This is a genomic window from Antarctobacter heliothermus (assembly GCF_900188425.1).
GTDB lineage: Bacteria > Pseudomonadota > Alphaproteobacteria > Rhodobacterales > Rhodobacteraceae > Antarctobacter > Antarctobacter heliothermus.
In genome coordinates, this window is sequence record NZ_FZON01000015.1 from 1 (window position 1) to 56,604 (window position 56,604).

The following is a 56,604-nucleotide window of genomic DNA, read 5'->3' on the forward strand; positions in this document are numbered from 1 at the left end:
AGCGACCGATGGGATGCCTTCACCGCTTTCCTGGAGGATGGGCGCATCTGCCTGACCAACAATGCCGCCGAACGCGCCCTCAGAGGGATCGCATTGGGAAGAAAGTCGTGGCTTTTTGCCGGATCAGAGCGCGGCGGCGAAAGGGCGGCCTTCATGTATACCCTGATTGTCAGCTGCAAGACGAACGACATCGACCCGCAAGCCTGGATGGCAGATGTCCTGGCGCGCTTGCCAGACATCACCGTGTCACGCTTGCCTGAATTGCTCCCATGGAACTGGAAGGCCGAGCAGAAAGCTGTCAAGGCCGCGTGACCGCGTCCCTCGCCGGATGCTTACGCTTGATTGTGGACGACGTTGAATTTGACAGGCGCATGATGCGCCGGGTGATGGCAAAACATTGCCCTGAGATGCCGCTGATTGTTGCCCGCAACCTGGGTGAGGCGCGGGCGCGTCTTCGGTCGGAAAATGTATCGATCCTGTTCCTCGACAACGCCTTGCCGGACGGGATGGGCGTGGACTTTCTGACGGAAATGAAGGCGGACAAGGCCCTCAGCCAAGTGCCGGTGATCATCGTCAGCGATTTTCCTTCACCGTTCATGTACGCCAAGGCACAGGCCGCAAAGGTCTGTGAGGTCTGGTCAAAACGTGAATTTGTCGGCGCCGCTGTACGGCGCGTCATGCAGAAACATGTGCAGATCCACTGATCGCACAAGCTTCGCCTTGCAACCGGCTGTATCTGCGACATTTATCCGGTCAAGCAGTGATCTTCGTTGGCCAGACGCCATGCGTTCCACGCCTCTGGCGTGTCCAGATCGGTCAAGGCGCGTCGACCGGACAAGGTAACCTGACGCACGCGATGCGCATTCATCCTTAGAATTTCCCGCGCGCCTTGGTCTCCGGTCAGGGTTTGCAAAGCCATGAAACAATCCTCGGGGAAAAGTACCGGGTGGCCCGGTGTGCCATCCTCGGACGTCGCCTGGTGCAACATCGGGAAGGGGCTGGATTGAAAGCTCTGGATAAGTTTCTGAATATCCTCGGTTTCTATCTCCGGCATGTCCGCAGGAAGGATGACAACCGCTTTGATGTTCCGCGGGAGGAAACCCACGCCGCGGCGAATGGATGCGGACATGCCCAGATCTGAATCCGGCACCTCGATTACCTGCACCGGCAGCCCTTGCAGGGTCTTGGCGCGCGGGTGATCCCAGCCAGGCAGGGTGACAGCCACATGGGCGCCCGTGGCCTGCGCGCGCAAAGCCTGCCGCCGCAAGAGCGGCAGGCCGTCGATGTTTTCGGTCAATTTGTCCAGACCGCGCATTCGTGACGACGCGCCTGCGGCGGGGATGAGAATCGCAATATTCAGCATGAACCAGACACTACCACAGGTAGCGCAAGATTGTGGCGCATGTTGTGTCACATCCGCAACTTTTTGTGTCGCGGGCCTTCGGGATCGCTATATGCTGCGGTGCCGCACTGCGCACGCGGCATTCACCCACGCATCCGCGCGCCATCCTTGTCAAACAGCGGTTCGGCGATCAGTCGGGCGGGCCGCATCTGACCGAGGATCTCAATCTCGACGTGCAGTCCTTGGGCGGCTTTTTCCCGTGGTATCAGTGCGATAGCTATCGATTTTTGCGCAAAGTGGGAAAACCCGCCTGAGGTGCAGAACCCCTGAACCTCGCCGTCGATCCAGACCGGTTCAAAGGCGTTGACGTCCGCGTCCAACGCATCCACCTCAAAGGCCACAGACATCCGTTGCGGCGGTGCAGCGCGCTCTGCCTCGGCTGCGGCACGCCCGATGAAATCGCCTTTTGTCCACATGATGAAGCGGTCCAGCCCGGTCTCTGCGCATGTGTAGTCCGGTGAGTACTCACGGCCCCAGGACCCAAAGACCTTGTCCAGTCGCAACGACATCATCGCCCGCATCCCGAAAGGTTGCATGCCAAACGGTACCCCCGCCGCCCAAAGTGTTGACCACAGTTGTCGTTGGGCCATCGGATCGCAGTAGATCTCAAACCCAAGGTCGCCGGTGTAAGAGACGCGCTGCACCAGGCAATCGGTCATGCCAACCACCATGCGCCGCGCATCCATGAACCGCATGTCGGACAGGTCAGAACGCGTGCAGGCCTGCAGGATGTCGCGTGCACGCGGGCCGGCGATCTGGAAGCCGTTCAGTTTATCACTGATATTTTCGATGCTTACGCCATCTTCTTGATGTTGCAGGAACCAGCGCAAGTGATAGGCCTGTGCGCCGTAAGAGGCGGTCAGCTGGAACTCGGTGTCTGCCAGACAACTGACAGTGAAATCCCCGATGATACGTCCTGCGGGCGACAGCATCGGCGTCAGGGCAAGGCGACCAACCTTGGGGATTCGCCCGGCCATGATCCGATCCAGCCAGGCGCGGGCATTCGGGCCGGTCACCCGGTACTTGCCAAAATTGTGAACCTCGTTGATGCCCGCCGCCTCACGCACCGCGCGGACCTCACGCGCCGTGGCCTCCCAGGCATTGGAGCGGCGGAAAGAGGGCGTTTCGTAGCGCGGCTCATCGCTGGTCGCAAAGTAGTTCACCACCTCAAGCCCGTATTGCGCGCCCCAGACCGCACCCATGCTGTCAAAGATGTCGTACATCGGCGTGGTGCGATTGGGCCGGGCCGCGGGCAGTTCCTCGTTCGGATATGAGACAGAAAAACGTTTCTGATAGTTTTCAATGACTTTCGGCAGGGTGTAGCCGGACGATATCCAGTCGCCAAAGCGCGCCACGTCCATCGCGCCGGTGTCGCGTTCACACTCGCCCTCAACCATCCATTGCGCCAGCATCAGACCGACGCCGCCGCCTTGGCTGAACCCGGCCATGACACCGCAGGCGGACCAATAGCCACGCAAGCCGGGGATCGGGCCGACCAGCGGGTTGCCATCGGGCGCAAAGGTAAACGGCCCGTGGATTACCGATTTTACCCCGGCACGTTCCAGAACGGGGAATCTTTTATATGCGAATTCAATGCTTTGCTCGATCTTGTCAAAGTCATTCGGCAAGAGTTCATGGCCAAACTCCCAAGGCGTGCCATCGACCGCCCAGGGGCGGCAAGGTTGTTCGTAGAAACCAATGCACAGCCCGCGCCCCTCTTGCCGCAGATAGCTTTCGCCGGCCGGATCCATGACATGCGGGTGTTCGCTGTCGCGCTCAAAGATCTCGGGGGTTTCCTCGGTCACCAGATACTGGTGTTCCATCGGGTGCAACGGCAGGTAGACACCCGCCAGCGCGCCGACCTCACGCGCCCAAAGACCGGCGGCATTGACCACATGTTCGGTGTGGATCGTGCCCTTGTCTGTCACCACATCCCAGGTGCCATCTGGCCGAAGAGTGGTTTCCAACACTTTGGTATGCAGACAAATTTTCGCACCGCCCATGCGCGCGGCCTTGGCATAGGCATGGGTCGTGCCCGAGGGATCAAGGTGCCCGTCGAGAGGGTCATACAGCCCGCCAAGAATGCCTTGGGTGTTCACGATCGGTGCAATCTGGGCGATTTCCTCTGGGGTGACGATCGCCGTTTCCAGCCCCATGTAGCGATGCTTGGCGCGTTCCGCCAACAGCATGTCAAAACGGTCCTTGTTGTCAGCCAATGTCACGCCGCCGACGTGGTGCAACCCGCAGGACATGCCGGTCAATTCTTCCAGTTCGCGGTACAGCCGGATGGTATAGCCTTGCAGCGCGGCCATGTTGGTGTCGCCGTTCAGGGTGTGAAACCCTCCCGCTGCGTGCCAGGTCGATCCAGAGGTCAGTTCGGACCGTTCCAGCAGCATGACATCGGACCACCCCAGTTTGGTCAGATGATACAGTACAGAGCAGCCGACAACGCCGCCCCCGATGACAACAACGCGCGTGGTGGTTTTCATGACCGTCTCCCGGAGTCTGCTTGCCCTAGCGGTGGCAGGGCGTGCCGCCGCGCGCAAGACCGTCCGCGACGGGTGATGTCGAAAACGGACGCTGGAGGGGTCAGCCCTGCGCCCAGCCCGCCAATTCTGCGGCGCGCGCCCGAATCCACAACAGATCGAACCCGGCGAGGATCCGGTAGCCCTGTGCAAAGGCGGCGTCGGCCTGCGCCTTGGTCATTGCAATGGTCCCCAGCGGCACACTTGCCGCTGCGGCAGCCGTTTCTATGCGTGTGACGGCTGCCTTGTAGTCGGGATGGTTGAATTGGCCCGATATTCCCAGTGCCGTCGACAGGTCGAACCCGGCGACAATCAGAACGTCCAGCCCGTCCACAGCGCAGATGGTCTCGATATTGTCGACCGCTTCGACGGTTTCGATCAGCGGCATGCAAACCATTTGGGGGGCCACGTCGCGCGCATAGCCGGGTATGTCCGTCGCCCAACGCGACTGCGCGATAAAGGGGCCGAACCCACGGGTGCCATCGGGGGGATAACGCAGCGATCTGACCGCCCATTCGGCGTCCTGCACGTCGCGGATCAGCGGAAAGCAGATGCCCTCTGCGCCCAGATCCAGCGCCCGTTTCACATGGGCATCGGTGTTTTCGGGGATGCGGACGATGGGCGCGCAGTCGGTTCCGGCAGTGGCCGCGATCATCGCGTGGGCCGATCCATAATCGACCGCCCCGTGTTCCAGATCGATCAGCACGCAATCCACGCCGGACGCCGCGATGGCTTGTGGCACCGTGGCCGAGGGGATCGTGCAGACGACCGAGGTCAACCGGCGCGCGGGGTCTTGCAGTTTGGCCTTGAGGCTGGGCATCGGGCGTGTCCTCTTGTTGCGTGGGTGCCGCAGGCTAAGGCAGTTCCGCCATTGAACCAATGCCTTTGGTGCCTTGTGCAGCCGCGACGCCGGATGTCGGATTCCGGCAACAAAGCCGCACGGCGGCGTCGCATCGTTCGGGCACAAGGCATCCAAGGGAGATTTGTCATGCGCAGCCATGCTCAGGCCGTCGTCATCGGGGGCGGCGTCATCGGGTGTTCGATCCTGTATCACCTGACCAAGCTGGGCTGGACAGACTGTGTCCTGCTGGAGCGGGATGAGCTGACATCAGGGTCCACCTGGCACGCGGCGGCGAACATTCACGGGCTGCACGACAGCACCAATATCTCGCGTCTTCAGCACTATACCATGACCCTGTACAAGGATCTGGAGGCCGAGACCGGGCAAAGCTGCGGGGTGTTCCAGGCTGGATCCTTGTATCTTGCGCAGACCGAGGCGCGCGAACACCAGCTGCGCCTTCAGGCGGCCAAGGCCAGGCTCTACGGGATGAATTTCCACGAGGTCAGCGTGGATGAGGCAGAGCGCCTGCATCCGCTGGTCGATTTCACCGGCATCCGCTGCATCATGTTCGAACCCGATGGCGGCAACGTCGATCCCTCTGGCGTGACGGCGGCCTATGCGGCGGGGGCGCGGCAGCGGGGGGCCGAGATCCACCGCTTTACCCCCGTGACGGCGACGGAACCGCAACCGGACAGCACATGGATCGTGCGCACGCCGAAGGGTGATATTCACACGCCTTGGGTGATCAACGCCGCCGGTCTCTGGGGGCGAGAGGTGGCGGCCTTGGCCGGGCTGAAGCTGCCGCTGCAACCGACCGAGCATCAGTATTTCGTGACCGAGACCATCGCGGAAATCGCCGCGATGGACCGGCGGTTGCCCTCGGTCGCGGACCGCGACGGCGAATACTACCTGCGGCAAGAGGGCAAGGGCCTGCTGATCGGCGCCTATGAGCGGGACGTGCGGCTGTGGGCCGAAGAGGGCACGCCACTGGACTTTGCGCATGAGTTGTTTGCAGACGATCTTGACCGGATCGAGGACAACATGATGCGCGCCATTGACCGGGTGCCGTTGGTCGGGTCGGCGGGGATCAAACGGGTGATTAACGGGCCGATGATCTGGTCGCCGGATGCCAATGTGTTGTTGGGGCCGGTGCCGGAACTGACGGGCTATTTCTGCTGCAACGGGATCATCCCGGGGTTCTCGCAATCCGGCGGCATGGGTCTGATGGCGGCGCAGTGGATCGTCGAGGGAGAGATGCAGTACGACATGTTCCCTTGGGACATGGCACGCTTTGGCGACTGGGCGGATGCGGCGTTCACCAAGGCGCGGGTCAAGAACCAGTACGCCCACCGCTTCGCGATCCATTTCCCCGGCGAGGAACGCGAGGCCGGGCGCCCCGTCCGGACGCGCCCGGTGTATGAGACACAACAGGAGATGGGCGCAAAGTTCGGCCTGAACTACGGCTGGGAACACCCAGCCTATTTCGACGCGGATCAGCCCGATACGCCAGGGTTTACTCGGCAGGGCTGGTGGGCAAGCGTGGGCCGTGAGGCGCGCGCCCTACGCGAGACCGGCGGCATCATCGATATATCGAACTTTGCCAAATACCGCGTGACCGGGGCGGGGGCCGAGGACTGGCTGAACGCTGTCTTCGCCAACCGCATGCCGCGCAAGGTGGGCCGGTCCTGCCTGACTCCGCTGATTGGCAAGCGCGGTGGCATCGCGGGCGATTTCACCGTCACGCGGCTGGGAGATCAGGAGTTCTGGGTGATCGGCTCTGGCATGGCCGAACGCTATCATCTGCGCTTTTTCCGCGAGGTTCCCTTGCCCGAGGGGACCGAGTTCACCTCGATGACAGAGGCGATGTGCGGCTTCAACGTGGCCGGACCGCGGGCGCGCGAGATGCTGGGGCGGCTGACCAACGCGTCGCTTGCGACCGTGGATTTCCCCTTTATGGCGTCGCGCTGGATTGACATGGCCGGTGTGCAGGTGCTGGCGTTGCGGGTGTCGTTCACCGGCGATCTGGGGTGGGAGTTGCACTGCGCGACAAAGGATCAGGCGCGGCTGTATCAGGCGTTATTGGAAGAAGGGCGGGGCATGGAGATCGGCCCGGTGGGCAGCCGCGCCCTGATGAGCCTGCGCATCGAAAAGGGCTATGGCTCGTGGAGCCGTGAATATTCACCGGAATACTGGCCGCAAGAGGTCGGGCTGGCGCGGTTGTGCAAGCTCGACAAGGATTTCCTGAACAAAGCGGCGCTGCAGGACGTGATCGACAAACCGGCACGCGAGACGCTGGTGATTCTGGCGCTGGACGAGGATGTGGTCAGCGCCTCCAACGCCGACGCCAGCGGCGGAGAGCCGATTTTCCGCGACGGGCAGGGCGTCGGGCGTGTCACCTCCGGCGGCTATGGGTATTCGGTGGGCCGCAGCCTTGCGCTTGGCTACGTCAAGGCGGGTTTGGCGGGGCCGGGAGACCGGGTCGAGGTCATGGTGCTGGGCAAACCCCACGGAGCGGTGATCCTCGCGGAGCCGCCGTTTGACCCCGAGGGCAAACGCCTGCGCGCCTGAGCCGTGCGCTACTGCATCCCCGGCCATCCGATTCTGTGGCGCAAGTCCGCGCATTTGTCGGTGCAGTCGGCGCTGCACCGGCGGGCACGCCCGTCGTGGGTGATGTAATCGCATTGCCCCACCGTGCCGTCGGGTTCGCAGAACACCACCATCTCTGTCCCGTCGTCGCCGAACAGCCGGTATTCGCGGATCGCGCTGGCCGAGTGATAGGTGCATTTCGAACCGCTCTGCCGCGCTGCATGGACGTTGTGGATGTGGTCCAGATGATGCCCGCCGTCGAGCGTGAAATAGGCCGAGACGCCGGTCTCCTTGCCGTCCTTAAACTGGATGCGGGATTTGATCGGCCCCGGGGCCGTGCCGCCCGCCGGATCGGCGAAATAGGCGCAGGCGACATATGTGGCGTCGTCCCCCGGCGGGATACGGAAACTCAGGGCCTGCCCGGTCGGGTCGGGGTTGCGGGCGGGGCATGAGCCCGCCGGACCGGGGGCGGTCGCGCCACCGTCCAACCGCTGATCCAGCGCAGCGATCTGGTCGTTCAGCAGCGTTATGTAGTCGCCGATCCGGTCGCGCATCTCTTGCGATTGCCGCAGGATGCCGCGCACGATGGTCGCGATCTGCACGCGGAATTCCGGGCTGTTGAAATCGCCCGCCGCGCCGGCCTCGAAGATGGCCAGAGTGACCTCAACATTCAGGTCCTTTCTGATCAGAACCCGGGGCGGTCCACCGTCCAGATTTGGCAACAGGTAGGTGTCCGCATCTTTCAGCATCGCCGCATAGCGGTCCCGCTCGGCCTGTATCTTGTCGCGTTGCAGACGCAACGCCACGTCCCGCGCCGCGCGGCTGGCCGCCTGATCCTTGCGCGCGGTTTCCAGTCCGCGATAAAGCCGGTCACGGGTCTGCCGCAGGTCCGTCAGATCCTTGACCAGACCCACCCGCCGCTGTTCGCGCGTGTCGTAATAGGCAAACAGCGTCTTGATCGTGGTGCAGGGCGGCGCGCAATCGTCGACCTGTCCGCCGTCCAGCCCCGACAGGCGGGCGCGTTCGGCCAAGAGCGCGCGCATGTCGTCGTTCAGCCTTTGCGAATTCTGGTTGAAAGCCCCCATGCGTTTCAGCGCCTCCACCTCGGCCCGCAAAGCGCCGATCTTGCGTTCATTCTCCTGCCAAGGCTGAATCCAGTCGGCCCAGATGCGAAGTTGAAAAGAGTGGATGTCCTTCTTCTCCACCTCCTTTTCAAAAATCTCCGACTCGGTCTGTTTGATGTCCTGACGCAGGCGCGCGATAGTTTGTTCGATCTCCTGCGCGGTATCGGCGCTACCCGGCGCCGCCAGCAGAAGACATGTCAGCAAGGACCAGAAAAATCGGTGCGTCATGTGATGCCCTCTCATCTCAGTTCACTGGATCGGCGGGGCGGGCAAACCGGCACTCTGTGACCGGCTCCACGATCCGCAGGGTCAGGGTATCGGTGTCCCGCGAAACCAGCAGCGTGACGGCGATGTCCTCAACCAGATCGACCACCGCGCCCGATCCATCGCGACGGGTCACCCGGGCCGGAAATTGGCGCGCGTAAGAGAAAAAACGGCTCGGGTCGTCTGGGTGGGCCGCGCCGGGCAGGGCCGGACCCGGTGTGGCATCGAAAAGGGTTGTGACTTGGTAGCCGTCCACCGGATCAACCCGGGTGCTTTCGGCGGTGTATCTGTCGCCGGATTGCTGAAATTCCAATTGCCGGTCATCGCAGGCCGATCCGACCCCGGTCCAGCGCCCGGCCAGCGCGGAGGGCGGAAAGGGTGCGACGGGGGGCAGCGCGTCGACTGTCGTCTCAACCGCCGCTTCGGGGGACGCGGTCAGGCCGCGCATCGGCAGGTCTGGCGCGGTCGCCTCGGGTGGCGCACCGCCCTTCAGCAATTCGTTGATGTCAAACCCCTGCGCCAGTCGAAGGGGCGGGGGATCGGTCTGTGTCCGGGCATGACCTGCCCCGCCAAGCGCGATACACGCCGCAAGACCCAAGGTGCACAATCCTCTCATGGCGGCTTTCACCCTCTCTTGGCCCGACGGTTGTCTGATGTCGGAATGGTCATCAGGCTAGCAGGGCACAGCGCGGCGGCATTGAGAGAGATCAACCGCACGCGAAGGAATACAGGCGCAGATCACGCTGTACCGTCTTGCGCCGGAGGCAAGTGCATTGATGGGTCTTTGATTTCTCCACGCGCCGCAGGCGGCCGCGTGCAGTTCCGGGGCGTCAGCCGACCTCGGGTGCCAGCGGGCGCACCTTGAGCCGGGTGATCCGGTTGTGTTCGCGCGCCATGACCTCGAACCGGAAGCCGTGAAAGCTGAACACTTGTCCCATGGTCGGGATCATTTGCGCCTCATGGATCACAAGGCCCGCAACGGTGTTGGCCTCATCGTCAGGCAAGTTCCAGTCCGTTGCCCGGTTGAAATCGCGGATCGTCATCTGGCCGTCGATCCAATAGTGGCCATCCTCGGCCTTGCTGATCGGGTGATCCGCGTCCGGGTCGAATTCATCGGTGATCTCTCCGACGATTTCCTCAAGGATGTCCTCCAGCGTGATCAGCCCCTGCAAGGCGCCGTATTCATCGACCACCAGCGCAAAATGCGTCCGCCTGCGCAGGAACTGGCGCATCTGTTCGTCCAGAGAGGTGGTGTCGGGCACGAAATAGGGTTTCATCGCCACATCCGTCACCTTGAAATCGGCAAGGGCGCCCGCCATCGTCTGATCCTCATCCACCAGCCGGTACATGGCGCGCAGCAAGTCTTTGGCGTGTATCACACCAAGGATGTTCTCGGGATCGTCGCGGAAGACGGGCAGGCGGGTGTGGCTGCTTTCAAGGCATTGTTGCAGGACCTCCTGCGGGCGTGCATTGGCGTCCAGCATCTCGATCTTGGAGCGGTGCAGCATGATCTCTTCGACCGTCCGGTCGCTAAGATCAAGCGCGCCAAGGATGCGGTCGCGGTCTTCCTTTTCGACGACACCTTCGGAATGGCCCAGATGCAAGGCCCCGGCGATTTCCTCCCGCACCGCGAGAATATGGTCGTCCGGGTCGGTCTTGACGCCGACAATGCGCAAAAGCGCACGCACCAGCACGCGCACCGCCGAGACCATCGGCGCAAACAGCCAGATCACCCCCGCAATTGGCGCGGACACGCGCGCGGCGGCGGTTTCGGGGTTGGTGATGGCGTAGGTTTTCGGCAGCACCTCGGCAAAGATCAGCACCACAAGGGTCATGACAGCGGTGGCATAGACCACGCCGCTTTCGCCCAGAGCCTGGGTAAAGATCATCGTGGCCAGTGCGGTGGCCAGGATATTCACCAGGTTGTTGCCCAGCAGGACAGAGCCGATCAGGCGTTCATTGTCCTCGGTGATGGTCAGCGCCCTTTCGGCGCCAGTCGATCCCTTGTCGGCGGCTGCGCGCAATTTGCCACGCGATGCGGCGGTGAGCGCGGTTTCAGAGCCCGAGAAAAAGGCCGAGAGCATGATCAGGCCGATGATCGAGGCGGCAGTGATCCAGAAGGCGGCGTCAAGGGTTTCTGGCGTGGCATCCATGGGGGCGGTCCTTTGGGTTTGCCTGGTTATGGGGGGGCTGGAGAGCGCATTCAAGGGGGGCGTTTCGAGGAGGGGCGGTGATCGGCGCGCGTCACGGCCTGCGGCCGCAACATTGCCCCGCACACCGTCCCCGGCCGCAAGGCTCAGGCATCTTTGGCAAGGGGATGGTGTTCGAGAACCAGATCGCGCAGCCGTTCTTCGAGCACATGGGTATAGATTTCCGTCGTGGCAACATCGGCGTGGCCAAGCAGGGTCTGGATCGCGCGCAGATCGGCCCCGTTTGCCAGCAGGTGTGTGGCAAAGGCGTGCCGCAGGGTGTGTGGCGTGACCTTGTCCGGTGAAACGCCGGCCTCAACCGCGAACTCCTTGATCAGCATGTAAAAGGCATGTCGGGTCAGATGCCCGGCCTTGCCGCGTGACGGAAAGAGGTGCGGTGAGTGTGGCTTGCCTTCGGCGTGCGCGGTGTCGTCCTGCGAGTTGCGGGTTTGCAACCAAAGCGCCAAAGCTTCGCGCGCGGGGGGCGATAGCGGCACCATGCGTTCCTTGCCGCCCTTGCCCCGGATCAGCAGCATACGCGGATCGCCACGCGCGGCGGCGACGGGCAAGGAGACCAGTTCCGTGACCCGCATCCCGGTGGCGTAGAGCAATTGCATCAGGCAGGCGTTGCGGGTGCGGTCGCTCTCGGTCCGGCCATGCGCCTCGGCAGCGGTCAGCAGGCGGTCGACCTCCTGTACTGACAGCGTCTTGGGCAGGCGTTTGTCGCGGCCCGGTCCGGCGATCTGCAAGGCGGGGTTGTCGGTGCGCAGACCCTCTTCAAAGGCAAATCGAAAGAGTTGTTTCAACGACGACAGCCGCCGCGCGCGGGTGGCCCGCGACAGGCCCTGTTTGTCACAATGGACAAGGTAGGCCTCTATTGTGTCTTCGGCGGCGTTGTCAAAATCCTTGCCATTGTCGTGCAACCAGTCCCGCGCGTGGGCCAGATCGCGGTCGTAGGCGGCCAGTGTGTTGGCCGCCGCCCCGCGTTCAGCCGCCAACGCCTCAAGGAAAAGCGGAACCCAGCGGGCCGGGGTCACCGCCGCGCCCTTTCGGCGTCAAGGATCATCAGTTCCAGCGCCGCGCGCCGGGCCAGATCCTCCAGCCCGAGGCTGCGAAAGCTGGCGATGGCGTCGGTCAGATCCTGCCCGTTGCCGGCGGACCCGGAAGCAAACAGAACCATCGACCGCAAGATCACTTCTCCCAGCCGTCCATCGGCCAGTTGATCCCGCAGGACCGGCGGCATCGGGGCACCGGAAAACCCGTCGGCAACCGCCTGGGCGTGGGGCAGATCGGCCAGGTTGGCGGGGGCCTGGCCCTGCGCGATGGCGGACAGGAACCGTGTTTCCGCGCTGTCGTCCGTCAGACCCAGTGCAAGGCTTTCATAGGACGGCGACAGAAAGCCGATGCGCCGGGCGATCCCGGCGGCGCGGCCTTCCAGCTTTAGCCGGGCCAGACGTTCACCGTACAGCTCGGCGAATGGCACCAGCAAACGGCCCGACGCCATCTGCGGCCAGACCTGTTGCAGCTCCTGCGCCACCGTGTCCGGGGCACCGCGCCCCAGCGCGCGCTCAAAGTTTTGTAGCGCGTCGACCCGGTCCCAGACACCGCCCGAGGCAGCGGGCTGGCGCAGTGTGTAGATGCCCAGCAGACGGTTGGCCGGAAGGCTGCCCGCGCGGGCCAGTCTTTCGGCGGCCTGGATCTGGGCCCGCCAGCCGTTGTCGCCGGACAGGTCCAGAACCGCGTAGTGCAGCGGCAAAGGTGCGGTGGGCAGCGGTTCGCCAAGCGCCTCGAAAAGTCGAAATTCCAGCGGTGTGGGGCGAACAGGCGGCAAAAGCGGGTCACCGCTGCCGGCCTCCGGGTCCAGAAACCGGGTCAGCAGTTCGGCGCGGCGGCCGGTTATGTCGCCCAATGTCTGGGCGCTGTGCAGGACCAGCGCGGCGCGGCGCCAATCGCCGTTGCGGGCGGCGCAAAAGATCCGCAGGCTGAGATCGTTGCTGAGCCGCGGTTGCGCGGCCAGTGCGCGGCAGACCGGCTGTGCCTGGCCCAGCAGCAATGCCAGGTCGGCCCAGATTGTGAACAGATGGGGGTCCTGAATCCCGGTGATGTCCAGCAAGGCCAGCGCCTCTTCCACCAGGCCCTGTTCTTCGAGCCAGGTCAGTCGCGCGGTCAGGTGGGCCAGATCCCGGTCACCAAGCGGCGGATCGGCCTCGGCCAGCATCATGACCCGCATCTGCGCGCGCAGGGCAGGGACCGGCAGATCCAGCGCGTGAATCAACCCCTCCAGCGTGGCCGGATCAGATCCTGACCACAGAGTTGACGGAAGGCCGGTGACGCGTGGGGCCAGCAGACCGGCGGCTCCGGGGTTGGGCGCGGACAGCGGCGCCGCCTCGACCCGGGGCGGGGTTGCGTCTTGTGCGACCGGGTTGTCCTGGGCACAAAGGCCCGTTGCCGCCGCCAAGGCAGCGCAGAGGGAAAACGCCCCGCCCGCCCGCGAAATCGCCCTTTTGAATGCCCTGCAAGGGTCAGCTGTCATTGAGTTGCACCGGCATGCGGCGTTCAAACTGTTCGGGTCCGAAATCAGCCCCCAGGATCGGGCCGATATAGGCATAGACGACCAGCGCCAGAAACCCGAGCACCAGCAGATAGAATAGCCATTTGATCAGTCGACCCATGTTGTCCTGTCCCCGCCTCGTCTTTTTTGAACTTATACCTAGCCTTTTTGTCGCGATCACGTCATTCACGCAACAGGTTAAGCGATGGGCGAAGGATGGCCGAAGGCACGGTTCACAAGGGTTTGATCCTGCACAAGACAATTGTCTTTGTGGGAATGATGGGCGCTGGAAAGACGGCAGTCGGACGGACGCTCGCGGCGCAACTGGGTGTTGTGTTTCGCGATTCGGATCATGAGATCGAAGAAGCCGCCAACATGACCATCGCCGAGATCTTTGCCCGCGATGGCGAGCCGTTTTTCAGACGCAAGGAAAGCCAGGTGATCGAACGCCTGCTGGAGGGCGAGCCCGGCGTGCTGTCGACCGGCGGCGGGGCCTTTTTGGCGGCGGGAAATCGCGAAATGATCTCTCGGATGGGGGTTTCGATCTGGTTGGATGCCAATCTGGACCTGTTGTGGGATCGCGTCCGGCACAAGGACACGCGGCCCTTGCTGCGGACACCTGATCCCAAGGGCACGCTGAGTCGTCTGTACGAGGCGCGTGTGCCGATCTACCGTCAAGCGGATGTGACCGTGCCCTCGACCCCGTCGACGACGCTGGACCAGATGGCGCGGCGGGTGTCCGCCGCGCTGCTGGAAAGCCGCCCGGATGTGTTGGAGAAACTGTGATGATCGAAACTGTGACTGTCCCGCTGCCGGGGCGCGAATATGACGTGCGCATCGGTGAGGGCTTGTTGGCGGGCGCGGGGGCAGAGATCGCGCCGCTGTTGCACCGCCCGCGTGTTGCCGTGGTCAGCGACGAAACCGTAGAGGCGGCGCATCTGGCGACACTGGAATCAGCCCTGGCGTCCGAAGGGATCGCGATGGTCGCGCTGACCCTGCCGCCGGGTGAATCCACCAAAAGCTGGCCGCAGTTCACGCGGACGGTTGAATGGCTGCTGGAGCAAAAAGTCGAGCGGCGCGATGTCGTTGTTGCCCTTGGTGGCGGCGTGATCGGCGATCTTGTGGGGTTTGCCGCCGCCGTGCTGCGGCGGGGCGTGCGTTTTGTGCAGATCCCGACCTCTCTATTGGCGCAGGTTGACAGTTCTGTGGGCGGCAAGACCGGAATCAACGCGCCGCAGGGCAAGAACCTGATCGGCGCTTTTCACCAACCCGCGTTGGTGCTCGCCGACATTGGTGTCCTGGATACGCTGACGCCGCGCGACTACCTGGCTGGCTACGGCGAGGTTGTGAAATACGGCATGCTGGGCGATGCGGCGTTTTTTGCCTGGCTGGAACAGAACGGCGCGCGTGCCGCAGGCGGCGACCGCGCCGCGCGGGCCTTTGCGGTGAAACGTTCCGTCCAGATGAAGGCCGAGATTGTGCTGCGGGATGAGACCGAACAGGGTGACCGTGCGCTTTTGAACCTTGGGCATACGTTTTGTCACGCGTTGGAGGCCGCCACCGGCTATTCCGACCGGCTTTTGCACGGTGAGGGTGTGGCAATCGGCTGTGCGCTGGCGTTTGAGCTGTCCGCCCGTCTGGGTCTGTGTGCGCAAGAAGACCCCAGCCGCGTGCGCGCCTTGTTGAAATCCAGCGGAATGCGCTGTGATCTCAAGGACATCCCCGGCGATCTTCCGGATGCCGGGACGCTGCTGGACCTGATGGGACAGGACAAGAAGGTGATCGACGGTCAGTTGCGGTTTATCCTTGCACGCGGCATCGGACAGGCTTTTGTCACCTCCGATGTCCCGTCGGATGCGGTCCTGACGCTGTTGCAAGACCAGCTCGCGGCGCGCTGATCGGGTTGGCCTGCGTCGGATACCGTCCTTATTTTCGTGACCGCAGAACCATCATCTCACCGATGTTCTCTGAAGTGACATAGCCGATCATATGACCGGTCTGATCCGTTGCCGCCACGGCGGGCGCCTGTTGCAGGGCGTCCAGTGCCTGTGCCAACGGCGCGGCAAGCGGCAGGCTCGGCACCTGGGTCATGACGTCTCCCACGGGTTGCGCGGTCTGTCCGTCGGCCATCGCATGAAACAGCGCCTGCCGGGTCAGGAAACCGGCCAGTCGCCTGTCTGCGTCGAGCACCGGAAATTCGTGCTGGGTGGTGCGGATCAGGGTCTGGGCGGCAACATGCATCGGGTCTGCGGGTGCAAGGCTCTCAAAACTGGTGATCATTGCGTCCCGCAGGTGCAATCCTTCTGCGAGATCACGGCTTTCCACATCGCGCGCCTCTGCCTGGGCGGCCATGAAGACGAAAAGCGCGATCAGCAGCAAGATCAGATTTCCCGAGGTCAAGCCAAGGAAACCAAAAAGAAACGCCACAATTTGGCCCGCCGTTGCCGCAATCCGTGTGGCGCGCACCCGGTCAGTGCGCAGCGACAACAGCGCACGCAGCACCCGTCCGCCATCCATCGGAAAGGCCGGAATCAGGTTGAACAGGGCAAGAAACAGGTTCACCGCCGCCAATCGGCCCATGAATTCCTGGGGATTTGAGGGGTCGGTCAGCGCCCCCATCTCTGTCGAGGCACCAAGCACGATCAGGACCGCCCAGATCACCACGTTGACGGCCGGACCTGCCAGCGCCACGGCGATCTCCTGTCCCGGTTTTTCAGGCATCCGCTCCAACCGGGCCATGCCGCCGATCGGCAACAAGGTGATGTCCGGCGTGCGGATGCCGTAGCGCCGCGCCATCAACGCGTGGCCGTATTCATGCGCGACCACGCAGCCAAAGAGGATCAAGACAAACAGCGTATTGTCCAGCGCCGCCGCAGGACCGCTTTCTGCCCATGCCGCTGCCGCCACCCAGGCCAGCAACAGGAAAAACGTGGCGTGCACGCGCAGTTCAGAGCCAAGGAGGTGGCCAAGGCGAAAAGTCCAAGTCATGTCGTCTCCTGTCGGGAAGCTGGGTCACCGTTGAGATAAGGTGCGTTCCCTCAGCGTGCCAGCGGGTGCGGGAATTTGCCTTGGGGTTGCGCTGACACGTCGCGCGCAAAAAACAAAACGCCCGACGGGCAGGGCTGCTACGTCGGGCGTTTCAGTTGCAGTGTGCTGCGTGGCCTTGGGGCGCGCAGCCCGTTCTAGAACGGGATTTCGTCGTCGATGTCGCGTGATGGCGCGCGCGAGGGGCCAGAGCCGCCACCGGACCCGCCACCAGAACCACCACTCGATCCACCGCCATAGCCGGGATCGTCGTAACCGCCCGGGTAGCCGTCATCACTGCGACCACCGCCATCGCCACGACCACCACCACCGCCGCCATCGCGACCGTCCAGCATCACCAGTGTTCCGCCAAAGCCCTGCAAGACGACCTCTGTGGAATAACGGTCCTGCCCGGATTGGTCCTGCCATTTGCGTGTCTGCAACTGGCCCTCGATGTAGACCTTGGAGCCCTTGCGCAGATATTGTTCTGCCACCCGCACCAGACCCTCTTGGAAGATCGCCACGGAATGCCATTCGGTCCGTTCACGGCGCTCGCCGGTGCTGCGGTCCTTCCAGTTCTCCGAGGTGGCGATGCGCAGGTTGCAGACCTTGCCGCCGTTCTGGAAGGTGCGCACTTCGGGGTCTCTCCCTAGATTACCCACGATGATCACCTTGTTCACGGAACCAGCCATGTCTTTCCCCTTCGAATCTTTTCGGCGCCTGTCCGCCGACCCTATACCAGCCATGGAACCGGGCGGAAGGGGCGCGCCGGGAGCACTGGCGAAAAACTGGGAAATGAGTATAGTCGGCCCTGTAGTGTTAAGATGCGGGGGACAGTGGCATGGTAAAACAGGCAATTCGCGCGGCAGGGTTCGTAATTGCGTTTGTGGGACTGGCCGGCAGCGCCGGGGCCGAGGTTCTGTCGTCCAAAAGCAGGTCGCTGCTGTTCAGCAGCCAGACCAAGGTTCTGGATAACCGCGCAGCCCAGCAATACAAAAGCTCTGTCCGACTGCAACCGCCCAAGGTTGTCACGCCGACAAAGTGGGGGTCGGGAACGGATGGTGATCTGCCGGTCTATCGCGGACGTTACAAAGGTGAATATGTGGCCATGGCCCGCACGGCGGCGCGCAAGCATGGTGTCCCCGAGGACTTGTTCCTGCGTCTGGTGATGCAGGAATCGCGGTTCAACCCCAAGGCAAAGTCGCACAAGGGCGCCATTGGTCTGGCGCAGTTGATGCCCGGCACCGCCGCGTTGTTGGGGGTCAATCCGAACGACCCGCAACAAAACCTGGAAGGTGGCGCGCGGTATCTCAAGCAGCAATATGCCAAGTTTGGAACTTGGCGGCTTGCCTTGGCGGCATACAATGCCGGACCCGGAGCGGTGATCAAACACGGCGGCGTGCCGCCATACCGCGAGACCAAGAACTATGTGAAAAAGATCTGGGGCAGCTGACCGTTTGGGCGCACCGGAATTGGTGCGGCTTAAACCTTGGTTATGGCTTTGCTGTCAGAGTGATCGCCGTGGACGCCGGTAGTGCGGGAACGGTGGATGATGGTTGCCCTTTTCTGTTTGATGTGTCGCGGTATGCGAATGATGCCTCTGGCCCTCTGGCTGGCTATTGTTGCTGGGGGCGTGCCTGGGTCGGCTGCGGCGCAAAACTGTCAGATGCCGCCGGATCTCATGGCCGTTGCCCGCACCCTTGCGGCCTTGCCGGTGGACCTGCCGGACCTGCCGCCTGCGATGTCTGCCCGGCTGGCCCAACAGATGCTGTCTGTCTCTGAGGCGCGGATCCTCAACACCCTTAAGGATAGCGGGTTGCACAGCATTTCACCCGTTGCGGTCGATGTTCTGGCAGAGGCAGAGCGGTTGGCCGGCGGGGCCGCGTTTCAGCCGGCGCGATTGTCTGCCTTGCTGCGCAAACTTGATGAGCAAAGCATGTTGGCCTGCGTCGACAACGGAAAGTCCATCTTTCAGAACGGGCAGCAGGGGCGCAGCGGCGGGTTCTTCGACGAAAAGGGGTTCAGCTGGTCAGAGGTCAATAAACGCGCCGAAGAGGAAAAGCTGTTTGCTGCCGGGGCCGTGGTCTTTGCCATGGTCGGTTTCATTTCGATGCTGGTGCTGATCGACAGCGGATTCCGCTGGATCATGGCGCTGCTGTATAACCGCAAGGCATGTCGCATACCGGCGGATCTGAAGGTCGGGGACAAGGTAATCGACGGTCTGGTTGTCACGCTAGGCCGGGGTGGATGTCGGTTTCATCCGATCGACACGATGGCTTTTGACGCGGCTCTTGCCGATATTCGCGGCACGGCGGTGCGTCTCCTGATCGAGGATGAGGAAATTGAGGTCAGATGCAGCGGCATCTACGACTCGGTGACGGATTTCCGGTTTGAGCGGTCGATCACCATCAAACATCAACGCGCCTTGCTGGTCCATTCCACGATCTCGCCCTACTACATCCGCAAATCGCGGGATGGCGGAGCCAAGGCCGTCGAAGGGCTGATTTGATCTCAGGCAGAGCAGAGCCTTCGCGACAGTCGCGGTGCAAGCACGATGATCACAGTCGGTGCTTCCTTTGCTCTAGCCGCCAGACCTGTGTCACCCGCCTTGTCGAGCTTCCTGAACGGGCCGGTGCAAGCGCCTTTCGCGCAGGGCGGTCCCGGTCTCAATACGCCAGATACCGGGCGCTGGCGTAACCGCTTTGTCCTGACGGGGTCTTGATCTGGAACCACATCCAGTCCGTGTCGATGCAAGATTGCAGTGCGGCGCTGTCATAGGGTTCGCCCAATTCGGCCCTTTGGCACAACGCCACACACGCCTGATGGCGCGGATGTCTGAAATCGGCATCCGGCACGCTGGGAATCTCATAGCTGCTGCCCAGAGGCAGTTCGGCCAGACGCGCGGCGTCATGGGACATGACTTGCCGCAGCGATGTAAAGGACTGTACGTTGGTGACCCGCGCGCGGCCGGTAGATGACATGCAAGGCGTGTCCGACAGCACGCGGGCCGTTTCGCCGGTGCCACGGGCCGCCTTGAGTTCCTTCAGGGTTGTCTTTGCCGGCAGCAGCGCGGCGGGCGGGATCACCGGCCAGCGGCCCGGCGCTTCAGTGCCTTGCAGGCAAGTGTCGGGGCCAACCTGCGCCGAAAGATTCTCGCGGTAGCCGCAAAGTACCGCCTGCGTGCCGCCCTGATAGATGGCGCGCAGACCGACTTCGCAGGCATACGTCATCATTCCTGAGAAATCGACCTTGAACCGTTGACCGTCGGCAAATCCGTCCTGACCCTGCGTCGCATCGATGCTGTGGCTGTAGCCGTCCGGCTGATAGGGCAACTGATCCTGTTCCAGCCGTGCAGTCCATCCGGTCATGTTCTGGCAGGCGTAGATCATGCCCTCGTTGGTCAATTGCGGCGGGGTAAAGCCGAACAAGGCGATGTCCCATCGCCCGGCCTTGTTCACCGTATCGATCTCAAAGAACTCCTGTCCCTTGTGCTGTAGCATCGCCTCAAGCAGGTCGCCGTCCACAAAAGGGCGCGGTGTGTCGGGACGGGGCCGCGCGGCGAGGGCGAGGAAATTCAGCGTCGCCTCAATGGCAAGGTCAAAGGCGGCAGCCACATCGTCGACGCTGTAGTTGCGGCTGCGATCCAGTGTCAGATCCGGTTGGTGAAACCCCAGACGCCCCCCCACATGCAGACGGCGGTTGGTGAGGGCGACGGATTCGTGCTGATGCGCCGTCCCGAACATAAAGACCAGCGCGCAGGCTGACAGACAGTCCGCACCATCGTCGATGACCGTTCCGATGCGGTTGTCCAACACATAGCGCGCCAGCTCCAGTCCGCTGGACAGACTACCGCCGGGACTGTCCAGACAGAGCGCGGCCCAACTGCCATCCTCAAAGTTCGACCACCAGATCGGTCTGTCCATCGGCGCGGCGCGCAGTTTCTCGACGTCGCCGGGGGCGATTTCACCCTCAAGCGTGACGCGGCACAGACCGGCCTTGCCAGCCGTGATCCGGGCGGCCTCTGCCGTGTCGGCAAAGACTGCGGCAGCCAGAAAACCCACAAGCAACCAGACAAAACGCATCATGCCATTCCTATGCAGAAGGGGCGTGCAGTCCCAAAACAAACTGCGCGCCCGTGGGGGGTATCATTCCGCCGCGATCTGGATGACTGGCTCCATGTTGGCGAAATCCACATCGGACAGGTGGCACTTGATCTGATGGCCATCTGCCACGACGCGCACCGGCGGCACCTCTTTCTCGCACAGGCCCCCGGGAACCTTGTCTTTCCAGCCGCAGCGCGTCTGGAACGGGCACCCCGGCGGCGGATTCATCGCCGAAGGAATGTCTCCCTCCAGCACGATGTGCTTTTTCTTGACGCGGGTATCGGCGATGGGCACCGCAGACAACAGCGCCTCTGTGTAGGGATGGTAGGGCGGGGAGAAGACCTGATCGGTCGAACCCAGTTCCACCACATGGCCCAGATACATCACCATGACGCGGTCGCTGAGATAGCGCACAATCGACAGGTCGTGACTGATGAACAGCAAAGTGGTCTTTTGCTCACGCTGGATTTCCATCAGCAGATCTGTCACTGCCGCCTGCACCGACACGTCCAGCGCCGAGACGGGCTCATCCGCGACCACGATGCGCGCACCGCCGGAAAAAGCCCGTGCGATGCCGACGCGCTGTTTTTGCCCGCCCGACAGTTGGCGCGGCATACGTTCGGCAAAGGCGCGCGGCAGCTTCACCAGATCCAGCAGGCGCAACATTTCTTCGCGGCGTGCACTGTCTGAATCGCCGAAGTCAAAGATCTCCAATGCCCGCATGATCTGCCGCCCGACGGACATCGACGGGTTCAGCGTGTCGAACGGGTTCTGGAACACCATCTGCACGTCAGCGATGGTCTTGGTATCGCGCTTTTCGATCGGGGTGCTTTCGATGTTGCGGTTGTCCAGCAGGATCTGCCCGCCGGTCGCCGTCTCCAGCCCCATCAGCACCTTGGCAAAGGTTGACTTGCCGCAGCCGGATTCCCCCACGATGGCCAGCGTTTCGGATTCGCGGGCCTCAAAGCTCAGGGTCTCATTGGCCTTGACCACTTTCTTTTCGCCAGAGCTGCCGAACAGCGCGTTTGCGGCCACCTCATAGTATTTCTTGAGCTCATCCATTTTCAGGACAACCTTGCCCGGGGCGGGCTTTTCGGTGGACTTGACGTTCTGTGGCGGTGCGGCCCAATCGATTTCCTCGATCCGCAGACAGCGCGAGTTGTGTCGGTCGTTGCCGGGTATCTTGGACATCGGCACCCGCTCTACCGCATCACAGCGTCCGGCCTCGAAATAGTCGCAGCGCGGGCCAAAATTGCAGCCCGGCGGGCGTTCATGGGGCAGGGGAAAGTTGCCCGGAATAGCCACCAGCGGGCTGGCGTTCTTGTCGGCACCCGGTAGGGGGATCGAGCGGAACAGCGCCTGCGTATAGGGATGCTGCATCTCGTCGAACACGTCTTCGATGCTGCCGGTTTCAACCGCCTCGCCGGAATACATCACGCAGATCCGGTCACAGGTTTCCAGTACCAGCCCAAGGTTGTGCGAAATGAACAGCATCGAGGTGCCGTATTTCTTGCCCAACTCCTTGACCAATTCGACCACCGCCGCCTCGACCGTCACATCCAACGCGGTTGTCGGCTCATCCAGGATCAGCAACGCGGGCTCCGCCATCAACGCCAGCGCGATCACGATACGCTGCTGTTGGCCGCCCGACAGTTGGTGAGGATAGCTGTCGAGGATACGCTTGGGGTCCGGCAGTTTGACGTCCGTGACCACCTGCAGCGCGCGGGCATAGGCGTCTTCCTTGCCGACTCCCTTGTGGATCATCGGCACTTCCATCAGCTGTTGGGCCACTTTCATCGCCGGGTTCAGCGAGGCCATGGGTTCCTGATAGATCATGGCGATCTCAGAACCGCGGATCTCACGCAGTTCTTCCTGGCTCATCTCGTTCAGGTTGCGGCCCTTGAACCGGATCGAGCCGCCGACAATGCGTCCGTTTTTGCCCAGGTCCTGCATGACCCCCAGCGCCACGGTGGATTTTCCGCAGCCGGATTCACCGACAAGGCCAACGGCCTCTCCCGGCTGGACCTTGACCGAGAAATCCATCACGGCGGGGATTTCGCGCAGGCGGGTAAAGAAGGAAATAGAGAGGTTGTCGATCTCCAGGATCGGCCCGTCATAGTCGTCTTTCATGTCACAGTGCTCCCTGTAGGAGAGGCCACGAAACGTCTTGCGCTTCTTCTTGGCCCAAATACCTCCGGGGGTCTGGGGGCAGCGCCCCCAGCCCAACCGTCATCAGTCACGCAAGCTTTCTTCGCGCAGTCCGTCCGCCAGCAGGTTCAAACCCAGAACCAGCGACAACAGCGACAGCGCAGGCGGCAGCGCAGGGTGCAGGTAGATCGACAGCAGCTTGCGCCCCTCGTTGATCGTCGAGCCCCAGTCGGGCGATTCCGGCGGCAGGCCGAGGCCAAAGAACCCCAAAGTCCCCAAAAGGATCGTGGTGTAGCCGATGCGCAGGCAGAAATCGACGATCAGCGGCCCACGCGCGTTGGGCAGGATCTCCCACAGCATGATGTACCACGGGCGTTCCCCACGGGTCTGCGCCGCTGCCACATAATCGCGTGTCTTGATGTCCATGGTCAGGCCCCGCACGATGCGGAACACCGTGGGAGAGTTGACGAAGACCACTGAGACAAACACCACCAGAACGCCGCCTGGAATGTCGAAGAAGTCCAGCGGCCAGAACGTGATCTTGCTGGACGAGGGATCGGGGTTGTTGATCAGCGACAGGTAGATCAGCAGCATCGGGATCAGAACAATCGCAAGATAGAGGTAGTTCTTGCTTGGCTGGGTCCGGTAGCGCGAGTGGATCAGCACGCCCGAAAAGATCAACGGGAACAGGAACAGTACCACCGCCATGAATTGCGGCAGACCTGTTGCCACGATCTCTGGCGTGACCAGCAGGTAGAACAGCAGGATCACCGGAAAGGCGAGGATCAGGTTGGCGACAAAGCTGAGCGCGGTGTCCAGACGCCCGCCGTAAAAGCCTGCCGGCAGACCCAGCGTGATGCCGACCATAAAGGCAAACAGCGTCGCCAGCGGCGCGATGGCCACAACAATGGTCGATCCGGCAACCACGCGGCTGAAGATGTCGCGCGCAAGGTTGTCACCGCCAAACAGATACCACTGAAAATCGCCGTCCTCTGCGCCGCGCAGGGGTGTGCCGGGCACCTTGTTTTTCATCCCCGAGGCCTGCCCCAGCGGGTCATGCGTGGCGATCCAGTCGAAGACACCGTAAAAGATCGCTGTATAGACCCAGAACATGACGATGCCGAACCCGATCATCCCGATCATCGAATCGAACAGCTTGCCATACAGGCCCAGCCTTCGCTTGTAGTGGATCGACGCGACATAGGTGGCAACGAGGGCGATCCAGACCGGTAGGAATTGGCGGCTGATGCCCCCCACGATGCCCGCGCCAGTGCCCAGCACGGCACCAAGGATCAGATAGGCCAGCGCCAGAATGAGAACCGCCAGCCCCAGCCAGTTCACCAGCTTTGCCGACAGCCCCCAGATGCCGCCGGTGGCCATGATCGTGCCGTCGGGGTTGGTCTGGATGCCGGTATCCGGCTCGAAGAAAGACAAAAAGATCCGCGCCACCAGTGCCACCGCAAAGACGGGCAACAGGATGGTCAGGATCGGGTTCAGGATGCTCCCCAGGGAGCCGGTCCAGGTTAAAGGGTCCATGGATGCCTCCTCAGGTGACGCTGATGCGCGGGTTCAGATAGACATAGCCGATGTCGGAAATCAGCTGTGTCACCAGGACGACGAAGACGGACACAACCGAAATCGCCAGCAACATCTCGATGTCGTTGTTGCCCGCCGCGCGGACCAGTTCCCAGCCGACGCCCTTGTACTGAAACAGGGTCTCGACGATGACGACACCATTCAGCAGCCACGGGAATTGCAGCATGATCACCGTAAACGGCGCGATCAGCGCGTTGCGCAGCGCGTGTTTCATGACGATGTTGCCGAAACTCACCCCTTTCAGGCGCGCGGTGCGGATGTATTGCGCGGTCATGACCTCGGCCATCGAGGCGCGCGTCATCCGGGCGATGTAGCCCATGCCATAGAGGGCAATGGTCAGCACCGGCAGAAAGAAGTTCTCGAACGTCGCGTTGTCCATTGCGCTGGTGGCGGTGCCCTTGAACCATTTCAGGCCCACGGCAGACGAGGTGAAGATCGCGATGAACAAAACACCAGAGACATATTCCGGCGTCGCCGTCGTGGTGATCGAAAAGGTCGACAGCGACCGGTCAAGGGCCGATCCCTCGCGCATGCCGGCCAGCACGCCCACGATCAGGGCTGAGGGCACCATCAGCAACATGACGCAAAGCATCAAAAAGCCGGTGTTGCCGATCCGGGTGCCAAGCGCCTCTGACACTGGCGTCTTGGCCACGGTCGACCACCCCCATTTGCCTTGCAGGATCCCGCAGAAGGTGGGGGCCTCTGCCGGGTCGGTGCCGGGCAGGATGCACCGGCCGCGCGGGACGCCGTCGCGGCTTTCTCCGGTCCAGCCCGGATAGACACCGATCCATTCCGCATAGTTGCGGAAGATGCGCGGGTCGAAGCCGGTGTTCACTTTGGCGGACGCCTCTTCAAGCGTGATCTTGTCGCTGCGGAAATCCTCCAGCACCTGTGGATCCAGTGGCGACCGATAGCCATTGCTGGACAGCCAGGTGGCGACCTCGATATCCGTCATCCTGAAATTGCCTTCGGATTTGGCGAGCTTTTCCAGATTGGGATAGAGGTTCGTCATCACGAAAACGAGGAATGTCAGGCAGAAGGCGGTCAGGAGCATGACCCCGATCCGCCTGAGAATGAATAGACCCATGTCAGCCCCTGTTGCTGGGGAACGACCGATGCATTGCCGACCGCTCTTTCTTGCTGAGGTCCGCTTGTATCGCGCGGACCGAGGCGAAAAGGGCCGCGCGGTTGTCCGCGCGGCCCTGTGTTTGGCGGCCGGTCAGGCCTTGAACCCAAACTTGTAGATCTGGGGCAGATCGGCGATGTGCTTGTCCACACCCACCAGGTTTTCCCTGTGGTGGCGGATCGCGGTCCGCCAGTAGGGCTGAACGGTCACACCTTCGTCGATCATGATCGCTTGCAGTTTGCCCATCACCGTGCGGCGCGCGTCTGCATCCGCGATAGAGTTGGCCTCTGCCAGCAGTGTGTCGAACTCTTCGTTGGCAAAGCCCGACTCGTTCCAAGCTTCACCGGATTTATAGGCCAGCGCCAAGGTTTGGGTTCCCAGCGGACGGTGGTTCCAGTTGGTCGACGAGAACGGATATTTGGTCCAGTCGTTCCAGAAGGTCGAGCCGGGCAGAACTGTGTGCCTTGCCTTGATGCCCGCATCGTTCAGTTGCGCCACCATTGCGGCGGTGGTGTTGCGGCGCCAGTCATCGTCGATCGACTGGACCTCATGCTCAAAGTCCTCCATGCCGGCCTCTTTGATCAGCTCAAGCGCCTTGGCCGGATCATAGGGAATGCGGGTCACGGACGGATCGTGCTCCGGGTGCATGGGGCCGACGTGGCAGTTGTCGGCAACAATGCCGTATCCCGCCATGCCCAGCTCAAGGCAGATGTTGTTGTCAACGGCCATGGCCAAGGCCTGACGCACACGTTTGTCGCCATAGATCTTGTTGCCATTGGCGTCTTCGGCCAACTGGTTGGGACGGATCACGATGGTAAAGCCCGACGGGATCTCCGAGCGTTGCAGGCCGATGGCGTCGAAGATGTCGACAAATTCACCCACAGACTCCCAGTTCATGTCGATTTCTTCGGCCTCGTAGGCGGCGATGAACGCAGCCGGGTCAGTGCCGTAGTCGATGAACTCGATCCGGTCGATATAACCGCCCTTGCCAGCCGCATAGCCCCACCAGTCGTGGCCCTCGTTGCGCACCAGCACGCCCTTGACGCCGACTTCGTGGCTTTCGGGCAGCATGAAGCCGGTGCCGATCGGGTTGCCCAGCATGTTGTTCGGGTCGTGGCTGCTGTGGACGATGGCTGCGGGATAGTCGGCCATCCCCGGGATCAGTGAGATGTCGGGTACGTTTGCCATCAACTTGACGGTGTGGCTGTCGACAACGGTGATCGCGCCTTCGGATGCCTTTTTCGTCGTCTCGTCGATCAACGAGCCCATGCGCGCGGCCATCGAGTTGCCCTCGACCTCGCTTTCGCACCACATCGCGATGTTGCGGGCCACGTCCTCGGCGGTGAAATCGTCGCCGTTGTTCCACTTGACGCCCTTGCGGACATGCAGCGTGTATTCGGTGGCGTCGTCGTTGGTTTCCCAGCTCTCCAGCAGCATCGGGTCAAAGGAACCGTCGCTGTTGTACTCAACCAGATACTCAAGCCAGCCAGCGGTAAAGGTCGCGATCTGGGTCCAGTCGTAGGTGCGCGGGTCTTTCAGGGCGCGAACTTCCATCTGGTAGCGGATGGTGCCGCCTTGCTGAACATGCGCCGCAGCCTCTGCGGGACGCTGCAAACCGCCAAGCGTGTAGGCTGCCGCAGATGTCAGGCCAAGCGCAGTGGTGCGCGCCAGAAACTCGCGACGGTCAAGCAGTCCTTGCTTGAGTTCACGCGCGTACATTTTTGCAGCCGGGTGGACCCGCTGCAGGTGATCCATCGATGTCATACTAGTCTCCCTGTGACATTTATTATTCAGCCGGGGTCTCTTTCTTGGCTTCTGTGCGGGTTGTTGTCTTTCACCCTTTGGCCATGCCCACGCTGCAAATCATTCCGCACGAGAAGCCTTGTCCCGTCAACGCCCGCTTTCGTCCTTTTGGGGTCTAAAAGCGACATCAGCCTTATTCAAAAGCGACACGCGCCTATGTGCAAGTCACTAACATGGTACCCGGCAAGTTTTTTTTGTGTTCCGCAGGAGTTACGGTCGGGCCGCTGGTTGGCGGCTCGCCGCACGCAGCGCTGACGGTGACTGGCCGGTGTGGCTCTGGATGAACCGGGTGAAATAGGCCGGAGAGGTGAACCCCAGTGCGCGCGCCACCTCCTTGACCGCCGGTTTGGGGCTTTCCAGGGCCATCCGGGCGGCGTGCAGCTTGCGTTCGGTCAGGATGTCGGCGGCGGTCTTGCCACAACACAGGCGGCAGACCCGGCTGAGATGCGTTGGCGTCACGTCCAGCGCCTCGGCGTATTGGCCCATCAACTGCGGCTTGCGGAAATCTTGCGCGACGGCGCGTGCATAGCGCCTCACCAGTCGCTGGGCCGCGCTTTCAGCGGGAGAATCGGTTGCGCCCGCCTGCACCTGACGGTGCAACCAGACGGCTATCAGTCCGACATGCGCTGCCAGCGCCTCTTGCAGCATTGCGCGGTTCTGCGTCACTTCGCGGTTCATCGCGTCAATGGTGCCGGTCAGCTCGGCCTGCGCAAGGCTGTTGCGTACGCGTAGCAAAAGCGGGGCATGGGGCAGGTAGGGGCTAAGCCCTGACGGGCTTTGGACCATCAGCGCCTGTGTGCCTTGCTGCATGTCGATGGCAAACAACGTGCCCGCCGGGACAAACAGCGCGTTGTTGACAGAGATGCCGCGGCGGATGCCGTTGACCACCACGCGGCCCTGTCCCTTGGTGACCCAAAGCACGACGTCGTCTTCGCGGTCGTGCAGCAGGGTGAATTTCCACGGCGCGCCCTGAAGTTCCATCGCATACGACCCGCTGCGCACCGGGCCCTTGGGTTTTGGCGGGGCGGGCGGCATCGGGGTTCGCAGGAAACCGGGACGCGACATCAGGCCAGCTCCCGTGCCGTCAGATGGTGCCAAGGACCCATCCGGGCGCGAAACCACGTCCGCTGGCGCTTGGCGAATTGGCGGGTCAGGATCGTGGCGCGGTCTATGGCCTTGTCCAGAGTGATCTCTCCATCAATGACCGCCATCAGTTCGGCGGCGCCAATGGCCTTGGCCGACGGCCGGTCCGGGGTCCAGCCAGGCCGGTTGGTGCGGGCCTCTTCCAGTGCGCCGCGTGCGACCATCTGGCGGAACCGCATCTCGATCCTTGGGGTGAGCCATTCTTTTGGGGCATCGACAACAAATGCCGTTGCGCGCGCCAGCGGTAGCAGAGGGGGCGGGGTCTCATCCTGCCAGGCGGCAATTCCGCGTCCCGTGGCGCGCAGGACCTCCCATGCGCGAGCGACTCGGGCCGGGTTGCGCAGGTCGATCCGCGCGGCGGACTGCGGGTCCAGATCGGACACCATTGCGGCCAAGCCGTGGATTTCCAGCAGGGCCTCCCCCTCGGTGCGGATATGCGGTGGCGTGGCCGGGATCTGGGCCAGACCCTCGGTCAAGGACGTCAGGTAAAGCCCTGTTCCACCGACAAAAATGGGTCTTAAGGGCCCGTCCAGAAATGCTGCCGCCTCACGCAGCCAATCGCCCAGGCTATAGGGCTGGTCGCCCGGCACATGTCCGTAAAGGGCATGCGGTGCGCGCGCCTCTTCCTCGGGGGACGGTCGGGCCGTCAGCACGCGCCAGTCGGCAAAGACCTGGATCGCATCGGCATTGACGATGACGCCGCCCTGCGCCTCTGCAATGGCCAGCGCCAGCGCCGATTTGCCGCTGGCGGTCGGTCCCGCGATCAGCACGGGCCGATCCGGCGCGCAGGCCGCAAGGCATGCCTCGATTGCCGATTTGTCACGCATTCCGAAGCCTGTCCCGATGTCCCTTGCCGGAGTCCGCTGGGCCATTGCAGCCCAAGCGGTTTTCCGCCACATATGCGCGCGATCATATCCCCCCCACGACGGAGCGCAACATGACCGAGGCCAGCACCCCGCAAACCACCTACAGACGTGTCATGCTCAAGATTTCCGGCGAGGCATTGATGGGCGATCAGGGCTATGGCCTGCATCCGCCAACGGTGCAGCGCATCGCCCGCGAAGTGAAATCGGTTCAGGAAATGGGCGTCGAGATCTGTATGGTGATCGGCGGTGGCAACATCTTTCGCGGGTTGGCGGGCAGCGCGCAGGGGATGGAACGCACAACGGCCGACTACATGGGCATGCTGGCCACGGTGATGAACGCGCTGGCGATGCAGTCCGCGTTGGAGGGGGTCGGGGTCTTTACCCGCGTGATCAGTGCGATCCGCATGGACGAAGTGGCAGAGCCCTACATCCGCCGCCGGGCCGTGCGCCACCTGGAGAAAAAGCGGGTCTGCATCTTTGCCGCCGGCACCGGCAACCCGTATTTCACAACCGATACCGCTGCGGCGCTGCGCGCCAACGAGATGGCCTGCGAGGCGATCATCATGGGCAAGAACGGAACCGACGGGGTGTACGACAGTGACCCGCGCACCAATCCCGACGCCAAGCGCTATGATCAGGTGACATTCGACGAGGTGCTGTCAAAGAACCTCAAGGTCATGGATGCCTCGGCGATTGCGCTGGCGCGCGACAACGACATGCCGATCATCGTGTTTTCACTGGACGAGCCGGGCGGCTTTCGCGGCATTCTTGCCGGGCAGGGCACCTACACCCGCGTCTGCGAGAAAGCCCCGCGCGCGCAGCCGGACAGACCGGGGCCGTCCCCGGCCTGACAGGCGCTGTCTGGGTCCGCGTTTGCCTGCTCAGGCGTGGACACTGTGGCGGCGGTGCGTTCGGTCGCGATTGCGTCAGGGACAGCGGCCCATGACCCTCGCACGCTGGTGTGTCCCTGCCTCCACTGCCGATTTGGGGACTGCCGGCATGGCTGCTCCTCCGGTGTCCGCGTGTACCGCAGGACAATCCGCGCATCGTGATGCGTTATGGTCATGATCCGCCCGCGCGGCGCTGCCCGTCACACGCAGCGCTTGTCTGACCCAAGGGTTCACCCGTTCGCCGCGCACGGCGCTGGCTGCGCGGGGGGGCGCCAAAGCGGGCGCGATAGCTGCGGGTAAAGGCCGATGGAGAGGCAAAGCCCGCCGCGCGCGCAACCTCTTGCACGGACAGTTCGGTGGCCGAGATCAACTGCGCCGCCCGGTCCAGCCTGAGACCATTGTAGACCTGTGCCGGGGTCTGCCCCAACCCCTTGCGACAGCGCAGGCGCAACTGTTTCGGGCTCAGTTCCAGCTCGGCGGCGACCCGTTCAACCGGGATTGGGTGTTCGATATGTGCCGCCATGATCGCCTGCATCCGGTCCAGCAGCGGGTCGATGGCCTGCACCAGTCGCTGCTGCGCCCCTGCCTGACCGATGCGACCATGGGCAAGCGACTCTGCCACCCGCGCGGCCAATGCCGGGCTGTGCGCCCGTGCGATCCAGGCCAGTAGCGCATCGCCGGTGGCCATTCCGCCCGCCGTTGTCAGCCGTTGCCGGTCACAGGAAAATGCCCCCTCTGTCAGGGCGATGGTGTCGCCCTTATCGTCCAGTTGGGTCAGCGCGGCATGGTCCAGCACTGCCGTGCGCCCGGTCAGATAGCCCAGTCTGGCCAAGATCACTGCGCCACCATCCAGCCCGCCCAGGGTGGCCCCCGTCGCCTCGGCGCGGTTGAGAAAGGCGCGCAGGCCCATCGGCAGGGCGTTCAGCGGGTCATGCCCCGCGCAAAGCAGCACCAGATCAAATCCCTGTGCCCCATGCCAATCTGGCTGATCTCCGGCCACCGCCGTTCCGTCGGCGGCCACCACGTCCGTTCCCGTGACCGTCCGTGTCTGGACCGAAAACAGATGTTGGCCCGCGCAATCGTTCGCCAGCTGCAACACCTCGCGTGCGAGGACATGGGCCAGCATTGGAAAGCCGGGAAAAAGGATCAGGCAGATGTGCATTTTGCGGCGGACCCGGTCGGCTGAACACGGCTGGTTTTGCCACGCCCGGGTTAACGATCGGTTTCCGGGGGCGGGCACCGGGGGCACCGGCCTCTCTGGTCAAGCATGATTGATCTGCGGTAAAGGTCGGGCTAACCAGTGCTACCCGAGCACAAATGATCAACGAGGGGCCAAGATGTCCGAAGATTTCGAACTCGATACCGCTGACCTGTCGCGCCGCATGGATGGCGCCATGGCTAACCTGCGCACGGAATTTGCGTCGCTGCGCACCGGACGCGCTTCGGCCTCGATGCTGGAGCCGGTGCAGGTCGACGCCTATGGCCAGATGACGCCGATCAACCAGGTTGGCACCGTGAACGTGCCCGAACCGCGCATGGTCACTATCAACGTCTGGGACAAGGGACTGGTCGGCAAGGTCGAAAAAGCGATCCGCAATTCCGGTCTGGGCATCAACCCGCAACTGAACGGCACCATTATCATGTTGCCGATCCCCGAGTTGAACGAGGAACGCCGCCGCGAACTTGGCAAGGTGGCGGCGCAATACGCCGAACACGCCCGCGTCTCGATCCGCAACGTCCGTCGCGACGGCATGGAACAGATCAAGAAAGCCAAGGCTGACGGCATGAGCGAGGACGACCAGAAACTTTGGGAATCCGAAGTTCAGGATATGACTGACACCTTTATCAAGAAGGTCGACGACGCGCTTGAGACCAAACAAGCGGAAATCATGCAGGTCTGACGCCGTTCATTGGCACAGCTGCGCGGCGCGGGGGCACCGTGTGCTGCTCGGCGCCTGCGCGTTGACTGTTGCAGGTCAGGTGCAGTGTTCCGCTTGCGTCATGCCGTGGCCACAGTGTCGTCTTTCGCGAATGGCACAGTTGGCCTAGTCACATGCCGGTATCGTTGCTTTGGATCGGCGGACATGTTGAGTTAAGCCTGTAGTCGCGGCGTATTGCGCCCTGGAAGGAATTTTGATGGCCAGACCGATGCTAGACACGATTGGCCCGAAACACGTGGCCATCATCATGGATGGCAATGGCCGTTGGGCAACCATGCGGGGGCGTCCGCGTCTTTTCGGGCATCATGCTGGCGCGCGCCGCGTGCGCGAGGTGGTAGAGGCTTGCCCGGATTTCGGCGTCAAATACCTGACGATCTTCGCCTTCTCGACCGAAAACTGGAAGCGGACCCAGGTAGAGGTTGCCGGCCTGATGAGCCTGTTCCGGCGGTACATCATGAAAGAGATGCAGGCCTTCGTGAAGGAAAACGTGCGCGTGCGCTTCATCGGCGACCGCGTTCGGCTGGACGCCAAACTGCGCGCGCTGATGGACGAGTCCGAGGATTTCACCAAACATTGCACCGGCGTCAACCTGACCATCGCGCTGAACTACGGCGGTCGGGATGAGGTGGCGCGCGCCGCGCAACGGCTGGCGATGGATGTGCAGGCGGGCAAGCTGGACCCGGCACAGATCGACGTTGAAACCCTGCCGCGCTACCTTGATACCCATGTCCTGCCCGATCCGGATCTGGTGATCCGCACCAGTGGCGAGGCACGGATTTCCAACTTTCTGCTTTGGCAGTCTGCCTATGCCGAATATGAATTTCTCGATACGCTCTGGCCCGATTTCGGGGCCGAGGAACTGGGGCGACTGTGTGCCAAGTTCGGAGAGCGCGACCGCCGGTTCGGTGCCGTGAAAGCATGAGCGACAAGTGGCGTGACCTACGCATTCGCGTATTGTCTGCGGTTGTTCTTTTGGCAGTGGCGCTGGGGGCGTTTTTGTCGGGGCCGACCGCGTTTCAGTTTCTGATCGCAGGTGTGACCGGCGTGATGATCTGGGAAATGTGCAACTTGCTGGACCCTCGTCACCGCGCCTTGCCGGTTGTGGCGGCGGTGGCCGTCACGGCGCTGTTTATCTGGATCTTCCGGCTGGGCCGGGCGGACGCCCTGGAAAGCGGTCTGGTGTTGCTGGGCCTGTGCATCGGTTTCGCCCTGATCGCACGGCGCGGCTGGTGGATCGGCTTTCTCTATGGCGGGGCGGTGCTGCTGTCCGGGCTGTGGCTGGCGGCCTTTGCCGTTTTGCAGCCCGATCTGATCCTGATGCTGCTGGGGATCGTCATCCTCACCGACATTGCCGGGTATTTTGCCGGGCGCGCCTTTGGCGGGCCCAAGTTCTGGCCGCGCGTCAGCCCGAAAAAGACCTGGGCCGGGATCGTCGCGGGCTGGATTGCGGCAGCGATCCTTGCCGCGGGACTTGCTTTGAATGCGGGTCTGCCGATGCGGATCGTGCTGATCTGGACGTTTGCGGCGATGTTCCTGTCGCTGGCCTCGCAATTGGGGGACATCGCCGAAAGCGCGATCAAACGGCGGGCAGGGGTCAAGGATGCCTCGGACCTCATTCCGGGGCATGGCGGTTTCATGGACCGGTTTGATGGCATTGTCGGCGCGGCCTCGCTGTTTTTGATCCTGAGCCTGCTGGGCGCGCTTTGAGCCGCCGAATCTCCATCTTTGGCGCGACCGGGTCGATCGGGCAAAACACGATCGACCTGATTGCGCGGGATCGGGACGCTTACCGCGTTGTTGCGCTGACAGGTGGCGGCAACATTGCCCAACTGGCGCAGGATGCCCGTGCCCTGAGTGCCGAAGTCGCCGTTACGGCACAGGAGGATCGGCTGGGCGACCTGCGTGCCGCGCTTGCGGGCAGTGGCGTCGAGGCCGCCGCCGGACGTGCAGCCCTGGTCGAGGCCGCCAGCCGTCCCGCAGATTGGGTCATGTCCGCCATTGTCGGGGCGGCGGGGCTGGAACCGGGGCTGCGTGCCTTGCAGCAGGGGGCCACGCTGGCGCTGGCCAACAAGGAAAGTATGGTCTGCGCCGGGCCCTTGATGCTGCGCACCGCGCGCGCCCATGGCGGTCAGATCCTGCCGGTCGACAGCGAACATTCGGCGGTCTTTCAGGCCCTTATCGGTGAGGACTTGGCGGCGGTCGAACGGGTGATCATCACTGCTAGCGGCGGCGCGTTCCGCGACTGGCCGCTAGAGGAACTGGTCCGCGCCACCCCGGAGCAGGCCGCCACACATCCGAACTGGTCCATGGGCCAGCGTATCACCATCGACTCTGCTTCAATGTTCAACAAGGCGCTGGAACTCATTGAAACCAGAGAGTTCTTTGGAATGGATCCGGCGAAGATCGAAACTGTGGTCCACCCGGAATCGATGATTCACGCCTTGGTCGGGTTTACCGACGGTGCGCTGATGGCCCATGTCGGCCCGCCGGATATGCGCCACGCCATCGGCTTTGCCTTGCATCACCCGACGCGCAAGCCGCTGCCGGTAGATCGGCTGGACCTGGTCAAGCTCGGCCAACTCACGTTCCGCGACCCCTGCGAGACCCGCTGGCCCGCCCTACGGCTGGCGCGTGAGGTCATGCAGGCGGGCGGGCTGATGGGCGCGGTCTTCAACGCGGCCAAGGAACGGGCGCTGGATGCTTTTATCGACCACCGGATTTCTTTTCCCGGGATGGCCGAGGTTGTCGAAGAGGTACTGGTCAGGCTTTCGTCCCAAGCGGGTCACAATGCCGCCGGGATTACCCTTGATATGGTTGCCGAGGCAGACCATCTCGCACGCATAGAGGCCGACGCGGTCATGCAACGAAAAACCTGGTAAAGGGAGCCCGCAGCTTGGACCCGACGACATTTATTCCGCAGTTCGGCGGAGCCCTCTGGACCGTGATCTTTTTCGTGGTCGCGCTTTCGGTGATCATCGCGGTCCATGAATACGGGCACTACATCGTCGGCAAGAAGTCCGGCATTTTCCCCGAGGTGTTCAGCCTGGGCTTTGGTCCGGTGATCTGGTCCCGCGTGGACCGCGACGGCACCAGGTGGCAGCTCGCGGCGATTCCCTTTGGCGGCTACGTCAAGTTCCGCGGCGATGCAAACGCCTCTGGCGGTGTCGACGAAGAGGCGGTTGAAGGGCTGAGCAAGGATGAGATGCGCAGCACCATGTCCGGTGCACCGCTCTGGGCGCGCACGGCGACCGTGGCGGCGGGGCCGCTGTTCAACTTTGCCCTGTCGATCCTGATCTTTACCGGCGTGATCATGTTCCGTGGCGAACTGGCAGAGCCGCTGACAGTGGGCGACCTGCGTCCACTGCCGGTGCAGCAAGAGCTTCAGACCGGCGACCGAATCCTTGCCATCGAGGGCAGCCAACTGCCCGATTCCGAGGACAGCGCTGTAATGGGGGCCTATTTCGACGCGCTGCCGCACCAGCCGACGCTGGACTATACCGTTGCCCGCGACGGGCGTGAGGTCACCGTGGCCGGCCCATACACCTACCCGCCGCTGGCGACCCAGATCGCGCCGCGCTCTGCCGCCGGTGACGCGGGCCTGCGCGCCGGTGATGTGATTACTGCCGTGGACGGCGAAGAAATCTACGCTTTTGAACAACTCAAGGCGCGGGTCGAAGGGTCTGAGGGCGCGACGCTGCAGCTGACTGTTTGGCGAGATGGCGCGATTCTGGACAAGGAAATGACCCCGCGCCGCGTGGATGAACCGCAGCCGGGCGGAGGCTTCCAGACCTTTTACCGTATCGGAATCGTTGGCGGTATCGCCTTTGAGCCAGCGACCGAGGCGACGGGAATCGGGTCTGCGCTGGGATCTGGTTTCACGCAGGTGGGCCGGATCATCGAAGGGTCGCTGTCGGGTCTGTGGCACATGGCGACCGGTGCCATCAGCACCTGCAACCTGTCGGGGCCGATTGGAATCGCCGAAACCAGCGGCGACATGGCCAGCCAAGGCACCACGAATTTCATCTGGTTCATAGCGGTCCTGTCGACGGCTGTCGGCCTGCTGAACCTGTTTCCGGTGCCTGTGCTGGACGGCGGACACCTGGTGTTCTTTGCCTATGAGGCCGTGTCGGGCCGTCCGCCCAGTGATCGTGCGCTCAAGGTCCTGATGTCGATCGGGCTGACTGTTGTGCTTTCGTTGATGGTCTTTGCACTTTCCAACGATTTGTTCTGTCCTTGACATAAATTCGGGCAGGTGCCGTCAAAATCCTGCCTGAATCACATGGCATATCAAGGCTGCACTGACGCAACCGAGGACCGATTCCATGCATACGATTCACGCGGGCTATCGCAGTATGAGCTTGCTGGTGACCATTAACTGGGACCGGCTGCTGTACATCTCGACCATCGTCTTCGCCTTGTTTTTCGGGGGATGGCTGGGCCTGATGATGCACTAGTCGCTGTCAGGCGACAGTTGTCTAAATTCGCGCCTACGGGCTTTTGACAAGCCACCGCATTCCCGGTACTCACGACTCCGGGATGTCAAAGTGGATTGTGAAGATGGCAAAGGTCATTTCCGCGCGAAAAGCGCAGGGCCGTGCAACGGGTTATCACGTCGCAAACGCGGGCAGGGCAGTGGCCCTGAGTTTCGCTGTTGCGATGGGGGCGGGGATGGCGACCATCCCTGAAATTGCCTACGCACAAAGCTATGTTTTCAATGCCGTTTCGATTGAAGGCAATCGGCGGGTCGAGCCGGGCACAATCCTGTCCTACGCGGGAATCGCGCGGGGGGATCGCGTATCGGCGGCACAACTGAACGACGCCTATCAGCGAATCCTTGGCTCCGGTCTGTTCGAGACCGTCGAGATCATCCCACAAGGGTCACGCCTGGTCATTCGTGTCGTTGAATATCCGACCATCAACCGCATCGCATTTGAGGGCAACAAGCGGATCAAGGATGAGGATCTCGCCCAGATCGTGCAGTCCCAGTCGCGCCGCGTGTTCAGCCCGCGCGTGGCAGAGGCCGACGCGCAGGCGGTCAGCAAGGCATATGAGGTGCAGGGCCGTCTGGCGGCGCGTGTCTCTCCCAAGGTCATCCGACGCAGCGACAATCGTGTCGATCTGGTGTTCGAGGTGTTTGAGGGCGGCGTTGCCGAGGTCGAGCGCATCGGCTTTGTTGGCAACGGACAGTACTCTGACCGGCGTCTGCGCCGCGTGCTGGATACCAAGCAGGCGGGCCTGCTGCGCGCCGTGATCCGCAAGGACACCTTCATCGAGGACCGCGTCGAGTTCGACAAGCAGCTCCTGCGCGATTTCTATTCCTCGCGCGGCTATGTCGATTTCCGCATAACCGGCATCAACGCCGAACTCAGCCAGGAACGCGACGGGTATTTCGTCACCTTCAACGTCGAGGAAGGCCAGCAATTTACGGTCGGTGAGGTTTCCGTGACCTCCGACCTGTCAGAGGTCGATTCCGATCTGTTCGGCAGCAAGATCCGTCTCAAGCGCGGCAAGGTCTATTCGCCCGCGCTTGTCGAGAATGAGATTGCCCGCCTTGAAAAGCTGGCGGTGAACGAGGGTCTGAACTTTGTCCGGGTCGAACCGCGGGTCAGCCGAAACGACCGCGATCTGACGTTGGACATTGAGTTTCAACTGGTGCGCGGTGAGCGTATCTTCATCGAACGCATCGACATCGAGGGCAACACCACCACGCTTGACCGGGTCATCCGGCGCCAGTTCGAGGTGGTCGAGGGCGATCCGTTCAACCCGCGCGCCATCCGTGAAAGCGCCGAACGCATCCGCGCGCTTGGTTTCTTCAACAAGGCGGACGTGGACGCGCGCGAAGGGTCCAGCCCGCAACAGGTGGTCATCGACGTAGACGTCGAGGAAAAGCCGACCGGCTCCATCAGCTTGGGCGGTTCCTATTCCACGGCCAACGGCATCGGTGTCACCTTTGCCTTTTCCGAAAAGAACTTTCTTGGTCGCGGGCAAGCGTTCAGCTTCAAGATCAGCAATGCCGCCGAATCGCAGCAATACGGCCTGCGGTTCGCGGAACCGGGGCTGTTCGGGCGTGATCTCGCGCTGGGGTTCCAGCTGGGCTATTCGGAAACCGATAACCTGAACGCCGATTTCGACACTGTTACCGGCATCTTCCAGCCTTTCCTCGAATTCCCGGTGGCCGAACAGGCACGCCTGCAACTGCGCTATACGCTGGACTACGGCCACATTCGAAATGAGACTGACGTCGGTGATATCGTGACCGCCGAGGCGGCCGAGGGTGAACGTTACGACAGTTCGCTTGGCTACACCTACATCTTCGATTCGCTGGCGAAGGGTCTGGACCCGAACACCCGCTATCGTTTCGAATTCGGACAGGATTATGCCGGTCTTGGCGGCGACACGACCTTTGTCAGAACCAATGCAAAGGCCATCGCCCAGACACGCATCATGAACGAAGAAGTGACGCTGCGCGCAACGCTGGAAGGCGGGGCGCTGAGCTATTCCAAAGGCAACAGCCGGGTGACGGACCGTTTCCTGATCGGGTCCGACATCATGCGCGGCTTTACCTACGGCGGCATCGGTCCGCGTGAGGTGGGCACTGGTGTGGACGACTCGTTGGGCGGCAATTTCTACGCCGTGGCCCGGTTCGAGGCGGAATTCCCGCTTGGCCTGCCGGAGGAATACGGCATCTCCGGCGGTTTGTTCTATGACGTCGGCTCAGTCTGGGGACTGAGCGATGCAACCAAGAACAAGGTCACAACTCCCGGAAACAAAGTTGTCTCCACCGGCTTTGACGCACGCCATGTGATCGGCTTTTCGATCTTCTGGGACAGCGCGCTTGGGCCGCTTCGTCTGAACTTCTCCGAACCTCTGGTAAAGCGAAAGTACGACGAGACGCAGAATTTCAACCTGACGATCTCGACTCAGTTCTGAGGCGGATGTGCAGTTGACCGCCCGTCTTGCGATCCTGCTGCTGGCGCTTTGGTGCGTCGCGGCAGGCGCGCAGGGGCAGGGCAGTCCTTTTGCAACCACGGTTTCCAAGACGCCGATCCTTGTCATCGAGTTCGAGCGGGTCTTTTCCGAAAGCGCCTTTGGCCTCCGTGTGAACAGCGAAATCGAGCAGGCGGGTCGCGCCATTGCGACCGAGAATCGCAGGATAGAGGCGGAACTGACCGAAGAAGAGCGGCGGCTGACCGACCTGCGCCCGACCTTGGCGCCCGACGAATTCCGCAAGCTGGCCGATGCCTTTGACGAAAAGGTTCAGCGCCTGCGCGATGAGCAGGACACCAAGGCACGCGCGCTTGGGGCGCGCACCGATGAGGCCCGCCGCCGATTCCTGACCGTCGCCCAACCGGTTCTTGAGGGCCTGCTGCGCGAGGCAGGTGCTGCTCTGATCCTTGAACGGCGAACGGTTCTTGTGGCGGCGGATTCCGTTGACATAACCGACCGGGCCATCGCGCGGATCGACGCCCAGATCGGCGACGGGGCCGCCGCGTCGCCCGATCCCGCCCCTGATACTGTGCCAGAGGCCCCCGAGGCGCAACCTGACCCGCAGGAGTGAGCCCGCGCTTGCCCCCGCCCGCCGCCGTTGCTAGGGATTACGCCAAAACTCGAAGGGAGCCCGCCCATGACCGACACGCTTCTCAGTGCGGACATCCAGCTGATCCAGCGCATTCTGCCGCACCGCTATCCATTCCTTCTGGTCGATCGGGTCGAACAGATCGACGGCACGCGGTCGGCGGTTGGCATCAAGAATGTCACCATGAACGAGCCGCATTTCCAGGGCCATTTTCCCGGCCTGCCGATCATGCCCGGCGTGACCATCGTCGAGGCCATGGCCCAGACCGCCGCCGTCATGGTTGGGGCCGCGCTGAACATGGCCGACAAGGAGATGAAGGTCTATTTCATGGCCATCGACAAGTGCAAGTTCCGCCGCAAGGTCGTTCCCGGTGACCAACTCAGGATGCGCCTGAGCACCCTGCGCGGCAAGCCGGGCGGCAAAGTCTGGAAATTCAGCGGCGTGGCCGAGGTTGAGGGCGACATGGCCGCCGAGGCCGAGTTCACCGCCATGATGGACCTGCCGTCTTGAGCGGCGACCCGGTGATCCACCCCGCCGCCGTCGTCGAGAACGGCGCGCAAATCGGGCAGGACTGCGTGATCGGCCCGTTCTGCCATATCGGGCCGGAGGTGGTGCTGCACGACGGTGTCGAGCTCAAAAGCCATGTGGTGGTCACCGGAAAGACCGTGATCGGTACAGAGACGGTGGTCTTTCCCTTCGCGGTGATCGGCGAGATCCCGCAGGATCTGAAGTTCCGTGGCGAAAAGACCAGTCTGGTTATCGGTGAGCGCAACCGTATCCGCGAACATGTGACCATGAACACCGGGACTGAAGGCGGTGGCGGCGTGACCCGGGTGGGCAACGACGGGCTGTTCATGGCGGGATGCCATGTGGCGCATGACGTACAGGTGGGCAACAATGTGATCCTCGTGAACAACGCCGCGCTGGCCGGGCACTGCGTGATCGAGGATGACGTGATCATCGGCGGATTGTCGGGCGTGCATCAATGGGTGCGCATCGGGCGCGGCGCGATCATCGGGGCCGTCACGATGGTGACCAACGACGTGATCCCGCATGGGTTGGTGCAGGGGCCGCGCGGCGTGTTGGACGGGCTGAACCTTGTCGGTCTCAAACGGCGTGGTGTAGCCCGGTCCGACATCACAGCACTGCGTGCGGCCTTTCAGATGCTGGCGCAGGGTGAGGGGGCCTTTCAGGACCGTGCGCGGCGGTTGGGTGAGGAAACCCAAAGCGATTATGTGCGTGAGATTGTCGAATTTGTGCTTGGCGACAGCGACCGCAGTTTCCTGACACCGGGTTGAGGGGCGATGCTGGCATTGATCGCAGGGCGTGGGGCCTTGCCTGCTGCAGTGGCCGGGGCCGTGTCCGGGTCCGTCGTTGTCTGCGGGTTGGAGCAATGTCCGCCTGATCACCTGAAGGCCGATCACCTATTTCGCCTGGAACAGTTGGGCGGATTGCTTGCCTGGCTAAAGGCGCGCGGGGTGACGCAGGTGTGTCTTTGCGGCGCCGTGAGCCGTCCCGACCTGTCGCTGACGCGACTGGATATGCGGACCTTGCCACTTGTTCCGCGTATCCTGCGCGCGCTGCGCTATGGCGACGACGGTGCCTTGCGGATCGTCATAGACATCCTCGAAGGTGCCGGGTTCACCGTCATGGCCGCGCATGATCTGGTTCCGGACCTGTTGCCAGACGCTGGAGTGCCGACCGTGTCCCAGCCGGACAAGGCCGCAGCGCAAACGGTCCGCATGGGCGATGGCGTCTCTGACGACCAAGCGCGGCGCGATCTGGGACAGGCCTGTGTTCTGCACGCCTCCCGGATCATCGCGCGCGAAGGGCAGGACGGCACCGATGCCATGCTGCGCGGCCTGGGGCCGGAGGCGCGTGGTGGGGTTTTGTACAAGGCGCCCAAGCCCGGTCAGGATCGCCGCGCCGATCTGCCGGTGATCGGCATCGGCACAGCGGAGGGCGCAATTGCCGCCGGTCTTGCCGGCATTGTGATCGAGGCAGGCGGCGTCATGGTTCTGGATCTTGTCAGCGTGATAGAGCGGCTGAACGCTGCCGGATTGTTCTTGTGGGTGCGTGAAAGGGGGGCATGATGCAGGTGTTCATCACCGCCGGGGAACCCTCTGGGGATCGCCTTGGCGCGGCGCTGATGGCGGGGCTGAAAGAGCTGGTTCCAGAGATCACGTTTCGCGGAATTGGCGGGCCGCTGATGCAGGCCGAAGGGCTGGACAGCCTGTTCGACATGGATGAAATCAGCATCATGGGGATTGGAGAGATCCTCAAGGAATACCGTCATCTCAAGGCGCGGATCCGCCAGACTGCCGATGCGGTTGTGGCCGAACGGCCTGACGTTTTGATCACCGTGGACCTGCCAGAGTTCAGCCTGCGTGTGGCGCGTCTGGTCAAGGCGGTGTCTGACGTACGCGTGGTGCATTACGTTGCGCCTACCGTCTGGGCCTGGCGGCCCAAGCGGGCCGAAAAGATGGCGGCGCATGTGGATCAGGTGCTGGCCTTGTTGCCGTTTGAGCCACCTTACATGGAGGCGGCGGGTATTCCCTGTGATTTTGTCGGCCATCCGGTGGTGATGGAGCCACAGGCCACGGCAGAGCAGGCGAAGGGTTTTCGCGCGCGCCATGGGATTACCGGTGAGATGGCGCTGATCCTGCCCGGTTCGCGCCGGTCCGAGGTCAGCCGCCTGTTGCCGATCTTTGCGCAGGTGGCACAACAGCTGCACGCCATGCGACCGGATCTGCGGCTGGTGATCCCTGCCGCCGGGCCGGTTGCAGCCACGGTGCGTGCGGCGGTGGCGACGTGGCCCGGCGCGCCTTTGGTGATTGAGCCAACCAATGATCCCGGCGGGCTGGAAAAGCGCGCGGCCTTTGGTGCGGCGGATGTGGCGCTGGCAGCCTCGGGCACCGTTTCATTGGAACTGGCGGCAGCAGGGACGCCGATGGTGATCGCCTATGACATGAGCTGGCTCAGCCGCCAGATCATTGGCCGGATGCTGCGTGTGGACAGCGTGACGCTGGTCAGCCTGGTGTCTGAAACCCGCGTGATCCCGGAGTTCATCGGCGCCAAATGCCTGCCCGGACCGATCACACAGGCCATTGGCGCGGTTCTGGACGCGCCAGACGCGCAGCAGGCGGCGATGGACCTGACCATGCAGCGGCTGGGGCGCGGGGGCGAACGCCCCGGATTGCGTGCCGCGCGCGCCGTGCTGGATCGATTACCGGTGGGCAAACCGCTGCACTGACTCCACTAAGGCAGATGTAGCGTGACACGCAATTTTTCAGAGTTTGACACGCAATTTTTCAGCAAACGCTTTTTGGTCGAGCGGGCCGTCAACGCCGCTTTAAGGGCCGCTTAATCGCCCTCCTCGTCCTCGCCGCGCTCGACGTCAACCCGACTGCGCAGGCTGGACCCGAGCTCGTGCTCCACGCGCCGGATGTGCCACTCGCCTGACAGCTCCGCCCGGATGTCCGGCAGGTCGACAAGCCCGCCCGCGAACAGCCCGGCGTCGAACCCGCCGAGCTCCAGCGTGCCCTTGCCCAGCCCCCGGCGCGCCCGGTTGAGGGCGGCGTCGGCCGCGCGCTTGGCTGCCTCCTCCGAGCCGTAGACCTCGCGCAGCTCGAGGATAGGCTCGCCCTCTCCCACCTCGACCACGCGCACCTGCCCGGCGCCGATCTCCGCCCATTCGGCCTTCACGGTCTTGTAGACCTCACGGCCGGACAGGTCGAAGTTCCAGCGCGTCAGCCGTGAGAGAGGCAGGGGCACGGGCGGGATGTCCTCGCCCTCAGCCGTCTGCTTCGATCCCCGGCGCACCACGACGAGACGCCCGGCCGCAGGCTTGGCGGTCGCATCCAGCGCCTCCGCCAGGCGGGTGAGAAGGTGCAGGTCGCTCTCTGCTGTCTGCGCGACCATGTCGTAATGCGTGGTGGCGATATCCTCGCCCACCACGGGGTCGAGCCCCGCCTCGCCGGCGATCTTCTTGACGATATTGCCCAGGGTCACGTCCTCCCAGGCGCGCGTCTTCGGCGACCGTATGCGGCCGGTCATGTCGGCCGCCTGGGCGCGGATCGTGATCTTCTGGACAGGCCCCTCGACCGATACCGCGTCAACCACGTAGAGCCCCATGGGCGAGAGGCCGGTCTCGCGATACCCGAGGCGCAGCTCCACCTCCGCCTCCCTGGCGGGCAGCGCGACCCGGCTGTCGCGATCGTCGATCGTCATCACCAGCCGGTCGGCCTCGAAGCCCTGCTCGTCGACCAGGCGCAGCGACACCAGCCTGTCGCGCACCAGCGGCGTGATGTCCGAGCCGTCGGCCTCGATCAGGAAGTCCGGTGTCACGCCTCTTTCCCCCAGAGCCGGATTTGCGCGACCGCGGGCGCCGTGACGCGATCGGGCAGGCGCACCTCGATGCCGGCGGGCAGGATCGGGCCGCGGTCGGCGAGCCCCGGATTGGCGCGCAGGAGGTCGAGCGTGTAGCCGTCATCGCCGTATTCCGCCCAGGCGATGGCGTCCACGGTGTCGCCTTGCTGTGTGGTGTAGGTCGTCATAGCAGGTCCGCCCCATAGGCGCGCAAGGTGATGGTGAACTCGATCTTGCGCGGCGCGCCGTCGCGCATGAAGTAGCTCTTGCGCTCCTCGACGCCGACGATAACCCACTGCTCCCAGATCCAGCCAAGCCCGTCGACCAGCATCATGGGCTGGCCCAGATCGGCCGTGGCGCGCATCAGCTCGACCTGCCGCAAGCCCCCCTTGAAGTGCGGGTAAATCACCCCTTCAAGCACCAGGTCGTGGGCGTCCGGCCCGAGGTATTGAAGCGCTGGCGCGCGACCGACGCGGTCGAGCTTCTCCCATCGCCACGCCGCCTGCCGCGTGAGCGACTGGTAGGCGGCGTGGTTGACGCCGAAGCGGAACGCGCCGAGCGCCATCATCACCAAGCTAGTCCCGATCATACTGCCCTCCGTCGTGCAGCCCGTTGGCCGAGCCGCTCTCGCGCCCGATACGCTCGATCTCGCGGCGCACCTCGGCCGCGATGTCCTGCGGGCTCATGCCGGGCGCCGCGTGGATATGGATATCTCCGACCGTCACGCCGCCGACCTGCTGGTTGCCGCCCGCACCCACCAGGCTGGGGCTGCGGTCGATGTTCGGCATCTCGGCCGCGATGGCCGCCGGATTGAACGACGCCAGCGCGGCCATGTCGACCGCACCGGCCGCAGCGACCGCCGGCACGCCCGCCATGGAGGCCGCCATGATCATGCGCGACACCCGCGCCGGGATTACCCGGCCGGCGACATCCGGAACGAATATCTCCTCGCCTTGCTCGTTGATGCGATAGCCGAAACCGGGCCGCACCGACCCGCCAAGGGCGCGCGCCCCGGCCGGGCGCGGTTCGCCGCTGGTGGTGCCTGTCGGCGCCGCCCCGTTGGCCGTGCCGCCAGGGAGGTTGCGCAGCGCACCGGAGAGCTCGCGCACGCGCTCAAGGGCGCGCTCGATCGACGTTACATTGATCTCCGGCGCCGCCTCGGTGTCGGACAGAACCGCGAGCGCGGCCTCCAGCTGATCCGACTGCGCCTCGGCCTCGGCGATCTGCCCGACCAGCGCCTCGAGCTCCGCCTGCGCCTGCCCGAGCCGACGGCGGCGCTCGGCCGAGGCCATCATGTCGCCCGGCCCCATCGGGCCGGTGAGCTGATCCTCCAGCGCGGCGATCTCGGCGCGCGTGGCCTCAGCCTCCTCCCGAAGCTCCGCGATGCGCTGCGCCGGCAGGGCGCTACGCCCCGCCGCCGCCTGCACCGTTTCGGCAGCCTGCCGCACCTCGGGCGTGAGCCGATTGAAGCCGGGCATGTCCGCCACGACCGGCGCCTCAACGATCGGGCTGTCATCGCGCCCCATCAGCCAGAGCAGCCAGGCGGGCGGCTCGGGCCACGTGATCAGGTCGCCGAAGTCGATCTTGCCGATGAAGCTCCAGCTCCAGTCGGGCAGGAAGTCGCTCCACTGGAAGCCGAAAATCCACTCCATCAGGGCGGTGAAGGGGGCTATCGGCAGCCAGACGGCCCAGTTGATGACCTCGATCAGATTTTCCCAGGTGAACCACTTCCTGATTTCCTCGACATAGCCGCTGAGCGCCTCACGGCTAAGGTATTCATCCCACCCGACGGGCTTGATCAGGAAACTCCAAAGGAGCTCCCCGGCCAGGAGCGCCCAACCGATCGGGCCGATGAGGGCTCGGCCGCCGATCCTCGCGGCCCAGACGAGCGGCCTGACCAGCGCACCCCAGCCACCCCTCGTCATACCCAGAACGCCGAGGCCAAGAGAGCCCCAGCGGATGGCCGGAATTAGGCGCCGCGTCCACCTGAGGGGCGCCACCAAAGCACTCACCGCTAGCCGCGCACCGCCCGTCGCGATACTGCGGAAGCGTAGCGCCGAAAGGCGGGGGATAAGTGCCGACGCCGCCCAGCTGAGCGGCCTAAAGAGTGCCGACACCGCAAGCCTGCTACCTACGGCCAGCGCCACCCATGTCGCCCTCGCGAGCCTTGGTATAAGCGCGCCCCACGCCAGCGCCTTGAAAAGACCCGAGACCAACAGCCGCCTCCCGCCGACTGCGAGGGTAAGGAAAAGCGACCATATGAGGCGCGGGATCAAGGCCACCCACCGGAGGGGTGTCAAGAGCCGCGACAGGCGCAACGCGCGCAGCCCTGACAGTCGCGCCATCCCGCCCACGACGCTGCCGAGCAGGCGGCCGAACATGCGCAGCGGCCATGTGGCAACCCGCAGCGCCAGACGCAGACCCATGACGCCAGCGGTCACCAGCGCCACGCCCTGCGCGACGGCTGGCGATGCCTCGATCCACTCGATCAGCTGCGCGACCACGCCGCCGAGCCAACCGCCGGCCGTCTCGCCCCACTCGGCCCACGCCTCGGCACTCGCATCGAGCGGCGCCACCAGGGCGCCGATCCATTCCGCCAGCGCCTGCGCCCGCTCGACCAGCCAGTCGAGCAGCGGGGCGGCAGGCCCGAGCGCGGCGCGCAGCCCCACGCCAAAGCCCTGGAAGAAGGCGAGCAGCCCCTCCCAGTTGTTCCAGATCCAGAGGCCCGCGAGCGCGATGCCCGCGACGATCGCGCCGATCCCGCTGGCCAGCAACGCCACGCGCAGGGCAATCATCGCCCCGCGCACCAGCGCGAAGGGGTTGAGCAGGGCCAGCAGCGCGCGCCCCAGCACCGGCAGGAAGGCAACCAGCCGCCCGCCCGCGCCGATCAGGCGCAGCACGGGCACGGCCGTGGTGAGGGCGGCATAGCGCAGAACCAGCGAAGCAACCCGAAGGCCAAGCAGCCCCGCGGTGAATGTGCCGATCTGGGCGATCAGCTCCGGGTTTGCGTCCGCCCAGGCCGCCGCCATCTCGACAATGGGCGCAATGCCCTCAGCGACATCGGTCAGAGCGGGCAGCAAGGCGTTTCCGGCCGCGATCGAGGCGCTCTCGGCGACGCTCGCCAGCCGTCTCAGGGAGCCCTGGGCGTTATCGTTCATCTGTGCCGCGATGCCGGCGGCCGTTCCGGCGCGATGCAGGCTTTCCGCGTACTCGTCGAGCCGCCCGGCGCCAGCCCGCTCAAGGAGGATTTCCGCCGCGCTCGACGCTTCGCGCCCGAAGATCGCGGACCGCATGCCCGCGCGCTCCGCGCTGCCGAGGTCGGCCATGGCCGCGTCAATCTCGGCGAGCAGGGTGGGCATGTCGCGCAGGTTGCCGTTGGCATCGCTGGTCTGCACACCGAGGGCCTCAAGCGCCGCCTGCCCCTCGCCGCTGGCGCTGCTCAGCCGGTCGATGACGGCACGCAGCCCGGTTCCGGCCTTGCTCCCCTGGATGCCTGCGTCACCCAGCAGGCCGGCCATCGCCGCCGTCTGCTCCAGCGACACACCGGCCGCCTCGGCGGCGGGCGCGACGAACTCCATTGTCGTGCCCAGCATTCGCAGATCGACGTTCGAGCTGGTGAAGGTGTTGGTCAGGACGTCGCCGAGCCGCCCCATTTCGTCGGCCTCCATGCGGAAGCCGCTGAGAATGTTGGAGGTGATGTCAGAGGTGTCGGCAAGGCTGGTCTGCGCAGCCGAGGCCAGGTTCAACAGGCCCGGCATTGCCTCGATGGTCTCGTTCACATCGAAGCCGGCCTGCGCGAGAAACCGCATGCCGTCCGCCGCAGCGCTGGCGGCATGCGGTGTCGTGGAGCCCAGGCGCCGCGCCTCTTCGGTCAGCCGCTCCAGCTCTTCCTGGCTGGCCCCGCTGACAGCCCCGACGCCCGCCATGGCCTCCTCGAAGCGCACCGCCGGGCGCATTGCCTGGAAGAGGGCAAAGCCCATTCCGACGGTTCCCATGGCCGCGCCGCGCATCGCCGTGCGGCTGGCCTGCGCGGCCGCGATGCTCCGGTCGGCGAAGGCGGCGGTCCGGTTGCCCGCCCGCGTCGCGCTTTCGGCGATGCCGCTGAGCGCCCCGCGAACCTGCCTTGCCGGTGCGCTGACCCGATCGACCAGTCTCAGGATCATGGCGATGTTGAGATCGCTCATCGTCTCGGGCCTCCGTTCGCGCGCGCCTCCGCCTCCCTGCGCTCGCGCGCCATGGCATGCCAGCGCGCGAGCTCTTCGATTTCCATGGCCATCATCTCGGACGGCTGGACGTGCAGGACCATGGCCACATCGGCCATGGCCTGCTCTACGTCATCGGGGAGCTTCAGGCGTTCCCCTGTGCTGCCAGCCCCTCCAGCTGCTCCGCCCTGGCGAAAAAAAGCAGCAGCTTTCCCGACAGGTCTGTGAAGTCGGCCGGGTCCAGCGCGGCCACCTGGTCGGGCGTGAGCGCGGGCCGCGTCACGCGCGGCAGGAGCGTCATCAGGGCGGTGACATCCATCTGCAGCACGTCGGTCATTTTCAGACCGCGCAACGCGCCGACCGAGGGCTTGGTGACCTCGACCTCGTGGATTTCCTTGTCACCGTTCTTGAGGGGTGCGCTCAGCCGGGTCTTGTGGGTCTTGTCGCTCATGGCTCAGCCTCCTCAGATGCCCATGGCGCGGCGCAGCTCGGCGAGCTGGTCGACCCCGCCGATGACGCGCACGCCGTTCTCGATGTCGATCTCCCACAGCTCCTCGCCGTCCTTTTCGAGGCGGTAGTAGTCGACCTCCATGGTGATCTTCAGGGTCGACTTGTCGCCGGCCTTCAGATCCTCGGGGCCGTTGACGCTGATGCGCCCGCCCAGGGTGGCGATGTAGGTGTCGGCCGAGAAGTCGTCCTCGCCCATGGCGCCGGGGCGCATGACGAAGCGCGTGCGCCGGCCGAAGGACTTGAGCAGCGCCGGGTCCCATTCGGCGAAGGTGATCTCGGACTGCATGCCCTCCATGCCCATGTCGATCGCGACGGGGCCGTCCATGCCCGCGCCGCGATGCGCCTCGGTGTTGAGGGTGATCGGGGGGAGTTTCGCCTCGTCGACGCGCCCGAAATAGCTCGTGCCGTCGACGAAGGCGTTGAAGTTGCGGATAGTGCGGGGGTACGCCATTTGCCGGTCTCCTTAGCTGGCCTGGGCGACATCGGCGACGAGTTCTTCATAGTACTCGCCGTTGCGATGCGCGCGGAAGATGAGGTGCTCGAGCGGCGCGGGCGGCTCGATGTCGAAATCGAGATAGAGCTTGCCGGCCTTGAGCTGGGCCTCGGTGTTGAGCTCGGGATCGAGCCAGACGCGCCCGCCCAGGATCGCGCCGAGCGCCTTGAGGTGGCGCAGGTAGGCATCGACCCCGTCGCGGATGTCGTTGATCAGCTGCGCCGAGAAGGGGCGGTCCATGGCCCACAGATGCGCCTGCTCGACGCTCTCGTAGATCATGTCGGCCGTGCGGCGCACGCTCAGGAAGGCCCAGAGCGGATCGGCCGTGGTCGAGCGGTTGCCCCAGAGGCGGTAGCCGTCCTTGCGCACGATCGTCGCCACCTCGTTCTCGTTGAGGATGTTCGCGCGCGAGTTCGGATCGGACAGGCCGAAGGACACCGCCCGGGCGGTGCCGGTGATGCCGTTGATCAGCTTGTTCGAGGGCGACCACCAGAAGCCGTTGTCGGCATCGGTGCGCGCGATCACGCCCGCCACCCGCGCCGAGACCGGCGCGACCACCTCCTTGGCGGCCACGGTGTCGAACACCGTCACCCAGGGATCGACGATATAGACCCGGTCGGAGCCGAACTCGCCGCGATACTCGATCGCCTCGGTGTCGGTGGTGTTCGGGCCGTCGGCGATGATGACCGCGCGCAGCCGTTCGGCGATGCCGATCATCTCGCTGACCACGCCGGTGTTCTGGGTAAAGCCCGGAGCGATCAGGATGCGCGGCGAGACATGCACGATGCTCTCGGCCGCGGCGAGGGCTTGCAGCCCCTCGTAATCGCCGGTCACGCCGTCGACGCCACCGATGATGTTGGCCTGCGTCTCGGCGTCGTCGGTGCCCTCCTCGACCCGGACGACCACGACGACGGCGCCGGCCTGGTCGAAGATCGCGTCGAGCGCGGCGGGCAGCGTGCCCAGGCCCTGGCCGGTCGCGTCGAGCTTGGCCGCCTCGCGCCGGCTGCCCGCGATGAGCACGGGGGTGTTGAGCGGGAAGGGCTCGTCGGCGCCATCCGCCAGCTTGGTTGCCGCCTTGGCGCGCACGACGCCGGAGCCGTCGCTGGTGCCGGCATGCGTGACTGCCACCAGGGCGGCGGCATCGACGTCACCCTCGATCGCGGTCTTGACCTCGGCCGCGGTCGAGGTGATCGCGCCCTCGGCGTCGGTGGCCAGCGCCACCGAGATGGCGTTGCCGTCGACGGTCACCGCGATCGCGGCAGTGCTTTCACCGGGATCGGTGAAGGCGACCGAGATCAGGTTGCCGTCGAGACCGGCGGCCTGGGCGGTGAAGGTGAGCGCGGTATTCAGCGCGGTCGACCCCAGGGTGAGGGTTGCCGCCGTGGCGCCGGCGGCGTCGGGCGCGGTGCCCACCACCCCGATAACCGAGGAGCGGACGGTACGGATCGGGCGCAGGCCGTCGTCGATCTGGACGACCTCCACCCCGTGAAGGAACTGCTCAGACATTGAAGCCTCCTTTGAAGAGCGTGTTCAGGGTTCGTGAAAGCGGGCCGGAGCTCATGCGCACTGCCTCCTTTCGGGTTCGAGGGGTGCCACCTTGCGCGGCGGCGGGATGAAGACCTGCCCGCTGACCACTTTGCGGCGCAGCGTGTAGGTCTGGGCGTGGCCGGCATGGCCGACCCAGCTGGCGACGACGCGCTGCACGCGGTCCAGGTCGATCTGGCCCTCGTGGTATTGCCGCGCCATGCGCTTCATCTTCTTGCGCATACGGCCGACGCTGTCGCGGCGCAGGAGCCGGTGCGTGGGCCAGATGCGGTAGCCGAGGAAGTCCAGCGACCGGCCGCCGGGGCGGACGGGAAAGACCTGCGTCTTGGCGTTGAGCCTGAGCGCAAGATGCGCATGCAGGAAGCCGTCGATCTCGCGGCGCAGCTCGTGCAGCCGGGCCTTGTCGGCATCCACGATCGCGAAGTCGTCCATGTAGCGCAGGTATCGCTTCACGCGCAGGTCGTTCTTCACGAAGCCGTCGAGCTCGTGGAGGTAGATGTTGGCGAAGAGCTGCGACGTCAGGCTGCCGATCGGGATGCCGCGCGGCAGCGGATCGCCGGGCTCGGCGGTGCTGTCGATGATGTCGTCGATCAGGCGCAGCGTGGGCGCGCAGGCGATGCGCCGGCGCAGGAGGCGCTTGAGCGCGTCGTGCGACACCGAGGGGAAGTACTTGGCGATGTCGGCCTTGAGCACGTAGATGCAGCCCGCCTCGCGCTGGACGGCGCGCAGCATGGCCTGCGCCCGGTCGACCCCGGCATGGGCGCCCTTGCCCGGCCGGCAGGCATAGCTGTCATGGATGAAGCGGCACTCCCAGATGGGCTCGATCGCCTCGATCAGGGCGTGCTGGACGATGCGGTCCTTCAGCGGCAGCGCCGAGATCGCGCGCTCCTTGGGTTCGAACACCTTGAAGTGCCGGTAGGGGCCGGTGGCGTAGGCGCCCAGCCGCAGGCTTTCCTGCAGCGCGATCAGGTTCGGCTCGAGGTCGCGCTCGAAGCGCAGCACGTCCGCCTGGGCGCGGCGGCCCCGGATCACGCGGCCCCAGGCGCGGTGCAGCGCCTCGAAATCCGCGATCTGCTCGAAGAGGTTGTTGTAGGTGCAGGCCATCACGCGACTTCCCGGATACTGGGGCGGCCGGCGCGAAGGGTCGCGCTTGCGCTACTGTCCCGCCCCGGCCTGTTCATTTTTTCCGGCACTTGGCCGAGGGATACGGGGCCTTTCGAGGGCGCGCTGGACGGCACCCCGTGAGGCACCGCCTTCCGGCTTTCCCCGAGAGCGGGCCGAAACCCGATGTTCGAACTCGCGTTCGAGCGCGGGTTGTTCAGGTTGAGGGCGAACACGCCGGCATTCGAGCCGTTGTTCCAGTTGCCCCCACGGATCGGCAGACGTTCAAGCCACATTGCCCGCACCCCTTTGCTTGAGGCTCCGGAACCAGCCGCCGACCATGCGCCCGAGCTCGTCGAGGTGACGGCTCCAGACCTCGCACTTGCGAAACGGCAGGTACTGCAGCTCGCGCGACAGCCGCACCTGGCTGCGCAGCAGGTCGAGCTCGCCGTCGAGGTCCTGCATGGTGGTCTTCTTGTGGTAGCGGCGGTTGCAGATGATGATCAGCCGCAGCACCCGCCACATGGTCTGGCGGATTTCCTGGCTCAGGACATGACGCTCCGCCTTCGGGAACTGCCGCAGCGCGACATAGCCGTAGGCGATCATCTCCTCGCATTTCCGCCTGATCTTCAGATCATCCACTGGTTCGGGCCTTTTCCTTTGGTGTATCGGGCGGGCTCTCGCCCGCCCTGTCAGAGTTCAGGTGGGCGGATTTCAGATCGCGAAAGCGGGCCGAAACCCGATGAGCGAACTCGCGCTCGAGCGCGGGTTGTGCAGGCCGAGGGCGAACACGCCGGCAAACGAGCCGCTGCTCCAGTCGCCCCCACGGCGCGGCAGACGTTCCCCCTCGTTGCGCATGTAAAAGCGCCCGCGGGTCATATCGACTGCGTGCGGGAAGAGGCCCAGAACCTTGGCGATGTCGGGCACGGTCACGCCGGCCTCGGCGGTCAGGTCCTTGTACATCTCGGATGCGCTGTTCGAGCCGTCTGACTGGCTGGTAACAGAGGTGTTGAGGATCGGGCTGCCGGTGCCGTCGGCGCCGGTCGCGTCCCATTTCAGCGTGTCGGTCGTGCCGGGCGCGACGAGCGAGCCGTCCTGGAGGATCGCCTGCCAGAGCGTGCTGGCGTCCGAGTGATCGGCATCGGTGGCGGCGGCGTTGTTGTCGGCGATGATCTGGATTTCACCGCCCACCAGGCGCAGGCCGCGCACCCACTCCCAGACATTGCCGGTCAGGTCGGCGATGCCGGCGGGGCTGTTGTCGTGATACCAGCTGGCCGGACCCGAGCCCGTGAGGGTGCGCGCAGCACCATTGGTGTCACCCGGATCGCCGCCGTCCTGGCGCCGGCCGGTCTCGTAGGTCTGGTCGTAGTCGCGGCCGTAATCGGTGTTGCCGCGCGGCATGAAACCGTTTTTCCAGCACCACAGCGCGACCGCCGACCACTCGGCATTCGTCATCATGTGCCAGCCCGGCCCCTTGTCGGCGCAGCGCTGGTCGGCCGTGTCGAAATCGATGCTCGCCGCCGGGTCCTGACCGGGCAGAGACAGCGCGCGGTCGTCGTGGATCGTGGCCTGGAACTTGCCGACCATGATCTCGGACTTCTGCGCACCGTCGATCGTGAAGGCCGGGTGCACGCCGCTGCCCAGGGCCGGGTCGATATCCTCGATGTTGAAGCGGGGCACGACGCACATGATCGACGGGTAGCCGCGATCGTCGTAGAGCACCGTGTTGACGCCGCCGGAGGCGGCCTCGACCGACTGCCGGAAGGCATCGGGGGCGGAGATGATGATGGACATGGGGTCTTACTCCTCGTTTTCCGTGGGCAGCTCCGGCAGCCCGTAGAGTTGCAGGGTCACGGCCGCGAGATTGAGCGGCTGCGCGACGTGATCCTGGTAGGTGATGGTTTCGCCGTCGCTCTCCTCGGTGACTTCGCCCAGCTCGTAGCGGCGCGGCGGGATGATGATCGTGGCGGCGTGCAGGTCGCCCTCCGGGTCGAGCCCGCCCGCGGCATCGGCGCGCAGTCCGATCACGACCTCGGCGTCGCGCTCGCGCGCGGCCAGGTCGATGACCTGGGCGGGGCTGCCGATGTGCAGCTCGGTGCCGTCAAGGTGGTGCTCGAGCACCCGGCCTTTCGTCATGTGTTGAACGTCCATTTAAGCCTCACTGGTAGCGGGGGTTGAGAAGGGTCCAGCGGATGCGGATGTTGTCGGCCGAGCCGCTGGCCTTGATCTTGAAGCCGTTGCGCGCCTTGTCGTAGGCGGTCAGCGCGCCGACCCCGGCGAGGTTGGTCGCGCCCTCGACCTCCAGCGCGACGCCGTAATCGGCCGCGGGCAGGGCCTCGGCGAACGCCACCGAGACGAAGGGCGCTGCGTCGACCCGCCATCCGCTTTGCGGGCGCACGACGCGCAGATCGGTCAGGGTGACCGCCGACAGGTCGCCGGCCGTGTCGTTCGCGGGCAGGTCGAGCCGGTAGAGCACCAGCCCGTCATCGGGCACCTCCTGGGCCACGCCGACGCCGTAGCCGCCGGGGCCGTCATGCAGGAAGGCGTAGTAGCTCACCGCCTCGTCGGTCTCGTTGGTCGGCACCGAGACATGGTTCGCCTCGTCGGCCAGCGTGATGGTCAGCCCGTCGATCCAGGCGCGCGACGCGCCGCTGCCCACGGTGCCGCTCTGCGACAGGTCGAGCGCGCGGATCCCCGATTTGCTCAGCACCATCCCCGAGATGACGTGCTTGTTCTTGAGCACCACCTCGCCCTGGGCGAGCACCCGGTTGCGGATCACGTCGATCTCGCGCGACAGCACGCCGGCCAGGCCGAGCGCCTCCTGCGCGGCGCCGATGATGGCCACCTGGTGCTCGGGCGAGAGCGCCTGGAGCAGGTCGAGCCGGTCGCCCAGGGTCGCCTCGTCGCCGCGCGCCTCGACCAGCTCGTCGGCCTTCTGCTTGAGCCAGGCGGTGCGGTTGGCCAGCTGCTTGGCCTGGACGTTCGAAATCCCGTCCGGGCCGCCGACCACGGGGTCGGTGGTTTCGATCTGGTAGATGCCGCTCGGCCATGAGGCGTTTTCGGATAGGTTCGCCATGTGTGTGTCCTCTCTAGAAGATGATGGTCCAGCTGCCGTCGAGGCTGATGTCGTCGGCCTTCTCGATCGCCGCGCGGGTCTTGCGCGCGAACAGCGTCCCGTCGGCCGTGATCAGCCCGAACTCGCGGATCGCCAGCCCGTTGGCCTCGGTGGTCTCGAGCCGCCAGTCGAAGCGCACCTCGCCGGCGGCCGGGTAGGCAAAGCCGCTCACCGGCTTGGTGAAGGCGCCGGTCAGCCCGGTATCGCCGGGCGCCGGCCCGTCGCCGTTGGTGCCCACGCCGATCTCGGCGATGTGCTTGCCCGCCCCGTCGCCCGCGATCAGCGCCGCCATGGCCGTGCGCGCGGCCCCGAGGATCATGTTGGGCATGGCGATCCGCTCGATGATCACGCCATCCCTGCGCACGGTGATGTCGAGCGCGCCCCTCACTGTCAGCCTGTCGGTTGCCTGCATCGTGCCCCTCACATTGCCGTCATCGCGGCGGTCTCTGCCCCGCTGTGGTAGATGCCCGCCCAGTAGGGCTGGCTCGCGTCGAAACTCAGCGCGCCGTCGTGGACCGCGCCCGCATGCCGGTGCCGGCCGTCATGCAGCCGGTGGCGCGTGAGCGTGATCGGCATCGCCGTGTCGGCCGCCGGCGGCTGGCCCGCGCCATGGGTGATGCCCGAATGCCGGAACCGGCCGTCATGGGCCGGCGCGATCTCCATCCGGTCGGACTGGCCAAGGTCGATCCCGATCCGGGTGCGCACGCGCACGGCGTCGTGACGCCCCTCGATGTCGGTCCAGCCGGCATAGGCCACGGCCCCGCCGTGATCCTGCGCGCCGTCATGGGCGAGGCGCATCGCATCCTCGTGCTGCGTCGTGCCGTCATAACGCCGCCCCCAGGGCAGGACGTCGGAGGCGGTGTGCGCGACCTCGGTCTCGATGTCCTCGGCCAGCTCGGCGGTGTCGGCCACGCCGACCCGGAAGGCGAGATCGGCAAGGTGCGAGCGCACCGGCTTGACCCGGCCGACCGCGTCGATGACGCGCGCCACGCCCTCGTCGCTCAGCCCGCGCCATTCGCCAAGGTCGAGGGTCAGGGTGAACATGGCCCAGCGGGTGCCGCCGCCATAGGTTTCGGCCCCGGCATGGGTCTCGGTGGCGTCGTAGCGCGCAACCGGCAGGCCCTCGTCGATCTCGACCTCGGCAAAGCCGATGGCCTTGAGCGCATCGCGCAGCGCGGCCGGCGTGCCCTTGCGGCGATGCACGGCGACCGAGCGGCGCAGCGTCTGGCGCTTGACCGCCTCGGGCCAGTCGGTCTCCCAGTTGTCGACCGAGAGCGCCCAGGCCAGCCAGGGCAGATGCGCGGCCGGACAGGTGTCGGGGTTCCACAGGTGGCGCACCGGCACCGCCATCTCGTCGAGGCGCAGGCCGGCACGCTCGACGCCGCGCTCGGCCTCGGTGGCGTTGGGCGGCAGGAGAGAGGCGAACTCAGACATCGCGACCTCCCACGCTCACGGAGATACTGCCGCAATGGGCGGCCTGGGTGTCGTCGACCACGATGTCGGCGGCCGGCTGGATCAGCTCGACGCGCTGGACGCCCTCGACATGCAGCGCGGCAAAGAGGCCCGAGCGCGT

The 56,604-nt window shown here is 64.3% G+C and carries 55 protein-coding genes (1 of these 55 only partly in view); 20 read left to right on the forward strand and 35 right to left on the reverse strand.

From position 1 onward, the window contains the following. On the forward strand, positions 1-312 hold a 312-nt coding region (locus CHB90_RS09745), incomplete at its 5' end, for an IS66 family transposase (protein WP_141135841.1). Between the two features lie 32 nt (positions 313-344). Further along, positions 345-704, forward strand: coding sequence for a response regulator (locus CHB90_RS09750; RefSeq protein WP_245823218.1), 360 nt, complete (start codon positions 345-347; stop codon positions 702-704). A 41-nt stretch (positions 705-745) separates the two neighbouring features. On the opposite strand, the gene CHB90_RS09755 is transcribed toward CHB90_RS09750, so the two are convergent. The 3 genes from CHB90_RS09755 to CHB90_RS09765 all read right to left on the reverse strand — a co-directional run bounded on the left by CHB90_RS09755 (position 746) and on the right by CHB90_RS09765 (position 4,747). Continuing rightward, positions 746-1,363: a nucleotidyltransferase family protein gene (locus tag CHB90_RS09755; RefSeq protein ID WP_089277684.1), complete on the reverse strand. Its 618-nt coding sequence runs from the start codon at positions 1,361-1,363 to the stop codon at positions 746-748. Between the two features lie 122 nt (positions 1,364-1,485). Then, the gene (locus tag CHB90_RS09760; RefSeq protein WP_089277685.1) at positions 1,486-3,891 is read right to left on the reverse strand and encodes a GcvT family protein; all 2,406 of its coding nucleotides are present in this window, start codon (positions 3,889-3,891) and stop codon (positions 1,486-1,488) included. Positions 3,892-3,991: 100 nt separating this feature from the next. Further along, positions 3,992-4,747 carry an HpcH/HpaI aldolase family protein gene (locus tag CHB90_RS09765; protein ID WP_170941023.1) on the reverse strand — a complete coding sequence of 252 codons (756 nt, stop codon included), beginning with the start codon at positions 4,745-4,747 and terminating at the stop codon, positions 3,992-3,994. Positions 4,748-4,915: 168 nt separating this feature from the next. Here CHB90_RS09765 and CHB90_RS09770 point away from each other — a divergent pair, with 168 nt between their 5' ends. After that, positions 4,916-7,336 (forward strand): GcvT family protein, encoded by a 2,421-nt coding sequence (locus CHB90_RS09770; protein WP_089277686.1) that lies wholly within the window; start codon positions 4,916-4,918, stop codon positions 7,334-7,336. Positions 7,337-7,344: 8 nt separating this feature from the next. Here CHB90_RS09770 and CHB90_RS09775 read toward each other — a convergent pair whose 3' ends face one another. From CHB90_RS09775 to CHB90_RS26525, 6 genes are all read right to left on the reverse strand, one after another. After that, the gene (locus CHB90_RS09775) at positions 7,345-8,706 is read right to left on the reverse strand and encodes a hypothetical protein (protein ID WP_089277687.1); all 1,362 of its coding nucleotides are present in this window, start codon (positions 8,704-8,706) and stop codon (positions 7,345-7,347) included. A 16-nt stretch (positions 8,707-8,722) separates the two neighbouring features. After that, positions 8,723-9,358 carry a hypothetical protein gene (locus tag CHB90_RS09780; protein ID WP_141135842.1) on the reverse strand — a complete coding sequence of 212 codons (636 nt, stop codon included), beginning with the start codon at positions 9,356-9,358 and terminating at the stop codon, positions 8,723-8,725. Positions 9,359-9,572: 214 nt separating this feature from the next. Next, complete coding sequence (locus CHB90_RS09785; RefSeq protein WP_089277689.1) at positions 9,573-10,895, reverse strand: HlyC/CorC family transporter; 1,323 nt, start codon at positions 10,893-10,895, stop codon at positions 9,573-9,575. Between the two features lie 143 nt (positions 10,896-11,038). Next, positions 11,039-11,968 (reverse strand): site-specific tyrosine recombinase XerD, encoded by a 930-nt coding sequence (locus tag CHB90_RS09790; protein ID WP_089277690.1) that lies wholly within the window; start codon positions 11,966-11,968, stop codon positions 11,039-11,041. Next, positions 11,965-13,464, reverse strand: a complete 1,500-nt coding sequence (locus CHB90_RS09795) for a hypothetical protein (protein ID WP_141135843.1) — start codon at positions 13,462-13,464, stop codon at positions 11,965-11,967. The genes CHB90_RS09790 and CHB90_RS09795 overlap by 4 nt, the downstream gene beginning before the upstream one ends. Then, entirely contained in the window at positions 13,454-13,603 is a 150-nt protein-coding gene (locus tag CHB90_RS26525; protein ID WP_170941024.1) for a hypothetical protein, read from the reverse strand. Before CHB90_RS26525 ends, CHB90_RS09795 begins: the two co-directional genes overlap by 11 nt. Before the next feature lie 95 nt (positions 13,604-13,698). Between CHB90_RS26525 and CHB90_RS09800 the strand changes: the two genes are divergently transcribed. Both CHB90_RS09800 and aroB read left to right on the forward strand, forming a co-directional pair. Then, positions 13,699-14,268, forward strand: coding sequence for a shikimate kinase (locus CHB90_RS09800; RefSeq protein ID WP_089277692.1), 570 nt, complete (start codon positions 13,699-13,701; stop codon positions 14,266-14,268). Continuing rightward, complete coding sequence (aroB, locus tag CHB90_RS09805) at positions 14,268-15,380, forward strand: 3-dehydroquinate synthase (protein ID WP_089277693.1); 1,113 nt, start codon at positions 14,268-14,270, stop codon at positions 15,378-15,380. The genes CHB90_RS09800 and aroB overlap by 1 nt, the downstream gene beginning before the upstream one ends. Before the next feature lie 28 nt (positions 15,381-15,408). Here aroB and CHB90_RS09810 read toward each other — a convergent pair whose 3' ends face one another. Further along, a complete protein-coding gene (locus tag CHB90_RS09810; RefSeq protein WP_089277694.1) occupies positions 15,409-16,470 on the reverse strand; it encodes a site-2 protease family protein in 1,062 nt (353 codons plus the stop codon). A 194-nt stretch (positions 16,471-16,664) separates the two neighbouring features. Beyond that, on the reverse strand, positions 16,665-17,198 hold the full coding sequence (gene ssb / locus CHB90_RS09815; protein WP_089277695.1) for a single-stranded DNA-binding protein: 534 nt from the start codon (positions 17,196-17,198) through the stop codon (positions 16,665-16,667). Between the two features lie 149 nt (positions 17,199-17,347). On the opposite strand from ssb, the gene CHB90_RS09820 reads away from it, so the two are divergent. Both CHB90_RS09820 and CHB90_RS09825 read left to right on the forward strand, forming a co-directional pair. After that, positions 17,348-17,959: a lytic transglycosylase domain-containing protein gene (locus tag CHB90_RS09820; RefSeq protein WP_089277696.1), complete on the forward strand. Its 612-nt coding sequence runs from the start codon at positions 17,348-17,350 to the stop codon at positions 17,957-17,959. A gap of 213 nt (positions 17,960-18,172) precedes the next feature. Next, positions 18,173-19,015 carry a hypothetical protein gene (locus CHB90_RS09825; protein WP_089277697.1) on the forward strand — a complete coding sequence of 281 codons (843 nt, stop codon included), beginning with the start codon at positions 18,173-18,175 and terminating at the stop codon, positions 19,013-19,015. 157 nt (positions 19,016-19,172) lie between these two features. Here the strand turns inward: CHB90_RS09825 and CHB90_RS09830 are convergent, their stop codons facing one another. From CHB90_RS09830 to miaA, 7 genes are all read right to left on the reverse strand, one after another. Beyond that, positions 19,173-20,591 carry a COG3904 family protein gene (locus CHB90_RS09830; protein WP_089277698.1) on the reverse strand — a complete coding sequence of 473 codons (1,419 nt, stop codon included), beginning with the start codon at positions 20,589-20,591 and terminating at the stop codon, positions 19,173-19,175. 60 nt (positions 20,592-20,651) lie between these two features. Beyond that, positions 20,652-22,739 (reverse strand): dipeptide ABC transporter ATP-binding protein, encoded by a 2,088-nt coding sequence (locus tag CHB90_RS09835; RefSeq protein WP_089277699.1) that lies wholly within the window; start codon positions 22,737-22,739, stop codon positions 20,652-20,654. Positions 22,740-22,841: 102 nt separating this feature from the next. Next, positions 22,842-24,293 carry an ABC transporter permease gene (locus CHB90_RS09840; RefSeq protein WP_089277700.1) on the reverse strand — a complete coding sequence of 484 codons (1,452 nt, stop codon included), beginning with the start codon at positions 24,291-24,293 and terminating at the stop codon, positions 22,842-22,844. A 10-nt stretch (positions 24,294-24,303) separates the two neighbouring features. Further along, positions 24,304-25,440: an ABC transporter permease gene (locus CHB90_RS09845; protein ID WP_089277701.1), complete on the reverse strand. Its 1,137-nt coding sequence runs from the start codon at positions 25,438-25,440 to the stop codon at positions 24,304-24,306. A 132-nt stretch (positions 25,441-25,572) separates the two neighbouring features. Continuing rightward, positions 25,573-27,234: an ABC transporter substrate-binding protein gene (locus CHB90_RS09850; RefSeq protein ID WP_089277772.1), complete on the reverse strand. Its 1,662-nt coding sequence runs from the start codon at positions 27,232-27,234 to the stop codon at positions 25,573-25,575. Positions 27,235-27,492: 258 nt separating this feature from the next. Then, on the reverse strand, positions 27,493-28,347 hold the full coding sequence (locus CHB90_RS09855) for an AraC family transcriptional regulator (RefSeq protein ID WP_089277702.1): 855 nt from the start codon (positions 28,345-28,347) through the stop codon (positions 27,493-27,495). After that, on the reverse strand, positions 28,347-29,252 hold the full coding sequence (miaA, locus tag CHB90_RS09860) for a tRNA (adenosine(37)-N6)-dimethylallyltransferase MiaA (RefSeq protein WP_245823213.1): 906 nt from the start codon (positions 29,250-29,252) through the stop codon (positions 28,347-28,349). Before miaA ends, CHB90_RS09855 begins: the two co-directional genes overlap by 1 nt. 110 nt (positions 29,253-29,362) lie before the next feature. On the opposite strand from miaA, the gene pyrH reads away from it, so the two are divergent. Further along, positions 29,363-30,142 (forward strand): UMP kinase, encoded by a 780-nt coding sequence (pyrH, locus tag CHB90_RS09865; protein WP_089277704.1) that lies wholly within the window; start codon positions 29,363-29,365, stop codon positions 30,140-30,142. A 211-nt stretch (positions 30,143-30,353) separates the two neighbouring features. Here the strand turns inward: pyrH and CHB90_RS09870 are convergent, their stop codons facing one another. After that, positions 30,354-31,343, reverse strand: a complete 990-nt coding sequence (locus CHB90_RS09870) for a GlxA family transcriptional regulator (protein ID WP_089277705.1) — start codon at positions 31,341-31,343, stop codon at positions 30,354-30,356. Positions 31,344-31,518: 175 nt separating this feature from the next. On the opposite strand from CHB90_RS09870, the gene frr reads away from it, so the two are divergent. The 12 genes from frr to lpxB all read left to right on the forward strand — a co-directional run bounded on the left by frr (position 31,519) and on the right by lpxB (position 42,950). Next, entirely contained in the window at positions 31,519-32,082 is a 564-nt protein-coding gene (gene frr / locus CHB90_RS09875; protein WP_089277706.1) for a ribosome recycling factor, read from the forward strand. Between the two features lie 235 nt (positions 32,083-32,317). Continuing rightward, a complete protein-coding gene (locus tag CHB90_RS09880; RefSeq protein WP_089277707.1) occupies positions 32,318-33,043 on the forward strand; it encodes an undecaprenyl pyrophosphate synthase in 726 nt (241 codons plus the stop codon). Continuing rightward, the gene (locus CHB90_RS09885; protein WP_089277708.1) at positions 33,040-33,828 is read left to right on the forward strand and encodes a phosphatidate cytidylyltransferase; all 789 of its coding nucleotides are present in this window, start codon (positions 33,040-33,042) and stop codon (positions 33,826-33,828) included. Before CHB90_RS09880 ends, CHB90_RS09885 begins: the two co-directional genes overlap by 4 nt. Next, entirely contained in the window at positions 33,825-35,000 is a 1,176-nt protein-coding gene (gene dxr, locus CHB90_RS09890) for a 1-deoxy-D-xylulose-5-phosphate reductoisomerase (RefSeq protein ID WP_089277709.1), read from the forward strand. Before CHB90_RS09885 ends, dxr begins: the two co-directional genes overlap by 4 nt. Positions 35,001-35,014: 14 nt before the next feature. Next, positions 35,015-36,358, forward strand: a complete 1,344-nt coding sequence (gene rseP, locus CHB90_RS09895) for an RIP metalloprotease RseP (protein WP_089277710.1) — start codon at positions 35,015-35,017, stop codon at positions 36,356-36,358. An 85-nt stretch (positions 36,359-36,443) separates the two neighbouring features. Then, positions 36,444-36,575, forward strand: coding sequence for a hypothetical protein (locus CHB90_RS27310; RefSeq protein WP_281256095.1), 132 nt, complete (start codon positions 36,444-36,446; stop codon positions 36,573-36,575). A 214-nt stretch (positions 36,576-36,789) separates the two neighbouring features. Then, positions 36,790-39,051: an outer membrane protein assembly factor BamA gene (bamA, locus tag CHB90_RS09900; RefSeq protein ID WP_245823214.1), complete on the forward strand. Its 2,262-nt coding sequence runs from the start codon at positions 36,790-36,792 to the stop codon at positions 39,049-39,051. 7 nt (positions 39,052-39,058) lie between these two features. Next, positions 39,059-39,679, forward strand: a complete 621-nt coding sequence (locus tag CHB90_RS09905; RefSeq protein WP_425426607.1) for an OmpH/Skp family outer membrane protein — start codon at positions 39,059-39,061, stop codon at positions 39,677-39,679. 66 nt (positions 39,680-39,745) lie between these two features. Continuing rightward, complete coding sequence (gene fabZ, locus CHB90_RS09910) at positions 39,746-40,207, forward strand: 3-hydroxyacyl-ACP dehydratase FabZ (RefSeq protein WP_089277711.1); 462 nt, start codon at positions 39,746-39,748, stop codon at positions 40,205-40,207. After that, positions 40,204-40,995 (forward strand): acyl-ACP--UDP-N-acetylglucosamine O-acyltransferase, encoded by a 792-nt coding sequence (gene lpxA / locus CHB90_RS09915; RefSeq protein ID WP_170941025.1) that lies wholly within the window; start codon positions 40,204-40,206, stop codon positions 40,993-40,995. The genes fabZ and lpxA overlap by 4 nt, the downstream gene beginning before the upstream one ends. Before the next feature lie 6 nt (positions 40,996-41,001). Beyond that, positions 41,002-41,790: an LpxI family protein gene (locus CHB90_RS09920; RefSeq protein WP_089277712.1), complete on the forward strand. Its 789-nt coding sequence runs from the start codon at positions 41,002-41,004 to the stop codon at positions 41,788-41,790. Then, the gene (lpxB, locus tag CHB90_RS09925; RefSeq protein WP_089277713.1) at positions 41,790-42,950 is read left to right on the forward strand and encodes a lipid-A-disaccharide synthase; all 1,161 of its coding nucleotides are present in this window, start codon (positions 41,790-41,792) and stop codon (positions 42,948-42,950) included. The genes CHB90_RS09920 and lpxB overlap by 1 nt, the downstream gene beginning before the upstream one ends. Before the next feature lie 110 nt (positions 42,951-43,060). On the opposite strand, the gene CHB90_RS09930 is transcribed toward lpxB, so the two are convergent. The 16 genes from CHB90_RS09930 to CHB90_RS10010 all read right to left on the reverse strand — a co-directional run. Further along, positions 43,061-44,044, reverse strand: coding sequence for a phage late control D family protein (locus CHB90_RS09930; RefSeq protein WP_089277714.1), 984 nt, complete (start codon positions 44,042-44,044; stop codon positions 43,061-43,063). After that, on the reverse strand, positions 44,041-44,253 hold the full coding sequence (locus CHB90_RS09935; RefSeq protein WP_089277715.1) for a tail protein X: 213 nt from the start codon (positions 44,251-44,253) through the stop codon (positions 44,041-44,043). The genes CHB90_RS09930 and CHB90_RS09935 overlap by 4 nt, the downstream gene beginning before the upstream one ends. Continuing rightward, a complete protein-coding gene (locus CHB90_RS09940; protein ID WP_089277716.1) occupies positions 44,250-44,654 on the reverse strand; it encodes a phage tail protein in 405 nt (134 codons plus the stop codon). The genes CHB90_RS09935 and CHB90_RS09940 overlap by 4 nt, the downstream gene beginning before the upstream one ends. Then, a complete protein-coding gene (locus CHB90_RS09945; RefSeq protein ID WP_089277717.1) occupies positions 44,641-48,249 on the reverse strand; it encodes a phage tail tape measure protein in 3,609 nt (1,202 codons plus the stop codon). Before CHB90_RS09945 ends, CHB90_RS09940 begins: the two co-directional genes overlap by 14 nt. After that, positions 48,246-48,386, reverse strand: a complete 141-nt coding sequence (locus CHB90_RS09950) for a GpE family phage tail protein (protein ID WP_089277718.1) — start codon at positions 48,384-48,386, stop codon at positions 48,246-48,248. The genes CHB90_RS09945 and CHB90_RS09950 overlap by 4 nt, the downstream gene beginning before the upstream one ends. Before the next feature lie 26 nt (positions 48,387-48,412). Next, entirely contained in the window at positions 48,413-48,718 is a 306-nt protein-coding gene (locus CHB90_RS09955) for a phage tail assembly protein (RefSeq protein ID WP_089277719.1), read from the reverse strand. A 12-nt stretch (positions 48,719-48,730) separates the two neighbouring features. Next, on the reverse strand, positions 48,731-49,228 hold the full coding sequence (locus CHB90_RS09960) for a phage major tail tube protein (protein ID WP_089277720.1): 498 nt from the start codon (positions 49,226-49,228) through the stop codon (positions 48,731-48,733). Between the two features lie 12 nt (positions 49,229-49,240). Further along, a complete protein-coding gene (locus CHB90_RS09965) occupies positions 49,241-50,776 on the reverse strand; it encodes a phage tail sheath subtilisin-like domain-containing protein (protein ID WP_212591586.1) in 1,536 nt (511 codons plus the stop codon). Positions 50,777-50,827: 51 nt separating this feature from the next. After that, the gene (locus CHB90_RS09970) at positions 50,828-51,919 is read right to left on the reverse strand and encodes a reverse transcriptase/maturase family protein (protein ID WP_089277721.1); all 1,092 of its coding nucleotides are present in this window, start codon (positions 51,917-51,919) and stop codon (positions 50,828-50,830) included. 282 nt (positions 51,920-52,201) lie between these two features. Continuing rightward, positions 52,202-52,558 (reverse strand): diversity-generating retroelement protein Avd, encoded by a 357-nt coding sequence (gene avd, locus CHB90_RS09980; RefSeq protein WP_089277723.1) that lies wholly within the window; start codon positions 52,556-52,558, stop codon positions 52,202-52,204. A gap of 72 nt (positions 52,559-52,630) precedes the next feature. Then, positions 52,631-53,710 carry an SUMF1/EgtB/PvdO family nonheme iron enzyme gene (locus tag CHB90_RS09985; protein ID WP_089277724.1) on the reverse strand — a complete coding sequence of 360 codons (1,080 nt, stop codon included), beginning with the start codon at positions 53,708-53,710 and terminating at the stop codon, positions 52,631-52,633. Positions 53,711-53,716: 6 nt separating this feature from the next. Continuing rightward, entirely contained in the window at positions 53,717-54,067 is a 351-nt protein-coding gene (locus CHB90_RS09990) for a hypothetical protein (protein ID WP_141135844.1), read from the reverse strand. Between the two features lie 7 nt (positions 54,068-54,074). Then, complete coding sequence (locus tag CHB90_RS26765; protein WP_212591587.1) at positions 54,075-54,992, reverse strand: hypothetical protein; 918 nt, start codon at positions 54,990-54,992, stop codon at positions 54,075-54,077. Positions 54,993-55,005: 13 nt separating this feature from the next. Then, on the reverse strand, positions 55,006-55,443 hold the full coding sequence (locus CHB90_RS10000) for a hypothetical protein (protein ID WP_089277726.1): 438 nt from the start codon (positions 55,441-55,443) through the stop codon (positions 55,006-55,008). An 8-nt stretch (positions 55,444-55,451) separates the two neighbouring features. Continuing rightward, positions 55,452-56,465: a phage tail protein I gene (locus CHB90_RS10005; protein ID WP_089277727.1), complete on the reverse strand. Its 1,014-nt coding sequence runs from the start codon at positions 56,463-56,465 to the stop codon at positions 55,452-55,454. Continuing rightward, positions 56,458-56,604, reverse strand: partial view of a baseplate assembly protein gene (locus CHB90_RS10010; protein WP_089277728.1) — the end only. It continues 756 nt past the right edge of the window; the window shows 147 of its 903 coding nt (coding positions 757-903); the start codon falls outside the window, past its right edge — the gene reads right to left on this strand; its stop codon occupies positions 56,458-56,460. The genes CHB90_RS10005 and CHB90_RS10010 overlap by 8 nt, the downstream gene beginning before the upstream one ends.

Bases quoted from the DNA above. Each gene is read 5' to 3' on its own strand.
- CHB90_RS09755 (WP_089277684.1), bottom strand. From the start codon at position 1,363: ATGCTGAATATTGCGATTCTCATCCCCGCCGCAGGCGCGTCGTCACGA.
- CHB90_RS09760 (WP_089277685.1), bottom strand. From the start codon at position 3,891: ATGAAAACCACCACGCGCGTTGTTGTCATCGGGGGCGGCGTTGTCGGC.
- CHB90_RS09765 (WP_170941023.1), bottom strand. From the start codon at position 4,747: ATGCCCAGCCTCAAGGCCAAACTGCAAGACCCCGCGCGCCGGTTGACC.
- CHB90_RS09770 (WP_089277686.1), top strand. From the start codon at position 4,916: ATGCGCAGCCATGCTCAGGCCGTCGTCATCGGGGGCGGCGTCATCGGG.
- CHB90_RS09775 (WP_089277687.1), bottom strand. From the start codon at position 8,706: ATGACGCACCGATTTTTCTGGTCCTTGCTGACATGTCTTCTGCTGGCG.
- CHB90_RS09780 (WP_141135842.1), bottom strand. From the start codon at position 9,358: ATGAGAGGATTGTGCACCTTGGGTCTTGCGGCGTGTATCGCGCTTGGC.
- CHB90_RS09785 (WP_089277689.1), bottom strand. From the start codon at position 10,895: ATGGATGCCACGCCAGAAACCCTTGACGCCGCCTTCTGGATCACTGCC.
- CHB90_RS09795 (WP_141135843.1), bottom strand. From the start codon at position 13,464: ATGACAGCTGACCCTTGCAGGGCATTCAAAAGGGCGATTTCGCGGGCG.
- CHB90_RS26525 (WP_170941024.1), bottom strand. From the start codon at position 13,603: ATGGGTCGACTGATCAAATGGCTATTCTATCTGCTGGTGCTCGGGTTT.
- CHB90_RS09800 (WP_089277692.1), top strand. From the start codon at position 13,699: ATGGCCGAAGGCACGGTTCACAAGGGTTTGATCCTGCACAAGACAATT.
- aroB (WP_089277693.1), top strand. From the start codon at position 14,268: ATGATCGAAACTGTGACTGTCCCGCTGCCGGGGCGCGAATATGACGTG.
- CHB90_RS09810 (WP_089277694.1), bottom strand. From the start codon at position 16,470: ATGACTTGGACTTTTCGCCTTGGCCACCTCCTTGGCTCTGAACTGCGC.
- ssb (WP_089277695.1), bottom strand. From the start codon at position 17,198: ATGGCTGGTTCCGTGAACAAGGTGATCATCGTGGGTAATCTAGGGAGA.
- CHB90_RS09820 (WP_089277696.1), top strand. From the start codon at position 17,348: ATGGTAAAACAGGCAATTCGCGCGGCAGGGTTCGTAATTGCGTTTGTG.
- CHB90_RS09825 (WP_089277697.1), top strand. From the start codon at position 18,173: ATGCCGCCGGATCTCATGGCCGTTGCCCGCACCCTTGCGGCCTTGCCG.
- CHB90_RS09830 (WP_089277698.1), bottom strand. From the start codon at position 20,591: ATGATGCGTTTTGTCTGGTTGCTTGTGGGTTTTCTGGCTGCCGCAGTC.
- CHB90_RS09835 (WP_089277699.1), bottom strand. From the start codon at position 22,739: ATGAAAGACGACTATGACGGGCCGATCCTGGAGATCGACAACCTCTCT.
- CHB90_RS09840 (WP_089277700.1), bottom strand. From the start codon at position 24,293: ATGGACCCTTTAACCTGGACCGGCTCCCTGGGGAGCATCCTGAACCCG.
- CHB90_RS09845 (WP_089277701.1), bottom strand. From the start codon at position 25,440: ATGGGTCTATTCATTCTCAGGCGGATCGGGGTCATGCTCCTGACCGCC.
- CHB90_RS09850 (WP_089277772.1), bottom strand. From the start codon at position 27,234: ATGGATCACCTGCAGCGGGTCCACCCGGCTGCAAAAATGTACGCGCGT.
- CHB90_RS09855 (WP_089277702.1), bottom strand. From the start codon at position 28,347: ATGTCGCGTCCCGGTTTCCTGCGAACCCCGATGCCGCCCGCCCCGCCA.
- miaA (WP_245823213.1), bottom strand. From the start codon at position 29,252: ATGCGTGACAAATCGGCAATCGAGGCATGCCTTGCGGCCTGCGCGCCG.
- pyrH (WP_089277704.1), top strand. From the start codon at position 29,363: ATGACCGAGGCCAGCACCCCGCAAACCACCTACAGACGTGTCATGCTC.
- CHB90_RS09870 (WP_089277705.1), bottom strand. From the start codon at position 31,343: ATGCACATCTGCCTGATCCTTTTTCCCGGCTTTCCAATGCTGGCCCAT.
- frr (WP_089277706.1), top strand. From the start codon at position 31,519: ATGTCCGAAGATTTCGAACTCGATACCGCTGACCTGTCGCGCCGCATG.
- CHB90_RS09880 (WP_089277707.1), top strand. From the start codon at position 32,318: ATGGCCAGACCGATGCTAGACACGATTGGCCCGAAACACGTGGCCATC.
- CHB90_RS09885 (WP_089277708.1), top strand. From the start codon at position 33,040: ATGAGCGACAAGTGGCGTGACCTACGCATTCGCGTATTGTCTGCGGTT.
- CHB90_RS27310 (WP_281256095.1), top strand. From the start codon at position 36,444: ATGCATACGATTCACGCGGGCTATCGCAGTATGAGCTTGCTGGTGACC.
- bamA (WP_245823214.1), top strand. From the start codon at position 36,790: ATGGCGACCATCCCTGAAATTGCCTACGCACAAAGCTATGTTTTCAAT.
- fabZ (WP_089277711.1), top strand. From the start codon at position 39,746: ATGACCGACACGCTTCTCAGTGCGGACATCCAGCTGATCCAGCGCATT.
- CHB90_RS09920 (WP_089277712.1), top strand. From the start codon at position 41,002: ATGCTGGCATTGATCGCAGGGCGTGGGGCCTTGCCTGCTGCAGTGGCC.
- lpxB (WP_089277713.1), top strand. From the start codon at position 41,790: ATGCAGGTGTTCATCACCGCCGGGGAACCCTCTGGGGATCGCCTTGGC.
- CHB90_RS09935 (WP_089277715.1), bottom strand. From the start codon at position 44,253: ATGACGACCTACACCACACAGCAAGGCGACACCGTGGACGCCATCGCC.
- CHB90_RS09940 (WP_089277716.1), bottom strand. From the start codon at position 44,654: ATGATCGGGACTAGCTTGGTGATGATGGCGCTCGGCGCGTTCCGCTTC.
- CHB90_RS09945 (WP_089277717.1), bottom strand. From the start codon at position 48,249: ATGAGCGATCTCAACATCGCCATGATCCTGAGACTGGTCGATCGGGTC.
- CHB90_RS09950 (WP_089277718.1), bottom strand. From the start codon at position 48,386: ATGGCCGATGTGGCCATGGTCCTGCACGTCCAGCCGTCCGAGATGATG.
- CHB90_RS09955 (WP_089277719.1), bottom strand. From the start codon at position 48,718: ATGAGCGACAAGACCCACAAGACCCGGCTGAGCGCACCCCTCAAGAAC.
- CHB90_RS09960 (WP_089277720.1), bottom strand. From the start codon at position 49,228: ATGGCGTACCCCCGCACTATCCGCAACTTCAACGCCTTCGTCGACGGC.
- CHB90_RS09965 (WP_212591586.1), bottom strand. From the start codon at position 50,776: ATGTCTGAGCAGTTCCTTCACGGGGTGGAGGTCGTCCAGATCGACGAC.
- CHB90_RS09970 (WP_089277721.1), bottom strand. From the start codon at position 51,919: ATGGCCTGCACCTACAACAACCTCTTCGAGCAGATCGCGGATTTCGAG.
- CHB90_RS09985 (WP_089277724.1), bottom strand. From the start codon at position 53,710: ATGTCCATCATCATCTCCGCCCCCGATGCCTTCCGGCAGTCGGTCGAG.
- CHB90_RS09990 (WP_141135844.1), bottom strand. From the start codon at position 54,067: ATGGACGTTCAACACATGACGAAAGGCCGGGTGCTCGAGCACCACCTT.
- CHB90_RS26765 (WP_212591587.1), bottom strand. From the start codon at position 54,992: ATGGCGAACCTATCCGAAAACGCCTCATGGCCGAGCGGCATCTACCAG.
- CHB90_RS10000 (WP_089277726.1), bottom strand. From the start codon at position 55,443: ATGCAGGCAACCGACAGGCTGACAGTGAGGGGCGCGCTCGACATCACC.
- CHB90_RS10005 (WP_089277727.1), bottom strand. From the start codon at position 56,465: ATGTCTGAGTTCGCCTCTCTCCTGCCGCCCAACGCCACCGAGGCCGAG.